Source organism: Albidovulum sp., assembly GCF_041919395.1.
In the GTDB taxonomy this organism is placed as follows: Bacteria; Pseudomonadota; Alphaproteobacteria; order Rhodobacterales; family Rhodobacteraceae; genus Albidovulum.
In genome coordinates this window covers 1-44,962 of record NZ_JAYRTX010000013.1, presented here as the reverse complement: position 1 = coordinate 44,962, position 44,962 = coordinate 1, and the positions used below count along the sequence as shown (strand labels likewise).

At 68.8% G+C, this 44,962-nt stretch carries 34 protein-coding genes and 1 tRNA gene; 20 read left to right on the top strand and 15 right to left on the bottom strand.

Annotated features, from left to right (window positions below):
* The coding region (locus tag ACMUOO_RS04190; protein WP_413854886.1) for an ABC transporter substrate-binding protein at window positions 1-745 on the bottom strand (745 nt) is incomplete at its 3' end.
* Between the two features lie 201 nt (window positions 746-946).
* On the opposite strand from ACMUOO_RS04190, the gene ACMUOO_RS04185 reads away from it, so the two are divergent.
* Window positions 947-1,543, top strand: a complete 597-nt coding sequence (locus ACMUOO_RS04185) for a helix-turn-helix domain-containing protein (protein ID WP_301919127.1) — start codon at window positions 947-949, stop codon at window positions 1,541-1,543.
* A gap of 611 nt (window positions 1,544-2,154) precedes the next feature.
* A complete protein-coding gene (locus tag ACMUOO_RS04180; protein ID WP_301919428.1) occupies window positions 2,155-2,520 on the top strand; it encodes a YigZ family protein in 366 nt (121 codons plus the stop codon).
* A gap of 294 nt (window positions 2,521-2,814) precedes the next feature.
* Here the strand turns inward: ACMUOO_RS04180 and ACMUOO_RS04175 are convergent, their stop codons facing one another.
* Together ACMUOO_RS04175 and ACMUOO_RS04170 are read right to left on the bottom strand one after the other, a co-directional pair.
* Complete coding sequence (locus tag ACMUOO_RS04175) at window positions 2,815-4,308, bottom strand: trimethylamine methyltransferase family protein (RefSeq protein WP_301919128.1); 1,494 nt, start codon at window positions 4,306-4,308, stop codon at window positions 2,815-2,817.
* Between the two features lie 262 nt (window positions 4,309-4,570).
* A complete protein-coding gene (locus tag ACMUOO_RS04170; protein WP_301919129.1) occupies window positions 4,571-5,170 on the bottom strand; it encodes a helix-turn-helix domain-containing protein in 600 nt (199 codons plus the stop codon).
* Between the two features lie 172 nt (window positions 5,171-5,342).
* On the opposite strand from ACMUOO_RS04170, the gene ACMUOO_RS04165 reads away from it, so the two are divergent.
* The 4 genes from ACMUOO_RS04165 (at window position 5,343) to ACMUOO_RS04150 (ending at window position 10,962) form a co-directional block, all read left to right on the top strand.
* Window positions 5,343-6,854, top strand: a complete 1,512-nt coding sequence (locus ACMUOO_RS04165; RefSeq protein ID WP_301919130.1) for an aldehyde dehydrogenase family protein — start codon at window positions 5,343-5,345, stop codon at window positions 6,852-6,854.
* A 23-nt stretch (window positions 6,855-6,877) separates the two neighbouring features.
* On the top strand, window positions 6,878-9,334 hold the full coding sequence (locus ACMUOO_RS04160; protein ID WP_301919131.1) for a GcvT family protein: 2,457 nt from the start codon (window positions 6,878-6,880) through the stop codon (window positions 9,332-9,334).
* Between the two features lie 84 nt (window positions 9,335-9,418).
* The gene (locus ACMUOO_RS04155; RefSeq protein WP_301919132.1) at window positions 9,419-9,574 is read left to right on the top strand and encodes a hypothetical protein; all 156 of its coding nucleotides are present in this window, start codon (window positions 9,419-9,421) and stop codon (window positions 9,572-9,574) included.
* Entirely contained in the window at window positions 9,571-10,962 is a 1,392-nt protein-coding gene (locus tag ACMUOO_RS04150) for a cytosine permease (RefSeq protein WP_301919133.1), read from the top strand. The genes ACMUOO_RS04155 and ACMUOO_RS04150 overlap by 4 nt, the downstream gene beginning before the upstream one ends.
* Window positions 10,963-11,167: 205 nt before the next feature.
* Here ACMUOO_RS04150 and ACMUOO_RS04145 read toward each other — a convergent pair whose 3' ends face one another.
* On the bottom strand, window positions 11,168-13,666 hold the full coding sequence (locus tag ACMUOO_RS04145) for a heavy metal translocating P-type ATPase (RefSeq protein ID WP_413854885.1): 2,499 nt from the start codon (window positions 13,664-13,666) through the stop codon (window positions 11,168-11,170).
* Between the two features lie 174 nt (window positions 13,667-13,840).
* Between ACMUOO_RS04145 and ACMUOO_RS04140 the strand changes: the two genes are divergently transcribed.
* The 3 genes from ACMUOO_RS04140 (at window position 13,841) to ACMUOO_RS04130 (ending at window position 17,663) form a co-directional block, all read left to right on the top strand.
* The gene (locus ACMUOO_RS04140) at window positions 13,841-14,836 is read left to right on the top strand and encodes a hypothetical protein (protein WP_301919134.1); all 996 of its coding nucleotides are present in this window, start codon (window positions 13,841-13,843) and stop codon (window positions 14,834-14,836) included.
* A 73-nt stretch (window positions 14,837-14,909) separates the two neighbouring features.
* Window positions 14,910-16,304, top strand: a complete 1,395-nt coding sequence (locus ACMUOO_RS04135) for a trypsin-like peptidase domain-containing protein (RefSeq protein ID WP_301919135.1) — start codon at window positions 14,910-14,912, stop codon at window positions 16,302-16,304.
* 72 nt (window positions 16,305-16,376) lie between these two features.
* Window positions 16,377-17,663, top strand: a complete 1,287-nt coding sequence (locus ACMUOO_RS04130; RefSeq protein ID WP_301919136.1) for an O-acetylhomoserine aminocarboxypropyltransferase/cysteine synthase family protein — start codon at window positions 16,377-16,379, stop codon at window positions 17,661-17,663.
* Window positions 17,664-17,702: 39 nt separating this feature from the next.
* Here the strand turns inward: ACMUOO_RS04130 and ACMUOO_RS04125 are convergent, their stop codons facing one another.
* Complete coding sequence (locus tag ACMUOO_RS04125; RefSeq protein WP_301919137.1) at window positions 17,703-18,401, bottom strand: SIMPL domain-containing protein; 699 nt, start codon at window positions 18,399-18,401, stop codon at window positions 17,703-17,705.
* Between the two features lie 158 nt (window positions 18,402-18,559).
* On the opposite strand from ACMUOO_RS04125, the gene ACMUOO_RS04120 reads away from it, so the two are divergent.
* Together ACMUOO_RS04120 and ACMUOO_RS04115 are read left to right on the top strand one after the other, a co-directional pair.
* On the top strand, window positions 18,560-21,676 hold the full coding sequence (locus tag ACMUOO_RS04120; RefSeq protein ID WP_413854884.1) for a hypothetical protein: 3,117 nt from the start codon (window positions 18,560-18,562) through the stop codon (window positions 21,674-21,676).
* A gap of 167 nt (window positions 21,677-21,843) precedes the next feature.
* A complete protein-coding gene (locus ACMUOO_RS04115) occupies window positions 21,844-23,718 on the top strand; it encodes a monovalent cation:proton antiporter-2 (CPA2) family protein (protein WP_301919139.1) in 1,875 nt (624 codons plus the stop codon).
* A gap of 6 nt (window positions 23,719-23,724) precedes the next feature.
* Here the strand turns inward: ACMUOO_RS04115 and ACMUOO_RS04110 are convergent, their stop codons facing one another.
* Both ACMUOO_RS04110 and mce read right to left on the bottom strand, forming a co-directional pair.
* On the bottom strand, window positions 23,725-24,015 hold the full coding sequence (locus ACMUOO_RS04110; RefSeq protein ID WP_301919140.1) for a DUF1467 family protein: 291 nt from the start codon (window positions 24,013-24,015) through the stop codon (window positions 23,725-23,727).
* The gene (gene mce, locus ACMUOO_RS04105) at window positions 24,015-24,419 is read right to left on the bottom strand and encodes a methylmalonyl-CoA epimerase (protein WP_301919141.1); all 405 of its coding nucleotides are present in this window, start codon (window positions 24,417-24,419) and stop codon (window positions 24,015-24,017) included. Before mce ends, ACMUOO_RS04110 begins: the two co-directional genes overlap by 1 nt.
* Window positions 24,420-24,574: 155 nt before the next feature.
* Between mce and ACMUOO_RS04100 the strand changes: the two genes are divergently transcribed.
* Entirely contained in the window at window positions 24,575-25,282 is a 708-nt protein-coding gene (locus tag ACMUOO_RS04100) for a response regulator (protein WP_301919142.1), read from the top strand.
* Window positions 25,283-25,314: 32 nt separating this feature from the next.
* On the opposite strand, the gene ACMUOO_RS04095 is transcribed toward ACMUOO_RS04100, so the two are convergent.
* On the bottom strand, window positions 25,315-26,043 hold the full coding sequence (locus tag ACMUOO_RS04095) for a GNAT family N-acetyltransferase (RefSeq protein WP_301919143.1): 729 nt from the start codon (window positions 26,041-26,043) through the stop codon (window positions 25,315-25,317).
* Between the two features lie 182 nt (window positions 26,044-26,225).
* Between ACMUOO_RS04095 and ACMUOO_RS04090 the strand changes: the two genes are divergently transcribed.
* Entirely contained in the window at window positions 26,226-26,354 is a 129-nt protein-coding gene (locus ACMUOO_RS04090) for a hypothetical protein (protein ID WP_301919144.1), read from the top strand.
* 106 nt (window positions 26,355-26,460) lie between these two features.
* Here ACMUOO_RS04090 and ACMUOO_RS04085 read toward each other — a convergent pair whose 3' ends face one another.
* Window positions 26,461-26,784, bottom strand: coding sequence for a hypothetical protein (locus ACMUOO_RS04085; protein WP_301919145.1), 324 nt, complete (start codon window positions 26,782-26,784; stop codon window positions 26,461-26,463).
* Window positions 26,785-26,987: 203 nt separating this feature from the next.
* Complete coding sequence (locus tag ACMUOO_RS04080; protein WP_301919146.1) at window positions 26,988-27,674, bottom strand: hemerythrin domain-containing protein; 687 nt, start codon at window positions 27,672-27,674, stop codon at window positions 26,988-26,990.
* 121 nt (window positions 27,675-27,795) lie between these two features.
* Here ACMUOO_RS04080 and ACMUOO_RS04075 point away from each other — a divergent pair, with 121 nt between their 5' ends.
* A complete protein-coding gene (locus ACMUOO_RS04075) occupies window positions 27,796-28,752 on the top strand; it encodes a LysR family transcriptional regulator (protein WP_413854883.1) in 957 nt (318 codons plus the stop codon).
* Here the strand turns inward: ACMUOO_RS04075 and aspS are convergent.
* Window positions 28,724-30,586 (bottom strand): aspartate--tRNA ligase, encoded by a 1,863-nt coding sequence (aspS, locus tag ACMUOO_RS04070; protein ID WP_301919148.1) that lies wholly within the window; start codon window positions 30,584-30,586, stop codon window positions 28,724-28,726. The genes ACMUOO_RS04075 and aspS overlap by 29 nt on opposite strands.
* A gap of 176 nt (window positions 30,587-30,762) precedes the next feature.
* Here aspS and ACMUOO_RS04065 point away from each other — a divergent pair, with 176 nt between their 5' ends.
* Window positions 30,763-32,049 carry a glycosyltransferase family 87 protein gene (locus tag ACMUOO_RS04065; RefSeq protein ID WP_301919149.1) on the top strand — a complete coding sequence of 429 codons (1,287 nt, stop codon included), beginning with the start codon at window positions 30,763-30,765 and terminating at the stop codon, window positions 32,047-32,049.
* Window positions 32,050-32,124: 75 nt separating this feature from the next.
* Window positions 32,125-35,523 (top strand): carbamoyl-phosphate synthase large subunit, encoded by a 3,399-nt coding sequence (gene carB, locus ACMUOO_RS04060; RefSeq protein WP_301919150.1) that lies wholly within the window; start codon window positions 32,125-32,127, stop codon window positions 35,521-35,523.
* Window positions 35,524-36,624: 1,101 nt separating this feature from the next.
* Here the strand turns inward: carB and ACMUOO_RS04055 are convergent.
* Window positions 36,625-36,708: transfer RNA gene (locus ACMUOO_RS04055), tRNA-Leu, on the bottom strand.
* A gap of 125 nt (window positions 36,709-36,833) precedes the next feature.
* Here ACMUOO_RS04055 and ACMUOO_RS04050 point away from each other — a divergent pair.
* Window positions 36,834-38,072: an META domain-containing protein gene (locus tag ACMUOO_RS04050; protein ID WP_301919151.1), complete on the top strand. Its 1,239-nt coding sequence runs from the start codon at window positions 36,834-36,836 to the stop codon at window positions 38,070-38,072.
* Between the two features lie 3 nt (window positions 38,073-38,075).
* Here ACMUOO_RS04050 and ACMUOO_RS04045 read toward each other — a convergent pair whose 3' ends face one another.
* A complete protein-coding gene (locus tag ACMUOO_RS04045) occupies window positions 38,076-38,540 on the bottom strand; it encodes an Lrp/AsnC family transcriptional regulator (protein WP_301919152.1) in 465 nt (154 codons plus the stop codon).
* Window positions 38,541-38,646: 106 nt separating this feature from the next.
* On the opposite strand from ACMUOO_RS04045, the gene putA reads away from it, so the two are divergent.
* The 3 genes from putA to ACMUOO_RS04030 are packed head-to-tail and all read left to right on the top strand — an operon-like array spanning window position 38,647 to window position 43,256.
* Window positions 38,647-42,087, top strand: coding sequence for a bifunctional proline dehydrogenase/L-glutamate gamma-semialdehyde dehydrogenase PutA (gene putA / locus ACMUOO_RS04040; protein WP_301919153.1), 3,441 nt, complete (start codon window positions 38,647-38,649; stop codon window positions 42,085-42,087).
* Between the two features lie 45 nt (window positions 42,088-42,132).
* Window positions 42,133-42,873: a rhomboid family intramembrane serine protease gene (locus ACMUOO_RS04035; RefSeq protein ID WP_301919154.1), complete on the top strand. Its 741-nt coding sequence runs from the start codon at window positions 42,133-42,135 to the stop codon at window positions 42,871-42,873.
* Window positions 42,873-43,256 (top strand): GFA family protein, encoded by a 384-nt coding sequence (locus ACMUOO_RS04030; RefSeq protein WP_301919155.1) that lies wholly within the window; start codon window positions 42,873-42,875, stop codon window positions 43,254-43,256. The genes ACMUOO_RS04035 and ACMUOO_RS04030 overlap by 1 nt, the downstream gene beginning before the upstream one ends.
* A gap of 59 nt (window positions 43,257-43,315) precedes the next feature.
* On the opposite strand, the gene ACMUOO_RS04025 is transcribed toward ACMUOO_RS04030, so the two are convergent.
* Together ACMUOO_RS04025 and ACMUOO_RS04020 are read right to left on the bottom strand one after the other, a co-directional pair.
* Window positions 43,316-44,107, bottom strand: coding sequence for an inositol monophosphatase family protein (locus tag ACMUOO_RS04025; RefSeq protein WP_301919156.1), 792 nt, complete (start codon window positions 44,105-44,107; stop codon window positions 43,316-43,318).
* 30 nt (window positions 44,108-44,137) lie between these two features.
* On the bottom strand, window positions 44,138-44,962 hold an 825-nt coding region (locus ACMUOO_RS04020), incomplete at its 5' end, for a glycerophosphodiester phosphodiesterase family protein (RefSeq protein ID WP_413854882.1).

Here is a 44,962-nt window from a genome sequence, read left to right as displayed (position 1 = left end):
TCACAACATGGTTCTTCCAGACAAACTCAAGCGGCTTGCCCTCGCGCTTGGCCATGATGATCCGGCCGTTGTAGGCGGTCGACAGCGCCACATTGTTCGAGGCAAGCCATTCCACCGGTTGCGCGCCAGACTCCCAATATTGCAGCAGATCCTTGATCTTGTCCCACTGGGCGAAGGCTCGGTCCACGCCCTCAGGGGTCGCCAGCACCTCGTAGATCTGGTCCGGCGGCACACCGTCGGCCATCAGCGCATATTCCAGGTTGAACTGCGGCGTATTGTTGACGCCCCGCTTGCCGGGGAATGTGTCGCGGTCGAAGAAGTCCTTCCAGTCCTGAGGCGGGGTCGGAAAGACTTCGGAGTTGTAGGCGAAACCGTTTCCGATGACGACGTTGCCGACACCGCAATCTATCGCCGCACCCGGCAGGAGGTCGTCCTTGCCACCGATCGCGTCCCAGTCGAGCGGCTCCAGCAGCCCCTCGTCGCAAGCAAGCTGCAGTTCGGATCCGCCCATGATGAGGAAGTCCCAGCTCACGTTGTTCGTGTCCACCATGGCCTTGATCTCGGCCAGACCACCCAGATAGGTCGTCTCCGTGAAATTCAGGCCGGACTTGGCAGCGAAGGGCTTGAAGTAGGCTTCCCGCTGGGCGTCCTGGTAGTTGCCGCCCCAACCGGCAATGGTCACGTCCCGTGCCGCGACAGGTGCCGCCACGACGGCGCACAAGGTCGCAATCCCGATCACCTTCATGAAGTTTCCTCCCGAAACCATGAAATTTCGATTATGAGAGGTCTTGCGGCCCGGGATCGGCTCCCGTCGCCCGGCGCAGACTCGACAACTCCCGCAACCACTATGACATGATTAAATTTATCGTCAATAAAATTTAATGTAGAGGTATTTTTGACTTTCTTGTTATACTTCTACGGTGATCCGACGTAAGGAGTGCATCTCGTGCAGATCGATCCGAGTCCTCTGGAAGCGCAAAGTGAAACCCGCCAAGTCGGCGAGACATTACGTCTGCGCCGGCAAATGCGTGGACTTTCACTCAAACAGGTTGCCGAACCTGCGGGTATCTCGGTGGGCATGCTGAGCCAGGTTGAGCGAGGGCTTGCGGCGCCCTCGATCAAGACCCTCCGCGCGATCTGCACCGCGATGGACATGCCGGTGAACTGGTTGTTTCACCGTGACGGCGGACAAGAGAGCCAGGCTGCCGAATACATCGTTCCGGTCGGCGCGCGGCGGTCGTTGACCTATCACGACGGTGGCCTCGTCAAGGAACTGCTCACACCCGACACGCAGCCGACGATCCAGATGCTGCGCTTTCTGCTGAAACCGGGCGCCTCGTCGGGGGAACCCTACAGCAACGCCGAAGGCGGCAAATGCGGGATCGTTCTGGCAGGAACGCTGGGGCTTGAACTGAACGGCGTCGAATTCGTCGTCAACTGCGGCGACAGCTTCGCCTTCCCCTCAACGGCAATGGTGCGCTTCTGGACCATCGGCGATGATGCCTGCGAGGTCATCTGGGTCGTTGCACCCGCAACAGTCTGACGAGAGCGGTCCCGGCGCGATCCATTGCCCACCCGGCCGATCCGCAACGATGCCGGATCGCCGCCAAATGAATGCGTTGAAGACCACTCCCCCGACGTCGGTCAGACCTCATCGATCACGAGGATCAGCGCGCGAGTCAGCGCACCACGACATTGCTCGGCGCTCCCGCGCCTTCGCGCTCAGATCGGCACTGCGGCCTCTGCAAACCAAACCGGCTCGCATGTTCGTCGATGTGTGGCTGGCGTTCTCCGAAGGCGCTCAAGTGTTGCCGGCGATTCACCGTGCGGCAGCGGACCCGAGGACCCTTTCCCTGTGCTGGCAGCGGATGGCATCCCCGTCGATCTCCTTGGAACTCCCTAGCACTTCGAAATCGGCAAGATGCAAGCGCTCGGCAAACAGCTTGTTCGCACACGGCCATGGGACGGACCATCGGGCTGGACTCTGATGATGTGACCACCCCCGCGCGCTCGCCTGCGGCAATGCCGGATGCAAGGCCGGATAGAACGCAGCGGCTGGGTTCACCGGACTCGAGGCTTTCCGGGCGTGAAGGGTCCAGAGCGTCCATTCCGCATCCGGTTGCCGCGCCGCCGGGGAGCGGCTAGGTCATGGTCATGCTAGTACTCGACAGCGTCATCAGCGATCGCGGCTCCCGATATGCCGTCTCGGGCGGCCCCTGCCGTTCCGGCAACGAGGCAACGGCGTTCGTCGATGATCTCAGACGCAGGAAGAAGTTCGCCAAGGCCACGCACCACTCCTGGGCGCTTCTGGCCGAAACCGGGCCGGAGAAGGACGACGACGGGGAAAGCGGCGCCGGCGTCGTCATCCTGCGGATGCTCGAGCGGGCGAACCTGCGCAACCATGTGATCGTCGTCACGCGCTGGTATGGCGGCAAGCACCTCGGCGGCGACCGATTCCGCCACGTTCAGGACTGTGTGCGAACCTACCTGGACCACGTGACGCCCGGGAGCGCGGGATGATCGCCTGCTCGGTTCCCGATCCCGCGCCGGGGCCAGACGGACAGCCCCGGCAGAGGCCCTGCGGAACACGCCGGACGCTGCACACCGCGCCGAGGCCTGGGGGGTTCCGCTGCTCCTCACCACAACGGCCGCCGGCGGGATGGCGGCGGCTCTCGCGGCGCTGTGGCCGCGGCGCCGTCGGCCATGTCCGTGGAGCGGGGCGCGAGGCAGAAGCGGTGCGGTGACGCTGAGGTGGGGGATCGGCGCGTCGCACGGATGGCGAGGCCGGCGTCACGGCGCGACCTCTTGGCGAGCCTAGCGTGCCGCATACGCATCATGGATCGAACGCAGCCGGCTGAGCAGATCGGCGGGAAGCGGATCCGGCCCCGGCGACGCCAGTCGCTTCGCAAGGTCGAGGTCGATCCGTTCCTTCAGGTCGAGATCCGGCTTGTCGGTCGTCGAGAGGGGGGCATTCGCGCCGAGATAGATCGACGGCCAGTTCGCTTCGCGGCAATGGCGCGCCGTGTGGACGTGTCCGAGATAGTTGCCGAAGGGTCCGATGTCGCGGGCGATGTCGAGCGCGATCTGGTCTTCGGTCACCGGCGCTCCTCTCCACAGGGTGCGTAGAAGGCCCGCAAGATCGTTGGCGAGCATCAGCGAGTGGATCGAATAGGTCATGCCGTTGTCGTGCAAGCCCAGATAGTCGCAGGTCGCCGGCCGGCAGAAATAGACCTGGGTCAGCAGCGTCGACAGTTCCCAGACCGCATCCTGGTTGAATCGCCGCGCTTTCACCCGACCGGCGAAGGCGGTGAAGGACGGGATGCCGAGCTGCCGGCGGATCTGGCAGATGATCTGTTCGCCCAGCATCACCTGTGCGATCGACCCGATCGCTCCGGTGGCGGCTTCCATGAAGTAGGCCATCCCCGATCCGATGCAGAACGAGCCGGGCACGGCGAGCTGCGCCAGAACCATCGCCGCGAAATCCGTCGCGAGCGCGTGCACCACGCAGCCGGCGACGGTGATCGGCGAGGTGGCGCCCCCGAAAGCGACGGTGCCCGAAACGACCGGCACGCCGGCGCGCACGCAGGTCAATATCTGCTCGACATGGGTTGCGGCATAGCTTGCCGGCAGGGGCGTGACGATATGGAGAAAGTAGGGTCTCTCTCGCAGGGCGTCCCGGCCGCCGCGCAGTTCCGCGGCCATCTCGATCGCGGCCCTGAGCGTGATGTCGTGCTCGCAAAGGAATTCGAGCGGCTTCGAAGTGTTCTCGACCAGGCAGAGGAACTCGCCGATCTCGCCCGCAGGTGTCGAATTCGGGATGTCCTTGCAGGCCACGCAGACGGCGTCGATGTGTTCGAGTCCGTCGGCGATGAGCGTGATCCGGGCGAGATCGGCAAGCGTGCTGTCGCGCGGCGCGCCGGTGTCCCAGTCATAGACCCTGATGCAGGTCATGCCAGGGATGAACCAGCAATGGTCCTTGTCGAGGTCGAGATGCCGGGAGCCGTCGCGGTTCCACAAGCGGACCGACTTCGCGCAGCGCCTGAGAGTCTCGCGGGTGATCTCGGGGGGAATTCTGACCACGCCGCCTCCGACCGTGCAGCCGGCACCGGCAAAGATCGCATCCGCCTCGGTTCCGGGCTCGAAACGCACGCCCACCTCGGCGACATAGGCAATGGCTGCGGCGAGGATGCGGTCGGCTTCCTCCGTCGTGATCGGATCATAGGCGCGGTTGACCGTCGAATGCGCACCGATGTCTGCCGGCGTCCCCGCGTCGGCCCGGCCCCGCTGGCGCTGCTCGGATCGGCGCATTCTTCACCCTCGGAAGCAATGTGTTCCAGGCACTGATTATTCCGGCAGTCAAAACCTGACAATCGTCATCATGGTGCGCGACCGGTTTCACTCCATTCGAAGGGACCTGCGCGCATCAGCGTCGTGCGTCCACGTGCCGACGAAACGACGGCCTGCCCCATCCGCGCCTGACGCAAGGTTCCGGCCGAAGGGGCGAGGCGCAACGCGCGCTTGTCACCGCACCGTCGAACCCTGCCACGCCCCCCCCGAATCCAGAAGCCGGTCACAGCATCGGCGGGGTGCAGGCGCAGGCGACCACGGCGACGGTCTTGCCGATATTGCGCAGCGTATAGGGCTGGCGGCCGATCAACTGGTAACCGCCCCCCCGGCGAAGCACCCGCGTCTCCGAGCCGACGGTGACCTCGATCGTGCCGGTCAGAACCACCGCCGCGGTTTCGCCATCGTGCGAGATCGGCTCCTCTCCGGTGCCGGCACCGGGCTGGTAGCGCTCGATGAACATCTGGAGCGACTTGTCGCGCCGTTCCGCGGCAAGAACGCGCAGGTCCGCCTCGCCGCGCGCCACCACGGCAAGATCGTTGCGGTCGAAGAACATGACATTGCTCTGTGACGACGGCAGCGCGAAGAAGTCCGCCATCGAGATCGGCACCGCCGACAGAATCCGGTGAAGGGATGCCAGCGAGGGCGAATGAGTCTCCTGCTCTATGAGCGAGATCGTGGAATTGGTGACGCCCGCGCGTTTCGCAAGCTCGCGCTGCGAGAGGCCCGCGCGCTCGCGCACCGCACGCAGGCGGGCGCCGATGTCGAGACCGGCGGAGATCGGCGCAGCCGGCTGGTGCTCTTTCGCCGCAAGTTTCCGCCCCATGATTGTCGTTCTCCCGAATGACCGGCTGCGTAGCTCTTCCAGATCCGATCGCCATATGCGCACCGCCTCGCCCGTCGTCAATGCGGGCGCATGGGCGCTTCAGGCTTGACTGTAAAGTATTTCATGACATGATTGGAGAAAAATCAAACACAACCTGCCGGGAGGGCCAGTCATGAGCGCCATAGAAACCTTCAACAGGCTTTCGGGCAAGCTTTTCATCGACGGCGCCTTCGTGGCGAGCGGCTCGGCCGACCGACTCGCCGTGATCGACCCGGCGACCGAGGACCGGATCGCCGAGATCGCGGATGCGGCAGACGCCGAGGTGGATGCCGCGATCGAGGCGGCGCTGGTCGCGGGCAGGCGCTGGAATGCCATCGACATGCGGTCGCGCGCCGTGGTGATGCACGAGATCGCGGCGGTGATGCGGCGCGACAAGGCGCTCTATGCCGAGTACCTGACCCGCGAGGAGGGCAAGCCCTACAAGGAATCGCTCGACGAGGTGTCGTGGTGCGCCACGGCCATGGACTACTACGCCGAGGTCGCGCGGCACGAGGCGGGTCGCATTGCCGGCACCACGGTTCCGGGGCAGTTCCACTTCGCCGTGAAGGAGCCGCTGGGCACCGTCGTCATCATCCTGCCCTTCAACTATCCCCTCGTGCTTCTGTGCTGGGAGGCGGCCGCCGCGCTGGCCGCCGGGAACGCCGTCATCGTCAAGCCACACGAGCAGACCTCGATCACCACGCTGAAGTTCATGGAGTTGTTCAACGGCCTGCCGCAGGGGCTGATGCAGTGCGTCACCGGCGGGCCGCGGGTCGCCCAGCGGCTGATCGCCAGCCGCAAGACCCATGGCGTGGCCTACACCGGCTCGGTTCCCGTGGGCCAGGCGGTGGCGCGGACCTGCGCGGAGACCTTCAAGCCCTGCCTGATCGAGGCCTCGGGCAACGACCCGTTCATCGTCATGCCGTCCGCGCCACTGGAGATGGCCGCGCGCGGTGCGGCCTTTGCGGCCTATCTCAACTGCGGGCAGGTCTGCACCTCGGCGGAACGGTTCTATGTGCACGAGGCGATCCACGACCAGTTCGTGGAACGGCTCGTCGCCGAGGCGAAGAAGCTGCGCATCGGCAACGGCCTTGAAGAGGTCGACATGGGGCCGATGGCAACCGGCCGCCAGCGCGACCGGTTCGAGGCGCTGATCGCCAATGCCCGCAAGCAGGGGGCCAAGGTCGCCACGGGCGGCGGGCGGCCCGCGAACCTCAACAAGGGCTGGTATGTGGAGCCCACGGTGCTGACCGAGGTCACTCCCGACATGACGATCCTGCAGGAGGAATCCTTCGGGCCGGTCGCGCCGATCTGCCGGGTGAAGAGCTTCGACGAGGCCATCGAACTGGCAAACCGGTCCGACTTCGGGCTGGGCGCGAACCTCTACAGCTGTGACACTACCGAGACCTTCCGCGCGGTGCGCGAGATCCAGTCGGGCATCCTCTGGATCAACGCACCGCTTCTTGACAACGACGCCCTGCCCTTCGGCGGGCGCAAGCTTTCCGGCAACGGCCGGCAGTTGGGCCCCGAAGGTCTGAACCAGTTCCAGAACACCAAGTTCGTGATGATCGACCCCGGGGCGAGCAACCAGGACTTCTGGTGGTTTCCCTATGCCCGCGAAGAGAGCTATCCGGGCACGCGGTGAGCGCGGGACAGCGGGGTGCGAGCATGGCAACGGATTTTCCCGAACGGGTCGAAGTCGCGATCATCGGCGGTGGTGTGGCAGGCTGTTCCGTCGCCTACCACCTGACGAAGATCGGCATCACCGATGTCGCGCTTTTCGAGCGACGCCAGCTGACGAGCGGCACGACCTGGCACGCGGCCGGGCTCGTCACCCAGCTTCGCGCCACCCGTCGTATGACGGAGCTTGCGAAGTACACCGGCGAACTCTTCGGGGACCTGGAGGCCGAGACCGGTCAGGCGACGGGCTTCAAGCGGAACGGTTCGCTCCGTGTGGCCAACACCCCGGTGCGCTACGAGGAACTGGCGCGCGGCGCTTCGATGGGGCGCAACTTCGGCCTTCCGGTGGAGCCGGTTACGCCCGGCGAGATCAAGGAACGCTGGGCGCCGATCAACGCCGAGGGGATCGTCGGCGGTTTCTGGTTTCCCCATGACGGACAGGTGAACCCTGCGGATGTGACTCAGGCCTATGCGCGTGGCGCCCGGATGCGCGGGGGGCGCATATTCGAGAACACCGGCGTCACGCGGATCATCGTCGAGAACGGCAAGGCGGCCGGTGTGATGACCGACAAGGGCCCGGTGCGCGCGAATACGGTCGTCCTCTGCGGCGGCATGTGGTCGCGCGACCTGGCGGCGGAGGCGGGCGTCACCATACCGCTGCACGCGGCGGAGCATTTCTACTGCGTGACCGAGGCCATCCCCGATCTGCCAAGGAACCTGCCGGTGCTCTTCCTCGGCGACGAATGGACCTACTACAAGGAGGATGCGGGCAAGCTTCTGGTCGGGTTCTTCGAGCCGAATGCCAAGCCCTGGGGGCAGAAGGGCATCCCCGGCGACTTCGCCTTCGGGACGCTGCCCGAGGACATCGACCACATCGCCCCCCATCTGGAAACCGCCACCCGCCGGGTGCCGGTGCTGGAGCGGACGGGCATCCAGCTCTTCTTCAACGGCCCCGAAAGCTTCACGCCCGACGACCGTTACCTCTTGGGCGAGACGCCCGAGGTGCCCGGCCTGTTCTGCGCCACCGGCTTCAACTCGATCGGCATCCTCTCGTCGGGCGGGGTCGGCAAGGCACTGGCCGACTGGATCCGCGACCGCCGGCCGCCGGTGGAGCTGATGGATGTGGACGTGCGCCGCACCCAGGCCTTCCAGGGCAACCGCAGGTATCTCGAGGACCGCACCACCGAGACGCTCGGCGCGCTCTTCGACATGCACTGGCCGTCCAAGCAGTTCGAGACGGCCCGCGGCATCCGCCGAAGCCCGTTCCACGACCGCCTCGCCGCGATGGGCGCCTGGATGACCGAGGCCGCGGGCTGGGAAAGGCCGGGCTTCTTCGGCGCGGCAGGGGCGCGTCCCGAGGTTACCTATTCCTACGGCCGGCCGTCGTGGTTCGACGCCGTCGGGGCGGAATCCCGGAACACCGCCGAGAACGTGACGCTCTTCGACCATTCCTGCTTCATCAAGTATCTCGTCGCGGGGGCGGACGCATGCGCGGCGCTGAACCGAATCTGCGCCAACGACATCGACGTTGCGCCGGGCCGGGTGGTCTATACCCAGTGGTTGAACGAGCAGGGCGGGATCGAGGCTGACGTAACGGTGACGCGGCTTTCGGAAACCGAGTTCATGGTCGTGACCATCGCCGTTTCCCAGCGCCGCGACCTGGCGTGGCTGAAACGCCATCTGCCGGACGGCGCCCGGGTCTTCGTCCACGACATCACCTCGGGCCTGCCGATGCTCGCCCTGATGGGACCGAAGTCGCGCGACCTCATGCGGCGCCTGTCGCCCGACGATTTCGGCGACGCGGGCTTTCCCTTCGGCACCAGCCGCGAGATCGACCTCGGCTATGCCCGCGTCCGCGCCAGCCGGCTTTCCTATGTCGGCGAACTCGGGTGGGAGCTTTACATGCCCGCCGAATTCGCGGGCCATGTCTTCGAGAAGATCGTCGAGGCCGGTGCCGGTCTGGGGCTGACGATGGGCGGCTTCTTCGCCATCAACTCCCTGCGGATGGAGAAGGGCTACCGCCACTGGGGCCACGACATCGGCGAGGAGGATACTCCCCTGCAGGCGGGCCTCGGCTTTGCCGTCGCCTTCGACAAGCCGGGCGGATTCATCGGGCGCGACGCGCTCGTGCGGCAAAGGGATGCCGGCCCGGCGGAGCGGCGGCTGGTCCAGGCCAGGGTCGCGACCGACGGTATCCCGCCGCATCTTCATCACAACGAACCGATCCTGCGCGATGGCGCCATCGTCGGTTCCGTCACCACCGGCGCCTATGGCCACCGGATCGGTGCCTCGCTCGGCATGGGCTACGTCTCCTGTCCCGGCGGCGTGTCGCCCGACTGGCTCGACACGGGATCCTGGGAGATCGAAGTCGCGTGGAAACGCTACCCCGTCCGGCTTCAGCTGCGCCCCTGGTATGACCCGGGCGGCACCCGGCTGAAAGGATGAGGCGTCGCACCTTCTCCGGGGTGCACCTGAACCGGAGCAATGCAGGCCCGGAGGGCTACGGGGCCACAACGAGGGAGAACGAGAATGCACGACAAGCTTCCACTGGAACTTGAACAGCGGATCGATGCGCTGGAGAGGGCCGAAAACCAGGGGGCCGGTTTCGGGCCCGCCGACTGGGTCTGGCTCCTGCTGCTGGGCGTCGTCGGCCCCGCCCTTCTCCTGCTGTGGGGGTGGCAATGAGCGCGAGGGATAGTTCTGACGAAACCGGCTGGCCGCTGACCCGCACGGAACGCGACTGGAACCGCTGGCAGCTCTTCGCGGTGCTGCTTGTCACCGCAGCGGCGACGTGGTGCTACATCATCGGCGAATACGTCGGCTACTACCTGAACCTGCGCATGGGTTTCGCCGCAATGACGGCCGGCAGCATGATCGGAATGCTTCTGGTCACGCTCGCCGTCGTCCCGCCCGCCACCCGGTTCGGCATCGATTCCATCGCCTCGGCGCGCCCGCAGTTCGGAGACCGGGGCTGGATCATCACCGTCTTCCTTCAGTACGCCTCGATCATCGGCTGGAACTGCCTGCTGATGATCTTCTTCGGCAAGTCGGTGGACCAGCTCCTTCAGACGCTCGGGCTCATCACGCCCGACACGGGCGACTGGGTGCTGCGCGGCCTGACGATACTTGCCTGCATTTTCGTCTACATCGTGCTTCTGCGTGGCGGAACGGGGCTCGAACTCGTCTCGAAGGTGCTTTTCTTCTTCATCGTTGGAATCGGCGGCTGGATGACATGGATCCTCGTGACCCGCGAGTCGGGGGTTCTCGCCGAAGCCAAGCCGGCCTACGCCTCGGGCAGCCTGCGCTGGGACTATGTCACCGGGGTCGAGATCGGGATCGTCAGTCTCCTGAGCTGGTGGCCCTATATCGGCGCGATGGTGCGCAAGGCGCCGAACGCCGGGGGGGCCACCCTGCCGGCCATGCTCGGCATGGGCCTGCCGGTGCCGATCCTTTCGGTGGTCGGGCTCGCGGCCATTCTGGCGCTCCAGGTCTCCGACCCCGCGGCCTGGCTTGTCCAGCTCGGCGGCCCGACCTACGGGGTCATCGCGCTTCTCTTCGTCATCGCAGCGAACTTCGGCACGACCCTCGCCGGCGTCTACGCAACCGCCATCGGCCTCCGCCAGGTGCCGGCGCTGGCGGAGACGCGATGGGGCGTCCTGATGCTCTTCGCGCTGGTTCCGGTTGCGGCGGTCAGCCTCTTCGTGCCGGACCTCTTCTTCAACAACTTCGGCACGTTCCTCGCTTTCATCGGTGTGTCCTTCGCCCCGATCTGCGCGATCCAGATCACCGACTACCTGATCCTGCGCCGCCAGCGGATCAGCATTCGCGCCGTGTTCGTCGGCGGGCCCGGCACGGACTATCACTACTGGGGTGGGTTCAATCCGGCGGCGATCCTCGCCATGGTCGCCGGGTTCGTCACCTATCTCTACCTGCTGAACCCGGTCACCTATGCCAGCCGGGCGCCCTACGACTATCTGACGGCGTCACTGCCCACCGCGGTGGTCGCCGGCGTCGTCTACGCCCTGGTCACGGTTCTCCTGGTGCGGCCTTCCGGCAAGGGAGGCTACGAATAGCAGACCCTGGCCGCCGCCCGGCGCGGGCGGCGGCCACATGCCTGATGCTGCCATGAGACGCGCGTCGAGGCGGGCAAGGCAAGGGGTCTTCCCGCGCAGCCTTCCGTCCAGCGTGCGGCGCTTCTTTCGAGATGGCGCCAGAGGGCATCCCCACCGCTCTCCAACGGATTTCCCGTGACCTCAAATTACCCAGCGGTCGCAGCCGTCACGCCGGGGCGTTTCCGACGGCACCGCTCGCGCCGGCCATCGGCGCGGCGAAGCGGCGGAGCCGGAGGGCGTTGCCGAGGACGAAGACCGACGAGAGCGCCATCGCCCCGGCGGCGAAGACGGGCGAGAGCAGGATGCCCGCGGCAGGCCAGAGCGCGCCAGCGGCCACCGGGATCAGGGCGGCGTTATAGGCGAAGGCCCAGAAGAGGTTCTGCCGGATGTTCCGCATCGTTGCCCGGCTGAGCGCGATGGCGTCCGGCACAGCGCGCAACGAGCCCGAGATCAGCACGACGTCGGCCGCCTCGATGGCCACGTCCGTGCCGGTGCCGACCGCGATCCCGACATCCGCCTCGGCCAGCGCCGGGGCGTCGTTGATGCCGTCGCCAACGAAAGCCACGGCCCCGAGCGCCTTCAACCGCCTGATCGCCGCGACCTTGCCGTCGGGCAGGACCTCGGCCGCCACCTCGTCGATCCCGAGGCGCCGGGCGATGGCTTCGGCGGTGCGGCGGTTGTCGCCGGTGATCATCGCGACCTTGAGCCCGAGGCGGTGCAGCGCCCGGATCGCCTCCGGGGTCGTCGCCTTGACCGGGTCGGCCACGGCGAGGATCGCGGCAAGACGGCCGCCGATCGCGGCGTAGAGCGGCGACCTGCCTTCGCCGGCAAGCCGCGCGGCCGTCTCGGCAAACGCTTCAACATCATGGCCGAGCTTCGCCATGTAACGGTCTGCGCCGATCTCGACCCGGATGCCGCCTGCCTCGGCTGAAACGCCGAAGCCGGTCACGCTCTCGAACGACCCGACGGCGGGCAGGACCAGCCTTTCGGCCGCGGCCGCCGCGCCGATGGCGCGGGCGATCGGATGCTCGGACTTCGCCTCGACGGCGGCGATCCGGGACAGCACGTCCGCGCGTTCGAACCCCTCGGCCAGGACGAGGTCGGTCAGGGCCGGCCTGCCCTCGGTCAGCGTCCCGGTCTTGTCGAGCGCGACGACCCGCGCCCCCTCCAGCGCCTGCAGCGCGTCACCCTTGCGGAAAAGCACGCCAAGCTCCGCCCCGCGGCCGGTCCCGACCATGATCGAGGTGGGCGTGGCGAGGCCCATCGCGCAGGGGCAGGCGATGATCAGGACCGCGACCGCGTTCACGAGGCCGAAGGTCAGCGCCGGATCCGGACCGAGGAAGAACCACAGGCCGAAGGTCAGGGCGGCGATCGACATCACCGCCGGCACGAACCACAGCGTGATCCTGTCGACGAGACCCTGGATCGGCAGCTTGGCGGCCTGCGCCTCCTCGACCATGCGGATGATCTGCGCGAGCACGGTGTCGGCGCCGACGGCGGTGGCGCGGAAGGCGAAGGCCCCGGTCTGGTTGACCGTGCCGCCGGTAACCCTGGCGCCCGCCGCCTTCGCCACCGGGAGGGGCTCGCCCGAGATCATGCTCTCGTCGATCCAGCTCTCGCCTTCGGTCACCTCGCCGTCCACCGGCACCCTCTCGCCGGGGCGCACCTCGACGATGTCGCCGGGGGCGACATCCGGGGCCTCGATCTCGACGACCGATCCGCCGCGCCGCACGCGGGCGGTCCGGGGCTGCAGGCCGACCAACCGTCTGATCGCCTCCGAGGTGCGGCCCTTTGCCCGCGCCTCGAGCACCCGTCCGAACAGGATCAGCGTCACGATGACCGCCGCGGCCTCGTAGTAGACGTTCACCGTGCCCGCCGGCAGCAGCCCCGGCGCGAAGGTCGCGACGAGCGAATAGGCATAGGCGGCCAGCGTGCCCACGGCGACGAGGCTGTTCATGTCGGGCGCGCCCCGGAACAGCGCGGGGAGGCCCTTCGCGTAGAAGCGCAGGCCCGGGCCGGCGAGAACGGCCGTCGTCAGCGTGAACTGGATCAGCCAGCTCGTGGACATGCCGATGGTCGCGGCGATGAGATGGTGCATCCCGGGAATGACATGGCTGCCCATCTCGAGGATGAAGACAGGCAGGGTCAGCACCGCCGCGCGCCAGAGATCGCGGCGGAGCCGGCCACGCTCGGCATCCTTCCGCGCCTCGGCCTCGGCATCTGCCGCACCGCTCCGTTCGACCGGGTGCGCTGTGTAGCCCGCCCGCTCGACTGCCCCGATCAGGGTGGCGGCATCGGCACTGCCCTTCACGGTCGCACGCTCGGTCGCCAGGTTCACGCTGGCCTCGGTGACGCCGGGCACGGCGCGCAGCGCGCGTTCGACGCGGCCGACGCAGGAGGCGCAGGTCATCCCCTCGATGGCGAGTTCCGCGGTCGCGGGGCTGACCGTGTAGCCTGCGCGCTCGACCGCGCGGATCAGATCGGCCCGCGCGACCGCAGAGGCGAGACGGACCTCCGCGCGTTCCGTGGCAAGGTTCACGCTGGCGTCAAGGACGCCCGGCACCCCCTTCAGGGCCCGTTCGACACGGCCGACACAGGAGGCGCAGGTCATCCCCTCGACGGGGAGCGCGACCGTCTCGGCGGGGACTTTCGCTGACATGTCCATGCAACCGTCCTCGGGACCAGTGCCCGACCGTTTCCATATGGGGTTTGCGCCACCCCGCCGGAAGGGTCAAGACCGTGCCGGGATGCGTGCCGTGATCGCCCCCGCCGGGGGCGACTTTCTGGGTGTAATGCCGGCGTCCGGCTGCTATCCCGGAGCGACAGGCGGAACCAGGCCATGCCGGACAGCAACGCACAGTCATTCAACATCCTCGCGGTGGGCCAGGCCGGCCGGCTCGGCTACGAGGCGGTGGTGCTCGCCGCGTCGCTCCGCGCCTCCGACCCCGGCTTCGCCGGCCGGCTGATCGTGATGGAACCGCAGTCCGGCGGCGCCTGGCCCGGCGATCCACGCCTGCCCGGCCCCATCCGTGCCCTCATCGAGCGCCTCGGGGCCGAAATCCTGCCGTTCGAAGCGCGCCATTTCGGCGCGGCCTATCCGCAGGGCAACAAGATCGAGGCCTTGCTGGCCGCGCCCGAGGATGCGCCCTTCCTCTTTGTCGACACCGACACGCTGGTGACCGGCGCACTTTCGGCGGTGCCCTTCGACTTCGCCCGGCCCTCCGCCTCGATGCGCCGCGAAGGGACCTGGCCCGGGATCGAGCTCTATGGCCCGGGCTACACTGCGATCTGGAAATCCCTCTACGACCGCTTCGGCCTCGACTTCGGCTCCTCGCTGGACCTCGCCCAGCCCGACGAGCACTGGGAACGCTACCTCTACTTCAACGCCGGCTGGTTCTTCGGCCCCTGCCCCCGCGCCTTCGGCCAGCGCTTTCTCGACTATGCCCTGTCGATCCGCGACGACCCGCCCGAGGAACTCGTCTGCCAATCGCTCGACCCCTGGCTCGACCAGGTGGCGCTGCCCCTCGTCATCCACGCCCTCGGCGGCGGGCGGCCGGGGCCGGCGCTTGCCGGGCTCGACGGCGCGGTGACCTGCCACTACCGGACCTTCCCGCTTCTCTACGCGCGCGAAAGCGACCGCGCGGTGGCCGTGCTGGAGGAGGTGACCGCCCCAAACTGGGTGAAGAAGGTCCTGAAGGAGCATGAGCCCCTGAAGAAGATCGTCTACCAGGGCAAGGGCGCACAGGTGCGCGCGCTCTTCGACCGCAGCGACCTTCCCCGCCGCGAACAGGTGATCCGCAACACGATCAAGCGCGCCGGCCTCTGGACGCGCTGATGCGTCGGGCCTTGAATTGCGACGCCATCGGCGCGACCTATGGCGCAGCAAAAGCCGCCATGTCCGGTATCCCATGCGCCAGTCCCTTTTCGCCCTGCCGCTCCTTCTCGCGCTTGCCGCCCCGCTCCGGGCCGAACCGCAGGTGCCCGGAAGCACCGCCGAAGTCGCGCTCTCCTTCGCGCCTGTGGTGCGGGCCGCCGCCCCAACCGTCGTCTCGATCTACGCCCGCCGCATCGTCGCGGAGCGCGCGAACCCCTTTGCCGACGATCCCTTCTTCTCGCAGTTCTTCGACTTCGGTCCGGCCACGCCGCGCATCCAGAACGCCCTCGGCTCGGGCGTGATCCTGCGCGCGGACGGTATCGTCGTGACCAACTACCATGTCGTGGCCGAGGCAGACGACATCCGGGTGGTGCTGGCCGACGCCCGCGAATTCGCAGGCGAGGTGATCCTCGCCGACGCCGGCCTCGACCTCGCGGTGATCCGTCTCGACGGGGCAGCCGGCCTGCCCGCGCTGCCCCTGGCCGATGCCGACGGCGCAGAGGTGGGCGATCTCGTCCTTGCGATCGGCAATCCCTTCGGCGTCGGGCAGACGGTGACGAGCGGCATCGTCTCGGCCCTAGCCCGGGCCGGGCGCGGCGGCGGCAGGGGCGCGCCCGACCGCCCGCAGGGCTATTTCATCCAGACCGACGCGGCGATCAATCCCGGCAACTCGGGCGGCGCGCTCGTGGATACCGAGGGCCGGCTTCTCGGCATCAACACGATGATCGTCACCCGCTCCGGCGGATCGAACGGCATCGGCTTCGCAATTCCCGCCAACATGGTCGGTCAGGTCGTGGCGCAGGCCGAGGCCGGTTCCAGCCGCTTCATCCGGCCCTGGGCGGGAATCGACGTGCAGCCGGTGGACGCAGACCTCGCCGAGGCGCTCGGACTTGCGGCGCCCGGCGGCGTCCTCGTGCGCGACCTGCACCCGGAAAGCCCCTTCGCCGCTGCCGGATTCCGCACCGGCGACGTCATCACGGCCATCGGCAGCCACGCCGTCAAAGGCGCGGCCGAGCTCGACTACCGGCTGGCCGTCCTCGGCCCCGACGGCACGGCGGACGTCACCTTTCGCCGCGACGGCGCGGAAGCGACCGCGACGGTGCAACTCGCCCCCGCACCCGCGGCCGCGGCGCCCCTGACCCTCGGCCCCGGCTCGGCCTTCGCCGGACTCACGCTCGCGCCGCTCGATCCGGCCCTCGTGGACCGGCTCGGCCTGCCCCTGTCGACGACGGGCGCCGTGGTCACCGCCGTCGCCGGCCCGGCCCGCGCGACGGGGCTGCGCCCCGGCGACGTGGTCACCGCGATCAACGGGACGGCGGTCGAAGGCCCGCCCGATGTCGACCGGCTCACCTCGGACGGCCGCCGCAGCTGGGCGGTGGAGTTCCTCCGCAACGGCCAGCGCGGCATCCTGCGCCTCTCCGGCGGCTGAGCCGGCGGTTGCCCGTTGTGCCTCCGCGAAGACTGACCTAACGTCGCGACCCGACCAACCGGGAGTGACGCCATGACGAAAAACTACGGATTCGACACGCTGCAGGTCCATGCGGGCGCCCGCCCCGACCCGGCCACCGGCGCGCGCCAGGTGCCGATCTACCAGACCACCGCCTATGTTTTCCGCGACGCCGACCATGCGGCCGCGCTCTTCAACCTTCAGGAGGTGGGCTACATCTACTCCCGCCTGACCAACCCCACCGTCTCGGCGCTCGCAGAACGGATCGCCACGCTCGAGGGCGGCGTCGGCGGCGTCTGCTGCTCCTCCGGGCATGCGGCGCAGATCATGGCGCTTTTCCCGCTGATGGGGCCGGGGCGCAACATCGTCGTCTCGACCCGCCTCTACGGCGGCACCGTCACGCAGTTCAGCCAGACCATCAAGCGCTTCGGCTGGTCGGCGAAGTTCGTCGATACCGACGACCTCGCCGCCGTAGCGGCGGCCATCGACGAGAACACCCGCGCGCTCTTCTGCGAATCGATCGCCAACCCGGGCGGCTATGTCACCGACATCCCGGCACTTGCCGCCGTGGCCGACAAGGCCGGGCTGCCGCTCATCGTCGACAACACCTCGGCCACGCCCTGGCTCTGCCGCCCGATCGAGATGGGTGCGACGCTCGTCGTCCACTCCACGACGAAGTACCTCACCGGCAACGGCACCGTGACCGGCGGCGCCATCATAGATTCCGGCAAGTTCGACTGGTCCGCCTCGGGCAAGTTCCCCTCGCTCTCGGCGCCCGAACCGGCCTACCACGGCCTCAAGTTCCACGAGACCTTCGGGCCGCTCTCCTACACCTTCCACTCCATCGCCATCGGCCTGCGCGATCTCGGCATGACGATGAACCCGCAGGCGGCGCACTACACGCTCATGGGGATCGAGACTCTTTCGCTCCGGATGGAACGCCATGTCGCCAACGCCCGAAAGGTCGCCGAGTGGCTGGAGAAGGACCCGCGCGTCGAATTCGTCACCTACGCCGGCCTGCCCTCCTCGCCCTATCACGACCGCGCTAAGAAGATCTGCCCGAAGGGTGCCGGCGCCCTTTTCACCTTCGCGGTACGGGGTGGCTACGAGGCCTGCGTGAAGCTCGTCGATTCGCTCGAACTTTTCAGCCACGTGGCGAACCTCGGCGACACCCGCTCGCTGATCATCCACTCGGCCTCCACGACCCACCGCCAGCTCTCGCCCGAGCAGCAGAAGGCGGCGGGCGCGGCACCGAACGTGGTGCGCGTGTCGATCGGGATCGAGGACGCCGACGACATCATCGCCGACCTCGACCAGGCGCTGGCCAAGGCGACGGCCTGAGGCAAAGGGCGGGGCGGTCCGGCCGCCCCGCACGTTACGTCACTCCGCGATCTCGTAGACCATTCCGACCGAGGCGGTGATCGCCAGCTCGCCCGGCGCGACCGGAACCGCGGCCGACTTCGCGTAGCCCGCCGCCTCCATCGCCATCGGCATCGGCGGCATGTAGCCCCCCGCCTCGGTGATCGCGTGCACGCGGCCGAGCTTGACGCCCGCCGCCTCGGCGTAGAGCGCGGCCTTGGCCGCCGCATCCGCCACCGCCCTGCGCCGCGCCTCGTCCTTCGGCGCGCTGTCGTCGGCCAGCCCGAAGCCGAGGCCGTTGAGCGTGTTCGCCCCGTCGGCAACCACCGCGTCGAGCACGCCCCCCACGCTATCGAGCACGCGCACGCGGACCGTGACCATGTTCGCCGCCGTATACCCCACCACCGTCGGCGGCGCGCCGTCCGATCGGCCGTAGTCGTAGCGGGGGCCGAGCGAGAGGCCAGAGGTCTGGATGTCGCGCGGCTCGATGCCCGCAGCCTTCAGCCGTTCGATCACCGCCGCGAGCCGGGCGGAGTTCTCGGCCATGGCGCCGGCGGCCGTATCGGCATCGGTCTGCACGCCGAGCGAGACCGTCGCCATGTCGGGCGGGGCCTCCACCCTCCCCTCGCCGGTCACGGAAATCACGGCCGGCGCCGCATCCTCCGCGAAGGCGGGCAGGGCCACCATGGCCAGGGTTGCGAAAAGACTGGAAAAGCGCATGAAAACCTCCATCTCCGGCGCCGATCATCGGATCTTCGACGCATCCTGCAAGCCGATCCTTGGCCGGCCGGCTTTCCATGGGCGAAAAACTGCTTTAGGACAGACTGCGACACGCCGGCGGCTTTGGCTTCGCCCCTGAACATGCTACCTGCCCGGAAATGAAACCTCCCTTCGCACTCTCTCTTTCCGAGGATGGACTGACCCTGCTTTTCAGGGTCGCGGAGGGCTGGGCCCCGCTCGGGCATGTCGGCTTCGACGCTCCCGATCTGGAAAGCCGGCTTGCCGACCTCCGCGGCCGCGCCGAAACGCTCGCGCCGGGGGGCGTGGCGACGAAGCTCGTCCTGCCGGACACGCAGATCCTCTATACCGAGGTCTCGGCACCAGGCCCCGATGCCGCCAGCCGCCGGGCCCAGATCGCGACCGCGCTCGAAGGCCGCACGCCCTACGCGGTGGTGGACCTGGCCTACGACTGGTCGCGGCAGAACGGCGGCGCGAAGGTTCTCGTCGCCGTGGTGGCGCGGGTCACGCTGGCCGAGGCGGAGAGCTTCGCCGAGGCGCAGGGCTTCAATCCGGTCGCCTTCGTCGCCGCCCCCTCGCCGGGGCGTTTCGCGGGAGAGCCCTTCTTCGGCCCATGCTCGCGGGCCGCAATCCACCTGCCCGACGGCGCCCGCCTCGACCGCGATCAGGACCCGGTCCGGATCGTCGCGCTGCCGCCCGAGATCGCCGCGATCATCGCACCGGGGGCAGCAGAGACCGCCGGACCCGAAGCGCTCGAGGCAGGCACCGCCAGCCCTGCCGTGGCGGAGGCCGGCGCGACCGAAGCGGCCGCGACCGAGGCCGCAGCCCGGTCGCAAGACGAGGCGCACGAGGTCGGCGAATCGGGCGGAATCGAACCTGAACCAACCGACGCCGCGCCGGCTTCGCCGTCAGACTTGCCGGAAACGATCATCGACGCCGAAAAGCTGGAAGCGACGGACCCGGCGCCTGCCCCGCCGACCGGCGAACCTGACGCGGCCCCGGTACCAGAGGCCCCCTTCATCGCCATCGAGGACCTCGCGGAGGACTTCGACGCAGGGACGGCGACCCGGACGGCCGACGCGACGGAGCTTCCCGACGGCACGGTCCTGTCCCCCGCGTTCGCCTCGCGCCGGCAGACGACCGGCGGCGCCGCGGAAACGCACGGCGCGCCGCCCGGCGATCCGGCGAGCCTCCTCGCCGAGGCGACCTCCAGGCTCCACCTCCTCGCCGACGCGCCCGAAACGGTGACCGTACCCCGCGGCGTCCCGCGGATCGGCCCGGCGGCAGCGACGCTCGCCATCACGGCCCCGGCCATCGACCTGCCTCAGACCGTCGCGGATGCACGGGACGGCGCGGGGGGCAACGGGCTCCGTCGCAAGGGGTCTGGCCGGACGCCCCTCACCGCCCTGCCCGAGACCCGCCACGGCACCCAGGCGCAGTTGCGCGAACGCCAGGCCGCCGCCAGTTCGCTGGCGCCGTCGGAGGCAACCGGGGCGTTCGGCGCACCCCCCGCCGCGCCCCGCCGCACCGTGCCCGACCGCCGGCGGCTCGGACTGATCCTCACCGCGGCCCTTGTGCTCCTTATGCTCGCCGTCGCGCTCTGGTCGCTGTGGTTCGGCGCTGCGCCGACCTCACCCGACCCGGCAGCCCCCGCCGAGACATCGGCGGCACCCGCTGTTCCGGCCGAGCCTGCCGAAACCGCGAGCACGCCCGCCCCGCAAACGGCCCAGCGGACGGCCCAGCAAACGGCACCGCCACCGCGGCCCGCCACGGCAGCGACCGCCGGCATAGACGGCGCGACGGACCCGGCCGGCGATGCGGTGACGGCAGCCCTGACCGAGGCGCTCGCCGGGGATGAAGCGGTCGCCGCCTCCACGCCCGCCCCGAACACGCCCGAGGTCGCGGCGCCCGGGATTGACCCGGCTCCTTCCGACACGGCTCTCGGGGACGCTCCGGACGCGACGACACCTGCGATGCCCGCACCCGCGCCGCAGGCCACGACCGAGGGGGCCGCGACCGCCACCGAAGCGGCGCCAGTGGCCGCGCCCGGACAGGCTCCCGCGCCGGTCTGGACCGGCATCCCCTCGAGTGCCGCAACCGGCGCTGACGACCAGAATTCCGGTGCGACGGCACTTGCTGCCCTGGCCGACCCCGGCCGCGAGGCCCTCCCGGCCACGCCGGAGGGGCTTGCGGAGACCGCACCAGCCACCACCGCCGACGCCCTGCCCGAGGCTCAGCCGCTTCCGCCTCCGTTCGGCACCGTCATCACCTTCGGCCCCGACGGCCGCATCGTTCCCACGCCCGAGGGCGTGGTCACTCCGGACGGATTCACGCTCTACGCCGGCCGCCCGCCGCTCGTGCCCGCCGCCGCTCCGCGCCCCGGCGCTGCCGCCGCCCCGAGCGGGTCGGCAGCCGGATCGCCCGCCACCGAGCCGACCCTGCCGCCGCTGCCCGCGCCCGTCGATCCCGCGCACTCGGCCCGCAATCCGCAGCTCCGCCCGGCGGCGGTCCTCGAACGCGCAGCAGCAGCCCGCGCACTCGCGCCCGTGACGCCTGCCGCGCCCGCACCGGCGGAGTCCGCCGCCCCGGTGCCGCCGGAGGCCGCGCCGGCCGCGACCGAAGGCGCCCTGCCGCCGCTTCCCGGGCCGGTCGATCCTGCCCATGCCGCACTCGGACCGAAGCTCCGCCCTGCCGCCGTCACCGCCCGCGCCGAGACCGCCCGCGCCCAGGCCACGGCCATTGCCGCCGCTGCCGAGGCCGCCGCACGCGCCGAGGCCGAGGCGCTCGCCAGTGCGTCCCGCTACGCCGTCGCCTCGTCGCGGCGGCCCACCGAACGCCCCTCCGGCCTCGCCAAGGCCGTCGAAGCCGCCGTTGCGGCCGCCGTGACCGCCGCCGTGACCACTCCCGAACCCGCGCCCGCTGCCGCGCCAGCGCCCGCCCCTGAACCCGCCCCCGAAGCCGTCGAAATCGACGAGCCGGAGCCGCTCGAGGCCGTGCCGAACATGCCGACGACGGTCACCGTTGCCCGGCAAGCCACCGTCAAGAATGCCATCGACCTCGGCAAGATCAATCTCATCGGCGTCTACGGCTCCTCGGCCAACCGCCGCGCTCTGGTGCGGATGCCGTCCGGGCGGCTCCTCAAGGTCAAGATCGGCGACCGCCTCGACGGCGGCCAGGTCGCCGCCATCGGCGACAGCGAGCTGACATACGTGAAGGGCGGCCGCAGCTTCACCCTGAAGATCCAGAAGAACGGCTGAGGCACCGCAGGCGCCCGCGCCAAAACGCACGTTCGGGACGTTTTTTTCGCGTCCCGCCATGAAATCTCCGCCCGAATGTGACATGATTCGAACGGGACTTCCGCGCGCCGCCCCGCCGCGCCGGACCCGCCCTTGCAAATCGCCCGATCGAAAGGCCGGCACCGCCGATGGAAAGCTTTCTTCTCCAGGCCTCGCTCTACCTGATCGCGGTGGTGCTCGCCGTGCCGGTAGCCTCGCGGCTCGGCCTCGGCTCGGTCCTCGGCTATCTGGTCGCCGGCATCGTCATCGGCCCGGTCCTCGGCCTCGTCGGCAGCGAGACCGAAGATATCCAGCACTTTGCCGAGTTTGGTGTGGTGATGATGCTCTTCCTGATCGGGCTGGAGCTCGAGCCGCGAGCGCTCTGGGGGATGCGCGACCGGCTCCTCGGTCTCGGCGGGCTGCAGATTCTCGTCACCGCGTTCGTCGTGACGCTCGGCGCGCTCGCCCTCGGCCTCGGCTGGCGCCTCGCTTTGACGCTCGGCGTCATCCTCTCGCTCTCCTCGACGGCAATCGTTCTGCAGACGATGACCGAGAAGAACCTGATGCGCACGGCGGGTGGGCGCAGCGCCTTCTCGGTCCTTCTCATGCAGGACATCGCGGTGATCCCGATCCTCGCGCTCCTGCCGCTCCTCGCCCTGCCCGGCGCGCGCGCCCTCGCGCAGGCCCAGGCAGCCGATGCCCATGCGGCGCTGAGCCTCCTGCAGGAACTGCCCGCCTGGGGCGTGACCCTCGTCACGCTCGGTGCCGTGGCGGGCGTCGTTCTCGCCGGGCAGTATCTCGTCCGTCCGCTTTACCAGTTCGTCCACCGTGCCCACCTGCGCGAGGTCAATACCGCGCTCGCCTTGATGATCGTCGTCACGATCGCGTCGCTGATGCTCATGGTCGGGCTCTCGCCCGCGCTCGGGGCCTTCCTCGCCGGCGTCGTGCTCGCCAACTCCGAGTTCCGGCACGAACTCGAATCGGACATCGCACCCTTCAAGGGGCTGCTCCTCGGGCTCTTCTTCATTACCGTGGGCGCGGGCATCGACGTGGATCTCCTCTGGCAGCAGCCGGTGACGCTCGCCGGCCTGACGCTCGCGCTGATGGCGGCGAAGGGGGCGGTGCTCTACGGCCTTGGCCGGCTCTTCCGCCTGCGCGGCCGCGACCAGTGGCTCTTCACCCTCGGGCTCGCCCAGGCGGGCGAATTCGGCTTCGTGCTCGCCGCCTTCGCCGTCAAGCAGCGCATCCTGCCCGAGACCCTGGCGCAGCAACTCCTCCTTGTCATCGCGCTGACGATGTTCCTCACGCCGCTCGCCTTCATCCTGCACGACATCCTCGCCCGGCGCATGAAGGACGAGGGCGACCGCAGCCCGGCCGACGACATCGACGAACAGGAGCCGATCATCATCGCGGGGGTCGGCCGCTTCGGTCAGGTGGTCAACCGCATGGTGACCATGTCGGGTTTCCGCACCACCGTGCTCGACAGCGACCTCAACGTGATCCAGCTTCTCAGGAAATTCGGCTTCAAGGGCTATGTCGGCGACCCGACCCGGCCGGAGCTACTGCGCGCGGCCGGCCTCGCCCAGGCGCGTGTGCTCGTAATCTGCCTCGACGACCGGGCGGCCACCCTGCGGCTCGTCGACTACGCGCGCCGCGAGCGCCCCGACCTGCACATCATCGCCCGCGCCCGCGACCGCGAGCATGTCTATCAACTCTACAAGGCAGGGGCCAACGACATCGTCCGGGAATACTTCGACTCAAGCCTCAGGGTAGCGCGCTATGTTCTTGAGAACATGGGCTTATCTGACTACGAGGCGAAGGAACTGGAAAAGACCTTCTACAAGCTCGATCGTGCCGCCGTACGCGACCTCGCGCAGGTCTGGATCCCCGGCGTTCCGATGGAGAACAACGCCGCCTACGTCGCCCGGGCAAAGCAACTGAACCGCGAGCTGGAGGATGCGTTGATCACCCGCTTCACCCAGACGCGCGACGAAAGCACGAGCGCGGACAAGGCCGCCGAGTAGTCGCCCTCAGTTCGCCGGCGCCTCCGGCAGGTCGCCGAGCTGGTCGAACCAGTCGATGTCGCGCAGCGTGACGGCACCCGACAGGATCACGCTCGCCACCACCGACCACAGCACCACCGTCACCATGGTCGCCGCCACGATCTTGCGCTTCAGCCTCACCTCCGAAGGCGCGCTCGCAGGCGTTCCCGGCACGATCTCGCCCTCGTCCGCCTGGCTCCGCGGACGGATCTGCAGCGCGACGAGGAACACCATGAACCACATGACCGCGAAGAGGACGATGCCGCCGGTGAGGTTCATCAGACCTGCTCCAGCTCGACCAGGCAGCCGTTGAAATCCTTCGGGTGAAGAAAAAGCACGGGCTTGCCATGTGCGCCGATCTTCGGCTCGCCGATGCCGAGGACGCGCGCGCCTGCGGCCTTCAGCCGATCGCGGGCGGCGAGGATGTCCTCCACCTCGTAGCAGATGTGGTGGATGCCGCCCGCGGGGTTCTTTTCCAGAAAGCCCGCGATCGGGGAATTCTCGCCGAGCGGGTAGAGGAGTTCCACCTTCGTGTTCGGCAGTTCGATGAAGACCACGGTAACGCCGTGTTCGGGTTCGTCCTGCGGCGGGCCGACCGTCGCGCCCAGCGTGTCGCGGTATTGCGCCGCCGCAGCCTCCAGGTCCGGCACGGCGATGGCGACATGGTTCAGGCGTCCGATCATCTCACTCCTCCGCGGCACATGGTTCCGCCGGGTTATGCGGCGGTGCGGCCCGCTTCGCAAGCGCCCGCTTGGTCGCAGGCGCGTTTACGCTCCGTTAGCCAATCGCTGTCTTACTCGCCCCGACAAGGCGGCCCCGCGACGACAGGAGGGATGAGATGGCCGATGACCTGAGCGCGTTTCTCGCCACGCGCGAACCGACACCCGACCGCCCGCTCCTGGGCCTGACGGTTCTGGTGGTGGAGGACAGCCGCTTCGCGTGCGAGGCGATGCGACTTCTCTGCCTGCGCTCGGGCGCACGAATCCGGCGGGCGGACTGCCTGCGTTCCGCGCGGCGGCACCTCATGACCTACCGCCCGACCGTGGTCATCGTCGATCTCGGCCTGCCCGACGGGTCGGGGCTCGATCTCATTTCCGAGGTCGCCGCCCGGCGTCCGCGGGTGCCCGCCCTCCTCGGCACCAGCGGCGACGCCGGGGCGGAGGAGCGTGCGCGCGCGGCCGGTGCCGACGGGTTCCTCGCAAAGCCGATAGAAAGCCTCTCTGCCTTTCAGCGTACGATCCTCGCCGCCCTGCCCGCCACGCCGAAACCGGTGGCCGCGGGACAGGGCGGCGCGGAGGACGACCGGGTGCATCCCGACCCGCTCGCGCTCCGCGACGACCTCGCCCATGTCGCCGATCTCCTCGGCGACGCGCCGGAGGGTCCGGCGCTCGACTATCTTGCGCAGTTCCTCTCAGGCGTGGCGCTTTCGGCCCATGATGCGCCCCTGCGCGCGGCGGCCGAGGCGCTCGCGCGCGGACGGGCGGGCGACATGCAGCGGCTGAGCGGGCTCGTGCGCGACCGGCTCGCCGCCGGCGCTCCGTTCTGAACGGCGCGCGGGCTCGCGCGCGTCCCTGCCCGTCAGAGCAGCGCGGGATCGCTCGTCACGAGAATCGGGCGCGTCAGCGCCGCGAGCCTCTGCCGCTGGTTGCCGCCGGCGTCGAAATTCGCCGGGTCGAGCCAGGTGTCGAATGCGACCTTCAGCGCGGGCCATTCGCGGTCGATCGCCGCGAACCAGGCGGTGTCGCGATTGCGCCCCTTCACCACCGTCGCCTGCCGGAAAACGCCCTCGAAGCTGAAACCGTAGCGCTCCGCCGCGCGGCGTGACCCGAGGTTCAGCGCGTTGCACTTCCATTCGTAGCGGCGATAGCCCGCGTCGAAGACCCAGGCCATCATCAGGTACATCGCCTCGGTCGCCGCCCGCGTCCGCTGCAGCCGCGGGGCGAGCGCGATATGGCCGACCTCGATCGACCCCGCCGCCGGATCGATCCTGAGATAGCTCGCCACCCCGCCGGCGCGCCCCGTCGCCCGGTCGATCAGCGCGGCGAACCAGGGATCGGTGCGCCCGGCCATACCCTCCGCCCAGGTGTGGTAAGCCGCCTCGTCAGGAAAGGGGCCATAGGGCATGTAGTCCCAGATCGCGTCGCTCTCGCGGTTCGCGGCGTGGAGGTCGGCCGCATGGCGCGCCGGGTCGAGCCGCTCCAGCGTGACATAGCGCCCCTCGATCCGGTCCCAGTCGGGGCGGGATCGCGGCGTCCAGCCCTCGACCCGCGCGCCCAGCCGGTCGTCCGCGTCCCTGTCGCCGCCCATTTTCCGCCCTCCCTCGCCCCGATGCGCCGGCGATCATAGGCCGGATGCGTTCGCCCGCAAGCACGCGATCGGCGCGAAATGATCGCCAAATTGCCCCGTAGCTGTCCCCGCCCTGTCCCAATCCCGCCGCAATCCGACCGGACATTCGGATCATGTGTTCAGGTGTCATGGGGATCACGGTCATGGCAAAAGACATCATCCGGTTCGCGATGAACGAAAAGCTGGTGAGGGGCGCCCATTGGGCGGTCTTCGGCATCGGCGCGCTCTCGCTCACCTTCTCCATCGCGGCCACCGCCGCCTCGGCGTTCTGAGCGGGCGACCGTCGAAAGAACCGGAAGCCGCGCCCTCCGGCGCGGCTTCCTGCATTTCATCGTGGTATCGCGCGACGTCCCCGCCGCCGTCGGCCCACTGGCCGGCTCAGGACCCGAGAGGGAAGGGCGCGGCCACCACCGCCATCCCCTGCCGCTCGAAGCTCGCCCGGATCAGCGCCCCGTAGGCCTCGTCGGCACGATCCGCGCGGGAAAGCCGCACGCCGGTGCGTTCGAAACTCGCGAGGACCAGTTCGCGGTAGTCCTCCGCCGTCGCGCGGTGCCCGGCGACCGGCATGCTCGCACGCTCGAAACTCGCGGCGACCAGCGCGAAGTAGCGCGCCTCGGACCCCGCCTCCCCGCCCGCGGCGAAGGACGGCGTGACGACCGACATGACGGCAAGGGTAGCGGCAATATTCTTGTTCAAATTCATCGAAGTCTCCGAAATGTTGTCGAATGTGAATTGCGACCGTGCGGCCCAGCCGCCCGGACGCGGTCAGGAAATCGCGGCAGCAGCGGCCTTCGGGTCCTGGCGCACGAGCGCCGGGGGATTCCCGCTGACCGGTTCCTCCGCGTCCCGCCGGCCAGCCGGGCAGAGCCCGGCGCGGCGCCGCGGGCAGGCGTCGCAGTTCGCACTCAGCACAGCACCTGCTCCATCCGCTCCCAGTCGCCGAAGCGCCAGGTCTCGCCCATGATCGCGGCAAGAAGCCCGTCGAAAGCCTCTGCCGGCATCGCCTGGCGCATGCCCGTTACCATCGCGACCCGCTCCGGCCGCGAGGCCGCGCCGAGCATGAACCGGCCGAACCCCGCCATCTTCGCCGGCGGGATGTTCGACACGATCGAATGCTCGATCCCGTCGATCTCCGCCGCCGAGAAGTTGGCCGCGATGAGCGGCATGAGTTCGGTTTCCTCCTCGTGCATGTGCGTCAGGTCGTCGGCCACGAAGATCGCGAAGCGCTGGTAGAGCCGGCGCAGTTTCACCGCGCGGTCGCCGCCGGCCGTCGCCACCTCCTCGGTCATGCGGCGCAACTCGCCGAAGGCGTCGAGGTGATGGTCGTGGTCCTCGCCCTGATGCTCCGAACCGCCCGGGACGCGGGCCTCCACAACGGCATGGATCTTCTCGTTCTCGTGGGTCAGGTGCGAATGGCAGATCTCGAGATGCGCCGAAAGCCGGCCGAGCACCTCCATCAGCCCCGCCTCGTCACCGGCATCCGCCTGGCCGAGCGCGATCAGCATGCGTGCGTTTGCCAGACGGATGCCCTTGTGGACCGCGTAATAAAGGTCCCTGGTCGCAGGTGACTCAAAATCCGTTCGGACGTTCATATTCTCTCTCCATTAATTGGTGTGCAAACGAACTGGTGAATGGCCGGGGGGAATACAGCGCTTCTCTTTTCCTGCAAATACCGGCATACTGGTTTCACTCTCCGATTTTCTCGGACAATCAATGGACCACTTGCGCGCCATGCGTCTGTTCCTGCGGGTCGCCGAACTTGGCAGCCTGACAGCCGCGTCGACCGACCTCGGCCTTGCCAGGGGTGCCGCCTCCACCATCGTGGCCGACCTCGAACGCCATCTCGGCGTGCAGCTTCTGGAACGGACGACTCGGCGGCTGCGGCTGACCGAGGATGGCGCGCGCTATCTCGACCGCGCGCGCCAGATCGTGACCGATGTCGACGAACTTGAAAACGACATCGGCGCGGCGGAGCGCAGCCCGCGCGGCCTGCTGCGCGTCCAGCTTCCGCCCGGCATCGCGCGGATCATCGTCGTCCCGGCGCTGCCGGACTTCGTCGCCCGACACCCCGGGATCGAACTGGAAATCCTCTCGCGCACCGAGGTCCCCGATTTCGTCGGCCAGCGGCTCGACGCCGCCCTTCTGGTCGGTCCGCTGCCCGAACTCGACATTGTCGCCCGCTCCGTCGGCCAGTTGCCGCAGATGACCGTCGCCGCCCCGGCCTATCTGGGGCGCGCGGGCCACCCCGCGCGTCCCGACGATCTGGACCGCCACGCCTGCCTGCCGATCCTCTCCTCGCGCACCGGCCGCGCCCAGCCCTGGCGGTTCCACATCGAGGGGCGGGACGTGACGATGCCCGTACGCGGCCCGCTCGCGTTCGAGGCGGCCGAAGCCGCCGTGGCGGCCGCGCGCTGCGGCGCGGGCATCCTCCAGCTTGCGAGCTACCTCATCTTCGACGACGTCCGCGCCGGCCGGCTTGTGCCCGTGCTCGACGCCTTCCGCCCCGCACCCCAGCCCGCCCACATCGTCCACCCGCGCCACCGGCTGAAACCGCGCCGGCTGAAGGTGTTCGAGGAATTCCTGATCGAGCTCAACCAGACGGTCCGGCGGCGCTGGAACATCCGCGAGATCGCAGCCCCGGTCACTCCCTCGGCACCACCCTCAACCTGAGTTCCCTGAGCTGTTCGTTCGTCGGCTCGGAGGGCGCGCCCATCATCAGGTCCTCGGCGCGCTGGTTCATCGGGAACATGATGACCTCGCGGATGTTCGCGGTGTCGGCCAGGAGCATCACCATCCGGTCGATGCCCGCGGCGCAGCCGCCGTGCGGGGGCGCGCCGTACTTGAAGGCCTTGACCATGCCGCCGAAGCGCTTCTCGACCTCTTCGCGCCCATAGCCGGCGAGTTCGAAGGCCCTGAACATGATCTCGGGCTTGTGGTTGCGGATGGCACCCGACACGAGTTCATAGCCGTTGCAGGCAAGGTCATACTGGTACCCGAGCACCTTCAGGGGATCGCCCGAAAGCGCCTCCATTCCCCCCTGCGGCATCGAGAAGGGGTTGTGGGAAAAGTCGATGCGGCCGGTCTCGGGGTCCTTTTCGTACATCGGGAAATCGACGATCCAGGCGAACTTGAAGACGCCCTCCTCGACCAGTCCCAGCTCGCGCCCGATCTCCATCCGCGCCCGGCCCGCGACCGGCTCGAACTGCTCCGGCTTGCCGGCGACGAAGAAGACGGCGTCGCCAAGTTTCAGACCAAGCTCCTTCCTAAGGGCTTCGGTCTTCTCAGCACCAAGCGCCTTGGCAATGGGACCAGCACCGGCAATGTAGGTGTTTGCCAGTGGAACCTTTCCGGTCTGCTGGAGTTCAGCAAACTGGTTCGACTGAATTCTGAAGAGAACTTCGTCGCCAGTATCGAACTCCTCTTCCCGCCAGAAGATATAGCCCATCCCCGGCAGCCCTTCCTTCTGGGCAAAGGCATTCATCCGGTCGGCGAACTTGCGGCTGCCGCCGCCCGGCGCGGGAATGGCGCGGACTTGCGTCCCTTCCTGCTCCAGCAGCCTGGCGAAGATCGCGAAGCCCGAGCCGCGGAAATGGTCGGAGACGACCTGCATCCGGATCGGGTTCCTCAGGTCCGGCTTGTCGGTGCCGTACCAGAGCGCGCTGTCGGCGTAGGAGATCAGCGGCCAGTCCGGGTCCACCTTGCGACCCTGGCCGAACTCCTCGAAGACACCCTGGATCACCGGCTGGACGGCCGCGAAAACATCGGCTTGCGTGACGAAGCTCATCTCTACGTCCAGCTGGTAGAAATCGGTGGGCGAGCGGTCGGCGCGCGGGTCCTCGTCGCGGAAGCAGGGCGCGATCTGGAAGTAGCGGTCGAAACCTGCCACCATGATGAGCTGCTTGAACTGCTGCGGCGCCTGCGGCAGCGCGTAGAACTTGCCCGGATGGAGCCGCGACGGAACGAGGAAGTCGCGCGCGCCCTCGGGGCTCGACGCGGTGATGATCGGCGTCTGGAACTCGGTGAACCCCCGCGCCCACATCCGGTCGCGCAACGACTTCACCACCTGCGCGCGCAGCATCATGTTGCGGTGGAGGCTCTCCCGGCGCAGGTCGAGGAAGCGGTAGGTCAGCCGCGTCTCCTCGGGGTAGTCGTGGTCGCCGAAGACCGGCAGCGGCAATTCCTCGGCCTCGCCGAGCACCCGCATCTCGGTCGCATAGACCTCGATCCCGCCGGTCGGGATCTTCGGGTTCACGAGGCTCGCGTCGCGCGCCTTCACCCGCCCGTCGATACGGATCACCGTCTCCGCCCTGAGCCGCTCGATCGCCGCGAAGGCCGGGCTGTCGCTGTCGGCCACCACCTGGGTCATACCGTAATGGTCGCGCAGGTCGACGAACAGCACCCCGCCGTGATCGCGCACCCGGTGCACCCAGCCCGCCAGCCGCACAGTCTGGCCCGCGTGGGACGTGTTCAGTTCGGCGCAGGTATGGCTGCGGTAGGCGTGCATGATGCTCCCCTTTCAGAAGGGCGAAATCCGGGTCCGCGCCGATACACAGCTTCGGGCGCGCGAAGTCAAGGCAGAGCAGGGCGGCGGCAGCATCGGCAATTGTCCCCCGAACCGCCACATTCCCGCCAAAATGCGGGGCGAGAAGCCATTTCATGGACATTGCCCGGATCCGACACATGGACATTGCCCGCCCAGTTGACCCATCCGCCCTGACGCCGTCCCGCGATCGGGCCTTTGCGCTTGCCATGCTCTGCTTCTGGGCCCTCGTCACCAGCTGGCAGCAATGGGGCCGCTGGGCCGAGGATCTCTCGGCCGTCTACATGGCCGGCTGGCTCTGGCACAGCGGACAGCAGGCGCTCATCTATGACGCGCCACCGGCCTTCTTCGGCGGCGCGGCCGACAGCTGGCTGCCGGCGATGCAGGCGCTCGGCATCGCCGGCCAGACGACCTACGCCTATGTCTATCCGCCGCTCTGGGCGGTGCTTGCCGCGCCGCTCGCCGGACTGCTTTCGCCGCAGGGGTTCTTCGACCTCGTCGCGGCGGTGCAGGTCCCGATGCTCGCCGCCTCGGCCTGGCTTGCGGGGCGGATCCTGAAGCCGGCGGCGATGCCGTGGTGGATCTGGTCGGCGATCAGCCTCGTGATCCTCAACCTCTCCATCCAGTCGCACCTCGCAATCTGGCAGAACCAGCCGACGATCACCGTGGGGTTCCTGACGCTCCTCGCCTTCGAACGGTTGGGCGCCGGCCGTTCCGTTGCGGCCGGGATCGCGCTGGCCCTCGCCGCGGCGATCAAGCTGACGCCCGCGGCCTTCGTCCTCCTGTTCCTCCTCGACGGCCAGCGGCAGGCCACCTTGGCCTTCGCGGTCGCCGGGGCGGCGCTCGGGCTCCTCTCGATCGCGCTTGCGGGCTGGCCCGCGCATCAGGCCTTCCTCGACAGTCTCGCCCTCGTGAAGGGCGTGGCCTTTCTCACCGCCGTAAACACATCGCTTTTCACCGCCGCCGTCGCGCTCGGCTCGGCCCTCGGCTTTCTGCCGATGCCCCCGCTCCAGGACCCGCTCATCGTCTATCATCACGGCATCCCCGGATGGCTCTCGCCCGCGGTATCGCTTCTGGCGCTGGCCGTCGTCGCCGCCTTCGCCCGCGTGCTCCGGCCGCTGCCGGGGAGGCTCCGCCGCGGCCTCGGCCTTATCGCCCTCTCGATCATCGTCGCCCTGCTCGGGCCGCTCGGCTGGCTGCACTACTACCTGGTGCCACTCCTGCTGCTGCCCGGCCTGCTTGGGGTCCTCCCGGTGCGGCGCGCCGCGGTCCTGATCGCGCTCGTGGGTGTGCCGTCCCTCAGCTTCGTCTTTCCCGCCATCGCACTCCTGCCCTGGCCGATCGCCAACTATACCTGGATGATGTGCGCTGCCTGGGCCGTCGTCCTCGTCGGGGTCTTCGCCGCGGCCCGCCGCGCCCGGGCCTGAACCCGCCATCGGGACTTGCGCCCGGGGCGGGCTTGTCTATAACCCCCGACAATTTGCGGAACGGGGGCGGGGGCGATGCCGAAGAGAACCGACATCAAGTCGATCATGATCATCGGAGCCGGGCCCATCGTCATCGGTCAGGCCTGCGAGTTCGACTATTCCGGCGCCCAGGCCTGCAAGGCTTTGCGCGAGGAAGGCTACCGGGTGATCCTGGTCAACTCCAACCCCGCCACGATCATGACCGACCCCGGCATGGCAGACGCCACCTATATCGAGCCGATCACCCCGGAAATCGTCGCCAAGATCATCGAGAAGGAACGCCCCGATGCGCTTTTGCCGACGATGGGCGGGCAGACCGGCCTCAACACCTCGCTGGCGCTTGCCGACATGGGCGTGCTGGACAAGTTCAAGGTCGAGCTGATCGGCGCCAATCGCCAGGCCATCGAGATGGCGGAGGATCGCAAGTTGTTCCGCGAGGCGATGGACCGGATCGGGCTCGAGAACCCCAAGGCGACCATTGTCGCCGCGCCGAAACTTCCCAACGGCAGGTACGACGTCGCAGCGGGCGTCCGCGACGCCATCGACGCCATCGAATATGTCGGCCTGCCCGCCATCATCCGCCCCGCCTTCACCCTTGGCGGCACCGGCGGCGGCGTCGCCTACAACCGCGACGATTACGAGGCCATCGTCCGCTCGGGCCTCGACGCCTCGCCGGTCGCCCAGGTGCTGATCGACGAAAGCCTCCTTGGCTGGAAGGAATACGAGATGGAGGTGGTCCGCGACCGCGCGGACAATGCGATCATCGTCTGCTCGATCGAAAACGTCGATCCGATGGGCGTCCATACCGGCGATTCGATCACCGTCGCCCCGGCGCTGACCCTGACCGACAAGGAATACCAGATCATGCGCAACGGCTCGATCGCCGTCCTGCGCGAGATCGGGGTGGAGACCGGCGGATCGAACGTGCAATGGGCGATCAATCCCAGGGACGGCCGCATGGTGGTGATCGAGATGAACCCGCGCGTCTCACGCTCCTCGGCGCTGGCGTCGAAGGCCACCGGCTTCCCGATCGCCAAGATCGCGGCGAAGCTGGCGGTGGGTTACACGCTCGACGAGTTGGACAACGACATCACCAAGGTCACGCCGGCGAGCTTCGAACCGACCATCGACTATGTCGTCACCAAGATCCCGCGCTTCGCCTTCGAGAAGTTCCCCGGCGCGAAGGCCGAGCTGACCACCGCGATGAAATCGGTGGGCGAGGCGATGGCGATCGGCCGCACCATCCACGAATCGCTGCAGAAGGCGCTCGCCAGCTTGGAAACCGGCCTGACCGGGTTCGACGAGATCGCCATCGAGGGCGCGCTTCCCTCCCCCCTCGTGGGGGAGGGTCAGGGTGGGGGGGCCGAAATCGACCGGGCCGCCGACAAGGCCGCCGTCATCCGCGCCCTCTCGCCCCAGACCCCGGACCGTCTGCGGCTGATCGCGCAGGCCATGCGCCACGGGCTGACGGATGAAGAAATCCAGCATGCGACCGCCTTCGACCCGTGGTTTCTGGCCCGCGTTCGCGAGATAATCGAACAAGAGGCCGAAATCCGCAAAGACGGCCTGCCGCTCACCGAAAGCGGCCTCCGCCGCCTCAAGATGATGGGCTTCACCGATGCCCGCCTTGCCAAGCTGACCGGCCGCGAGGAGGGTCAGGTCCGCCGCGCGCGCCAGCGGCTCGGCGTCAACGCCGTCTTCAAGCGCATCGACACCTGCGGCGCCGAATTCGAGGCGCAGACGCCCTACATGTATTCCACCTACGAGGCCCCGGCGATGGGCGACGTGGAATGCGAGGCGCGGCCCACCGCCGCCAGGAAGGTCGTCATCCTCGGCGGCGGCCCGAACCGCATCGGCCAGGGGATCGAGTTCGACTACTGCTGCTGCCACGCCTGCTTCGCGCTGACCGAGGCGGGCTACGAGACGATCATGATCAACTGCAACCCCGAGACGGTCTCGACCGACTACGACACCTCCGACCGTCTCTACTTCGAACCGCTGACGCTGGAGCACGTCCTCGAAATCCTCCGGGTGGAGCAGGAGAACGGCACCCTCCACGGCGTCATCGTCCAGTTCGGCGGCCAGACGCCGCTGAAACTCGCCAACGCGCTCGAGGCCGAGGGCATCCCGATCCTCGGCACCACGCCCGACGCCATCGACCTCGCCGAGGACCGCGAGCGGTTCCAGAAGCTCCTCCATGACCTCAAGCTCAGGCAACCCGTCAACGGCATCGCCTCCTCCGCCGATCAGGCCATTGCCATCGCCGAACGGGTCGGCTTCCCCCTCGTCATCCGCCCCTCCTACGTCCTCGGCGGCCGGGCGATGGAGATCGTGCGCGACATGGACCAGCTTCGCCGCTATATCACCCATGCCGTCGATGTCTCGGGCAAGAACCCGGTCCTTCTCGACAGCTACCTCTCCGGCGCCATCGAGGTCGACGTGGACGCGCTCTCCGACGGCGCGAACGTCCATGTCGCCGGCATCATGGAGCATATCGAGGAGGCGGGCGTCCATTCCGGCGACTCTGCCTGCTGCCTGCCGCCGCACTCGCTTTCCCCCGAGACGGTCGAGGAGCTGAAGCGCCAGACCGTCGCCATGGCCCTCGCGCTCAAGGTCCGGGGCCTGATGAACGTCCAGTTCGCGATCAAGGAGGGCGAAATCTACGTGCTCGAGGTCAACCCCCGCGCCAGCCGCACCGTGCCCTTCGTCGCCAAGGCCACCGACAGCGCCATCGCCTCCATCGCCGCGCGGCTGATGGCGGGTGAACCCCTGTCGGCCTTCCCGATGCGCGCGCCCTATCCGGCGGGCGTCGGCCCCGACACGCCGCTCCCCTATGCCGACCCGATGACGCTGGCCGACCCGCAGATGCCGTGGTTCAGCGTCAAGGAAGCGGTGATGCCCTTCGCCCGCTTCCCCGGCGTCGACACCATCCTCGGCCCCGAGATGCGCTCGACCGGCGAGGTCATGGGCTGGGACCGGTCCTTCCCCCTCGCCTTCCTCAAGGCCGAGATGGGCGCCGGCACCCACCTGCCCGAGGCCGGCCGCGTCTTCATCTCGATCAAGGACATGGACAAGACGCCCGAGATGGCCGCCGCCGCCCGCGACCTCGTCGCGATGGGCTTCGAGATCATCGCCACCCGCGGCACCGCCGCCTTCCTTGCCGAGCACGGCATCGAGGCCGAGACGGTGAACAAGGTCTACGAGGGAAGGCAGGAGGGCAAGCTGCACATCGTCGACCGGCTGAAGAACGGCGAGATCGCTTTGCTCTTCAACACCACCGAGGGCCAGCAGGCCATTGACGACAGCCGCTCGATCCGCGCCGTGGCGCTATACGACAAGATCCCCTATTTCACCACGGCGGCGGCGAGCGTCGCGGCCGTGCAGGCGATGAAGGCAAGGGGCGAGGGGATCGGGGTGAGGACCTTGCAGGGGTGAGCGGCGGTCCCGGACTTTGGTCCGGGATCAATCGGTCCAGTGGACCGATTGAAGCCGCGAACGCCCGCGCAAACCTGCGCGGGCCGGGAGAGCGTGCCACAGGCGACCGGCCGACTTCGCCCACATCCGACCGCATCCTGCTTTGCACAAAGGAGGGCAGCGCCCGAACCGAGGGGTGGGCGAGAAGCGCCCGCCCCTGGGGGGCGGGTCGGGCGCTGCCCGGTCCCACTTGACAAAGGAGAAGACGGAGAGAGGATTGCTTAAACGTAGCTATTCTGCGACGGAGTGAATGTCTCTCAAAGGCAATGCCGCGCGGCCCCTCCCATCACTAGACGCGATGGTGAATCGGGCCATTTGCGAACTCTTTCCAGATCAAACCATTCCAGACGAACAAAATTTCCGCGCTGACGGATCGAGGTTCAAGGCACCGGATCACTTCGTTCCAACTGCAGAGATTGATTCTTCGGGGCAAAGGTCCACTGGACCTTTGCTTACCCCTCATCACCCCCCGGCAGGCGCGTTACCGCGCGCTCCCGGCCCGCCCGACGCGGGCGGGCGTTCGACCGGGAAACGGTCCACCGGACCGTTTCTTGTCCGGTCTCACCCCAGGCAGGCGCGTTCCGATTGCGACCGACCGCGCGGGTGGCCCACCCCGCCCGGTCTTTGCAGACCGGGCGTTCGGCGTTTCAATCGCTCCACTGGAGCGATTGATCGGGCCAAGGCCCGACCACGCCTCACCCTCCGCCTTGCGGCTCCGGCCAAACGGACCTGCGCGGCCGTCCACCGGACGCCCGCGGGGAGTGCCCTCAGCGTGCCTCGTCCTCGAGGTGGAGCTTCATGTCGATCGGCACCTTCTGGATCACCAGCGTCTCGTTCAGCGGCCGCTTGGACTCGTTGATCGTGATGGGGATCGAACATGAACCGCTCGGTTGGAAAGTCCCGTGCCGCGTTGGTTCGCGAGGGGCCGAAGCGGCGGGATGACGGCTTCGATCTGGCCGGCTTCAACCAGCCGATACCCGAAGCGGTGGCAGCATGACCGGGGCGCATATCCACTTGAAAACGCCCGGAACCTTTTCATGCAAGCCAGACCACCTCTCTGCTTGGTGCCCGCGGCCGGATTCGAACCGGCACGGCCGAAGCCTAGGGATTTTAAGTCCCCTGTGTCTGCCATTCCACCACGCGGGCCTGCCGGGGAGCTTAGTCTCGGCTACGGGCCGGACAATAGCCGGGAAAGGCCCGGTGACAAGGCTTGCATCGGGAGGTTGCCCCTGAGAGGCTTGCCGCGAGGCGCTGGAAAGGGGAGAACTGCGATGGCACGAGGTGGAACGTTGGCCCTGCGGACGGTATGCGGCGCCTTTGCGGGCCTGCTTGCCCTCGGGTGGGCGGACCGGGCCGAGGCGCGCGATCTGACCGGCAGCTTCGCGTACCGCGAACGCATCGCCCTTCCGCCGGAGGCGACGCTCCTCGTCGAGGCGACGGACGGGTCGGGCCGCCCGCTCGCGTCGCTGCGGCAGCCCACAGCGGGCGCGCAGGTGCCGCTCGCCTTCGCGCTCGCCGTGCCCGAGGGGCAGGATCTCCTCCTGCGCGGCGGCCTGAGCGTCGGCGGCGAGGTGCGCTGGCTGAGCGAGCCGGTCCATGTTGCGGCCGGAGCGGATGCGTCCGATCTCGGGTTGATCGCGCTCGCCCCCTATCGCGCGATGGGCTTCGCGAGCCGCCTGCGATGCGGCGATCTCGCCGTCGAAGTCGGCTTTCGCGCGGACGGGGCGAACCTGCGGGTAGGCCCGCGCCGGATCGAGCTGGCCCCGGTCGAGACCGCCTCGGGCGCGAAGTTCGCCGATCCGACCGACCCCGGGACCTCGGTCTGGTCCAAGGGCGATGCCGTCACCGTCAGCCTCCGAGGCACCGAATTGCCCGAATGCGCCGCCGCCCTTCCCGCCGGCGACGGCTGGCGGGCGACCGGACACGAACCCGACTGGGCGATTACCGTCCGGGGCGGACAGCTTTCGTACGCGCCCCGCGACGCCGAGGCCCGCGACGTCGCGCTGCCCGCTCCCGAGCCCGCCGGCGCCGGGGTGCTCTTCCGGCTCGACCCGATCGGCCTAACCCTGACGGTGACGCCCGAACCCTGCCGCGACACGATGACCGGCATGCCCCACCCCGACCGCGTCGCCCTCGCCGAGGGCACGCGCGTCCTCACCGGCTGCGGCGGAGACCCCGCCGCGCTCATCGCCGGTCCGGAATGGCGCATCTCGGAGGTTGCCGGGGCGACGCTGCCTGAGGGGGCCGAGGCTACGCTTCTTCTCTCGGCGGGGGGCGGCCTTGCCGGGCGCGCCGCCTGCAACCGCGTCACCGGCCGCTACACGCTCTCCGGCGAAGGGCTGCGCCTGGAACCCGGCGGCATGACCATGATGGCCTGCCCGGAGCCGGTGATGGCGGCGGAACGCGCCATCCTAGACGCTCTGGCGAAGGTCGACCGTTTCGACTTCGACGAGGCCGGCGACCTCCTCCTGATCGGGGGCGATGCCGTTCTCCTCCGCGCCCGGTTCTGAAGCTCAGAGCCCCCCCTCCTTCACCGCCTCCATGGCAACGTAGGTGGAGGTGGAGGCGACATGCGGCAGGGCCGAGATGCGTTCGCCGAGCACCCTGCGATAGTCGGCGATATCGGTCGTGCGCACTTTCAGCAGGTAGTCGAACCCTGCCGCCATCATGTGGCATTCCTCGATCTCGGGAACCGCGCGCACCGCGCGGTTGAAGCCCTGCAACGCCGTCTCGCGCGTGTCGGACAGCCGGACCTCGACGAAGGCCACATGCGCCAGCCCCATCCGGATCGGGTTGAGGACGGCGCGGTACCCGGCGATCACGCCCGCTTCCTCCAGCCGCCTGACCCGTGCCTGCACCGGCGTCTTGGTCAGACCCACACGGCGCGCAAGTTCGGTCACAGGCAATCGCCCGTCCTCCGAGAGGGCGCGGAGAATCGCCGCATCGTAGCGGTCGAGAACGGGAAGTTCATCTGGCATGTCTTTCAGCCTCACTTTGGGCAATATGCCTGCCAATTTTATAGTATTTGGTCGGAATGGCTCGGATGCAAGCGGTATCATGGGCCAGACCCCGCGGAGTGACCCGATGACCGACCCCTGGCACGAAATCGAGACCGGCACCCTCCAGCCCGAGGCGCCGCTCCTGTCCCGCCTGATCGCGGGGGCCGATCTTACGGCAGAGGCCCGCGCGCGGATCGCCGCCGAAGGCGCGGCCCTCGTCCGCCAGATCCGCGCCGACGTGCGTCCCGGGCTGATGGAGGTCTTCCTCGCCGAGTACGGGCTTTCGACGGAGGAGGGCATTGCGCTGATGTGCCTTGCCGAGGCGCTCTTGCGCGTGCCGGACGCCGAGACGATGGACGCGCTCATCGAGGACAAGATCGCGCCATCCGACTGGGGCCGCCACCTCGGCCGGTCCGCCTCCTCGCTCGTCAACGCGTCCACCTGGGCGCTGATGCTGACCGGGAAGGTGCTTGAGGAGAAGGAGCCCGGCATCGTCGGCCATCTCAGGGGCGCGATGAAGCGCCTCGGCGAGCCCGTCATCCGCCGCGCGGTGCGGCAGGCGATGAAGGAGATGGGCCGCCAGTTCGTGCTTGGCGAGACGATCAACGCCGCGATGGAACGCGCCTCGGCGATGGAGGCACAGGGCTACACCTATTCCTACGACATGCTCGGCGAGGCCGCCAGGACCGCCGAGGATGCCGAGCGCTACGCCCAGGCTTATGCCAAGGCCATCGCCGCCATCGCCGGCGCCGCCCGCAGCGACGACATCCGCGCCAATCCCGGCATCTCGGTCAAGCTCTCTGCCCTCCACCCCCGCTACGAGGTGGCGCAGGAGGCGCGTGTGATGGCCGAGCTCGTGCCCGTGGTGCGCGATCTCGCGCGGGCTGCCGCACGCGCCCGGATGGGCTTCAACATCGACGCGGAAGAGGCTGACCGGCTGACGCTTTCCCTGAAGGTCATCGCCGCAGTCCTGGCCGATCCCGAGATCAAGGGCTGGGACGGCTTCGGCATCGTGGTGCAGGGCTACGGCCGCCGCGCCGGGGCCGTCATCGACTGGCTCCACGGCCTCAGCCAGCGGCTCGACCGGAGGATCATGGTCCGCCTCGTCAAGGGCGCCTACTGGGACGCCGAGATCAAGCGCGCGCAGGTCATGGGTCTTGCCGACTTCCCTGTCTTCACCCGCAAGGAGGCGACCGACGTCAGCTACATCGCCAATGCCAGGAAGCTCCTCGGCATGACCGATCGGATCTATCCGCAGTTCGCCACCCACAACGCCCATACCGTTGCCGCCGTGCTCGACATGGGCAAGGGCAAGCCGTTCGAGTTCCAGCGCCTGCACGGCATGGGCGAAAGGCTCCACGACATCGTGCTGAAGCGCGAAAAGACCCGCTGCCGCATCTACGCCCCCGTGGGCGCCCACCGCGACCTGCTCGCCTATCTCGTCCGCCGCCTTCTGGAGAACGGCGCCAATTCCTCCTTCGTGAACCAGATCGTCAACGAGGACGTGGCTCCCGAGGCGGTGGCGGCCTGTCCGCTGACGGCGGTGGAGGCGATGCTGCCGGGGCTTGCCAACGCCCGTGTCGTCCCCGGCCCCGGCCTCTTCGCGCCGGAACGTGCGAACTCGCAAGGCTTCGACCTGACCGACGCGCCCACGCTGGCCCGCATCGACGCCGCACGCGCTCCGTTCGAGACCAGGGCCTTCGCCGCCGCCCCCATCCTCGCGGCCACGGCGTCCAAGGGCACCGCGAAGCCGGTGCTGAACCCCGCGACCGGCGCGGCGGTGGGCGAGGTGACCGACGCGACGGCCGCGGATGTGGACGCCGCCCTCGCCGCCGCCCGTCCCTGGGCCGCGGCGCAGCCCGAGCGCGCGGCCATCCTCAACCGCGCGGCGGACCTCTACGAGGCCGACTTCGGCCCGATCTTCGCGCTCCTCGCCCGCGAGGCCGGCAAGACCCTGCCCGATGCGGTCGCGGAACTGCGCGAGGCGGTGGATTTCCTGCGCTACTACGCCGCCCGGTCCGCCGGTCTCGACCGCCCAGCGCTCGGAACCTTCGCCTGCATCAGCCCCTGGAACTTCCCGCTCGCCATCTTCACCGGCCAGATCGCGGCGGCCCTGGCGGCCGGCAACGCGGTGGTGGCGAAGCCGGCCGAGCAGACCCCGCTCATCGCCGCCCATGCCGTGGCGCTCCTCCGCAAGGCGGGCGTCCCCGCCCCCGCCCTGCAACTCCTGCCCGGCGACGGCGCGACGGTCGGGGCAAGGCTAACCTCCGACCCCCGCGTGAACGGCGTCTGCTTCACCGGCTCGACCGAAACCGCGCGGCTGATCCAGCGCGCCATGGCCGAGAACCTCGCCCCCGGCGCGCCGCTGATCGCCGAGACGGGGGGCCTCAACGCGATGATCGTCGATTCGACCGCGCTGCCCGAACAGGCGGTGCGCGACATCGTCGCCTCCTCCTTCCAGTCGGCGGGCCAGCGGTGCTCGGCGCTGCGCTGCCTCTATGTTCAGTCCGACATCGCCGCCCATTTCACCGACATGCTCTTCGGCGCGATGGAGGAGCTTGCCGTCGGCGACCCCTGGTCGCTCTCCACCGACGTGGGTCCGGTGATCGACGCCGAAGCCGAGGCAGGCATCCGCGCCCATGTCGAGAAGGCCCGCAGGGAGGGCCGGCTCCTCCGCCAGCTCTCGACCCCGCGGGGCGGCCATTTCATCGCACCCTCGGTAATCCGGGTGAAAGGCATCGCCGAGATGAAACGCGAAATCTTCGGTCCCGTCCTTCATGTCGCCACCTTCGAGGCAGAAGACCTTCAGAAGTTGATATCCGACATCAACTCAACAGGATACGGTCTGACCTTCGGGCTTCACACGAGGATCGACAACCGCGTGCAGGAAATCACCGAGGCGCTTTCCGTCGGCAACATCTACGTCAACCGCAACCAGATCGGCGCGGTCGTCGGCTCCCAGCCCTTCGGCGGCGAGGGTCTCTCGGGCACCGGACCGAAAGCCGGCGGCCCGGATTACCTGCCGCGCTTCACTGCGCCAGCCCCCGGCGAAGCGGCCGGGACGCCGGAGGGTGAGGCCGATGCCGCAAAGGTGCAGGCCGCGCTCGATGCCGCCCCGGCGCGTGGTCCGATCACAACAGAGGACCTGCCCGGCCCCACCGGAGAGTCGAACCGTCTCACGCTGCATCCGCGGGCGCCACTGCTCTGCCTCGGCCCCGGCCGCGCCGCCGCCGAAGCGCAGCGGACAGCCGTCGAGGCGCTTGGCGGCCGCGCCGTGGCGCTGCCCGGAAGGCTCGACCCGGCGGCGCTGGCAAGGCTCGCCGGCTTCTCGGGCGTCTTGTGGTGGGGTGACGCGGCGACGGCGCGCGCCCTGGCGCTGGCCCTGGCCGGCCGCGAGGGGCCGATCCTGCCGGTCATCACCACGCAACCGGACCGGGCGCACGTCGCGCACGAACGCCACGTCTGCGTCGATACCACCGCTTCCGGCGGCAACGCGGCGCTTCTGGCCGAGGCGGGGGCCGCCTGACGGGTTCCGCTTGACGGGGGATCGCGGACCGGCGAGCGTGCGTGCATGTTCCCGATCCGCGATCACAACCCCTCCCATGGCACGCCCTTCGTGGTCTATGCGCTGATCGCTCTCAACGTCCTGATCTTCTTCGTGCAACTCCCGTACATGGCCGATGATCGGGCGCTCGCTAAGTTCTGGGCGGACCGCGCGCTCTATCCGGTGCTCGTGACCGACCATTTTAGTTACACCGGCATCCTGACCTCGATGTTCCTGCACGCAGGCTGGATGCACATCATCGGCAACATGCTCTTCCTCTGGATCTTCGGCGACAATCTGGAAGATCAGATGGGCCATTTCGGCTTCCTCGTCTTCTACCTCGCCTCGGGGATCGCCGCCGCCTTCGCGCACGTCTATTCCGCCCCCGGCTCCACCGTGCCGACGGTCGGCGCGTCAGGTGCCATCGCGGGCGTGATGGGCGGCTATCTCCTGATGTTCCCCCGGGCGAAGGTCGATATCCTCGTGATCATCGTGATCTTCATCCGCATCTTCACCCTGCCCGCCTGGATCATGCTCGGCCTCTGGTTCGCGCTTCAGGTATTCAGCGGCCTCAGCACGCCCCTCGACGGCGGCGGGGTCGCCTTCTGGGCGCATGCCGGCGGTTTCGTGGCCGGGCTCGTCCTCGCCCTGCCGATCTGGGTCCGCCGCGGCGGCCCGGGATTCTGGGCGCGCACGCAGGGCCGCCCCCCCCACCCTGACACCGTCTATTTGCCCTCGCGCATCCCGACGGTCCGGCGGAGGCGCTGATGCTGCCCGAGCCGTCCCGCCCGCACCGCGCGACCTGCCACTGCGGCGCGGTCGAACTCTCCGTCGAACTGAGCGACGGCTTCGCCACGGCACGGCGGTGCGATTGTTCGTTCTGCAGAAGACGGGGCGCGATCGCGGTTTCGGCGCCCCTCGACGGCGTTCGAATCGTGAAAGGCGCGGACAACCTGGCGCTTTACGCCTGGGGCACGGGCACGGCGCAGCACTGGTTCTGCAAGACCTGTGGGATCTACACCCATCACCGCCGCCGCTCCAACCCGAACGAATATGGCGTCAACGTCGCCTGTCTCGACGGCGTGAATCCGCGTGATCTCGGCGAGGTGCCCTGGACGGACGGGGTGAACCACCCCTCCGACCGCGCCTGAGCTTCGTCCTGGCGGAAATACTCCCGGGGATGTGGGGGCGGGAGGCCCCCACCCTCGTCTCACTCGGGCGCGCGCAGCACTCCGGCGAAGGCGGCGAAGATCTCGGCGTTCGCCGCAAGGACCGATCCGCTCTCCAAGATGTCGCGCCCCTCGCGCACCGCCTCGCAGAACCCTCCTGCCTCGCGCACGATCACGAGCCCCGCAGCCATGTCCCAGGCATTGATCTCGCGTTCCCAGTAGCCGTCATAGCGCCCTGCCGCGACGTAGGCGAGGTCAAGCGCGGCCGAGCCCCAGCGGCGGACGCCGGCACAGGCGGGCATGAGCCGCGCGAGGTCGCGGATCGTCGCCGGGAGCGTCTTCTTCGCACCGAAGGGTATGCCGGTGGCGAACAGCGCCTCGCCCATCACCCGCCGGCCCGAGACCCGGATTCGGCTTTCGTTCATCCAGGCGCCCGCCCCCTTCTCGGCCGCGAACATCTCGTCCTTCGCGGGATCGAAGATCACCCCTGCCACCACCTCGCCCTTGTGCTCGAGCGCGATGGAGACGGACCAGTGCGGCAGGCCGTGCAGGAAGTTGGTCGTCCCGTCGAGGGGATCGACGATCCAGCGCCGGGTCGGGTCGGCGCCGCCGGCCTCGCCCGATTCCTCGCCGAGCCAGCCGTAGGTCGGCCGCGCGCCGATCAGCTCGTCGCGGATGATCTTCTCCGCGGCGATATCGGCACGGCTGACGAAATCGCCCGCGCCCTTCACCGAGACCTGAAGGTTTTCGACTTCCCGGAAATCCTTCACGAGGCTGCGCCCCGCCTTCCGCGCGGCCTTGATCATCAGGTTGAGGTTGGCGCTGCCCTGCATCGTCGGTCTCCGGGAAGGATCAGGCGGCGGCTATACGCGGGCCGGACCCGGATGTGAAGGGGGAACCGCCCCCCTCGCCGGCTCCTTGCCCCGCTCCGCCAGGACCGCGCGCAGAAGCGACGGCCGGTCGCTCATCAGCCCGTCGACGCCCAACTCCAGAAGCCGCTCCATCTCTGCCCGCTCGTCCACCGTCCAGACATGGACCTGCACCCCCGCCGCATGGGCCGCCCGCACGAAGCGGCGGGTGACGAGGGGGATACCCTTGTGCCGGGCCGGCACCTGCACCGCACGAAACCCCGGCCGCGGAGCCGGCAGGCCCCAGCCGCGCAGCCAGAGCGCGAGCACACCTGCCTGTGCCGGCGACCAGAGGAGGCCGGGGCCGAGAAGCCGCACCGCCTCGGCCGTGCGCCGGGCGGCGAAGCTTCCGATGCAGACGCGCGAAAGCGCGCCGGCGGCCCGGATCGCCCCGGCCATCGGGGGGACCGCCGCATCCGCCTTGGCCTCCAGGTTGAGGAAGAGCCCCGGCCAGGACGCCAGCACCTCGTCGAGCCGCGGGATGGGGTTGCCGCCCTTCGTCCGCCGCGCCTTCAGCTCGGCCCAGGTCAGCGCGTCCACCCGCACCTCCTCGCCCGTCATCCGGGTCAGCGTGTCGTCGTGGAAGATCACCGCCACCCGGTCGCGCGTCGCCTGGACATCGGTCTCGACATGGCTGTAGCCGAGCGCCACGGCGTGGGCGAAGGCCGCATCCGTGTTCTCCTCGACCTCCAGCGATCCGCCGCGGTGGGCGAAGGCAAGCGGCAAAGGATGGTCGAGGAACGGATGCGGCGTTTCCATGTCGGGTCCTCCCCCGACGAT

Coding starts and splice junctions, on each gene's coding strand:
- ACMUOO_RS04180 (WP_301919428.1), top strand. CDS start 2,155: ATGCTAGTACTCGACAGCGTCATCAGCGATCGCGGCTCCCGATATGCC.
- ACMUOO_RS04175 (WP_301919128.1), bottom strand. CDS start 4,308: ATGCGCCGATCCGAGCAGCGCCAGCGGGGCCGGGCCGACGCGGGGACG.
- ACMUOO_RS04170 (WP_301919129.1), bottom strand. CDS start 5,170: ATGGGGCGGAAACTTGCGGCGAAAGAGCACCAGCCGGCTGCGCCGATC.
- ACMUOO_RS04165 (WP_301919130.1), top strand. CDS start 5,343: ATGAGCGCCATAGAAACCTTCAACAGGCTTTCGGGCAAGCTTTTCATC.
- ACMUOO_RS04160 (WP_301919131.1), top strand. CDS start 6,878: ATGGCAACGGATTTTCCCGAACGGGTCGAAGTCGCGATCATCGGCGGT.
- ACMUOO_RS04155 (WP_301919132.1), top strand. CDS start 9,419: ATGCACGACAAGCTTCCACTGGAACTTGAACAGCGGATCGATGCGCTG.
- ACMUOO_RS04150 (WP_301919133.1), top strand. CDS start 9,571: ATGAGCGCGAGGGATAGTTCTGACGAAACCGGCTGGCCGCTGACCCGC.
- ACMUOO_RS04145 (WP_413854885.1), bottom strand. CDS start 13,666: ATGGACATGTCAGCGAAAGTCCCCGCCGAGACGGTCGCGCTCCCCGTC.
- ACMUOO_RS04140 (WP_301919134.1), top strand. CDS start 13,841: ATGCCGGACAGCAACGCACAGTCATTCAACATCCTCGCGGTGGGCCAG.
- ACMUOO_RS04135 (WP_301919135.1), top strand. CDS start 14,910: ATGCGCCAGTCCCTTTTCGCCCTGCCGCTCCTTCTCGCGCTTGCCGCC.
- ACMUOO_RS04130 (WP_301919136.1), top strand. CDS start 16,377: ATGACGAAAAACTACGGATTCGACACGCTGCAGGTCCATGCGGGCGCC.
- ACMUOO_RS04125 (WP_301919137.1), bottom strand. CDS start 18,401: ATGCGCTTTTCCAGTCTTTTCGCAACCCTGGCCATGGTGGCCCTGCCC.
- ACMUOO_RS04120 (WP_413854884.1), top strand. CDS start 18,560: ATGAAACCTCCCTTCGCACTCTCTCTTTCCGAGGATGGACTGACCCTG.
- ACMUOO_RS04115 (WP_301919139.1), top strand. CDS start 21,844: ATGGAAAGCTTTCTTCTCCAGGCCTCGCTCTACCTGATCGCGGTGGTG.
- ACMUOO_RS04110 (WP_301919140.1), bottom strand. CDS start 24,015: ATGAACCTCACCGGCGGCATCGTCCTCTTCGCGGTCATGTGGTTCATG.
- mce (WP_301919141.1), bottom strand. CDS start 24,419: ATGATCGGACGCCTGAACCATGTCGCCATCGCCGTGCCGGACCTGGAG.
- ACMUOO_RS04100 (WP_301919142.1), top strand. CDS start 24,575: ATGGCCGATGACCTGAGCGCGTTTCTCGCCACGCGCGAACCGACACCC.
- ACMUOO_RS04095 (WP_301919143.1), bottom strand. CDS start 26,043: ATGGGCGGCGACAGGGACGCGGACGACCGGCTGGGCGCGCGGGTCGAG.
- ACMUOO_RS04090 (WP_301919144.1), top strand. CDS start 26,226: ATGGCAAAAGACATCATCCGGTTCGCGATGAACGAAAAGCTGGTGAGG.
- ACMUOO_RS04085 (WP_301919145.1), bottom strand. CDS start 26,784: ATGAATTTGAACAAGAATATTGCCGCTACCCTTGCCGTCATGTCGGTC.
- ACMUOO_RS04080 (WP_301919146.1), bottom strand. CDS start 27,674: ATGAACGTCCGAACGGATTTTGAGTCACCTGCGACCAGGGACCTTTAT.
- ACMUOO_RS04075 (WP_413854883.1), top strand. CDS start 27,796: ATGGACCACTTGCGCGCCATGCGTCTGTTCCTGCGGGTCGCCGAACTT.
- aspS (WP_301919148.1), bottom strand. CDS start 30,586: ATGCACGCCTACCGCAGCCATACCTGCGCCGAACTGAACACGTCCCAC.
- ACMUOO_RS04065 (WP_301919149.1), top strand. CDS start 30,763: ATGGACATTGCCCGCCCAGTTGACCCATCCGCCCTGACGCCGTCCCGC.
- carB (WP_301919150.1), top strand. CDS start 32,125: ATGCCGAAGAGAACCGACATCAAGTCGATCATGATCATCGGAGCCGGG.
- ACMUOO_RS04050 (WP_301919151.1), top strand. CDS start 36,834: ATGGCACGAGGTGGAACGTTGGCCCTGCGGACGGTATGCGGCGCCTTT.
- ACMUOO_RS04045 (WP_301919152.1), bottom strand. CDS start 38,540: ATGCCAGATGAACTTCCCGTTCTCGACCGCTACGATGCGGCGATTCTC.
- putA (WP_301919153.1), top strand. CDS start 38,647: ATGACCGACCCCTGGCACGAAATCGAGACCGGCACCCTCCAGCCCGAG.
- ACMUOO_RS04035 (WP_301919154.1), top strand. CDS start 42,133: ATGTTCCCGATCCGCGATCACAACCCCTCCCATGGCACGCCCTTCGTG.
- ACMUOO_RS04030 (WP_301919155.1), top strand. CDS start 42,873: ATGCTGCCCGAGCCGTCCCGCCCGCACCGCGCGACCTGCCACTGCGGC.
- ACMUOO_RS04025 (WP_301919156.1), bottom strand. CDS start 44,107: ATGCAGGGCAGCGCCAACCTCAACCTGATGATCAAGGCCGCGCGGAAG.